The sequence below is a fragment of the Pseudomonas sp. RIT623 genome, from assembly GCF_004519305.1.
Taxonomy (GTDB): Bacteria; Pseudomonadota; Gammaproteobacteria; order Pseudomonadales; family Pseudomonadaceae; genus Aquipseudomonas.
Map to the genome: position 1 here is coordinate 56047 of NZ_SOZA01000009.1, position 56787 is coordinate 112833.

General features: G+C 64.2%; 52 protein-coding genes, 5 tRNA genes and 2 pseudogenes (2 of these 59 cut by a window edge). 22 read left to right on the forward strand and 37 right to left on the reverse strand.

Annotated features, from left to right (window positions below; translation table 11 throughout):
* From mgtE to alaS, 9 genes are all read right to left on the reverse strand, one after another.
* A protein-coding gene (mgtE, locus tag E3U47_RS08955; protein ID WP_104445047.1) for a magnesium transporter crosses the window boundary here: on the reverse strand, positions 1–253 show its start. The gene continues 1190 nt to the left of window position 1, outside the view; the window shows 253 of its 1443 coding nt (coding positions 1–253); it begins with the start codon at positions 251–253; the stop codon falls past the left edge of the window.
* Between the two features lie 491 nt (positions 254–744).
* Positions 745–821, reverse strand: a tRNA-Arg gene (locus tag E3U47_RS08960).
* A gap of 72 nt (positions 822–893) precedes the next feature.
* A tRNA-Arg gene (locus tag E3U47_RS08965) sits at positions 894–970 on the reverse strand.
* A 72-nt stretch (positions 971–1042) separates the two neighbouring features.
* Positions 1043–1119 (reverse strand) — tRNA-Arg (locus E3U47_RS08970).
* Positions 1120–1189: 70 nt separating this feature from the next.
* Positions 1190–1266: transfer RNA gene (locus E3U47_RS08975), tRNA-Arg, on the reverse strand.
* A gap of 48 nt (positions 1267–1314) precedes the next feature.
* A tRNA-Ser gene (locus E3U47_RS08980) sits at positions 1315–1405 on the reverse strand.
* Positions 1406–1477: 72 nt separating this feature from the next.
* Entirely contained in the window at positions 1478–1666 is a 189-nt protein-coding gene (csrA, locus tag E3U47_RS08985; protein WP_003254503.1) for a carbon storage regulator CsrA, read from the reverse strand.
* A gap of 168 nt (positions 1667–1834) precedes the next feature.
* Complete coding sequence (locus E3U47_RS08990) at positions 1835–3070, reverse strand: aspartate kinase (protein WP_134690881.1); 1236 nt, start codon at positions 3068–3070, stop codon at positions 1835–1837.
* Between the two features lie 83 nt (positions 3071–3153).
* Positions 3154–5778 (reverse strand): alanine--tRNA ligase, encoded by a 2625-nt coding sequence (gene alaS, locus E3U47_RS08995; RefSeq protein WP_167659458.1) that lies wholly within the window; start codon positions 5776–5778, stop codon positions 3154–3156.
* A 348-nt stretch (positions 5779–6126) separates the two neighbouring features.
* Here alaS and E3U47_RS09000 point away from each other — a divergent pair, with 348 nt between their 5' ends.
* Positions 6127–7224: a M91 family zinc metallopeptidase gene (locus E3U47_RS09000; RefSeq protein ID WP_134690885.1), complete on the forward strand. Its 1098-nt coding sequence runs from the start codon at positions 6127–6129 to the stop codon at positions 7222–7224.
* A 4-nt stretch (positions 7225–7228) separates the two neighbouring features.
* Here the strand turns inward: E3U47_RS09000 and astE are convergent, their stop codons facing one another.
* The 13 genes from astE to acs all read right to left on the reverse strand — a co-directional run bounded on the left by astE (position 7229) and on the right by acs (position 21819).
* Complete coding sequence (astE, locus tag E3U47_RS09005) at positions 7229–8236, reverse strand: succinylglutamate desuccinylase (protein WP_134690887.1); 1008 nt, start codon at positions 8234–8236, stop codon at positions 7229–7231.
* A 10-nt stretch (positions 8237–8246) separates the two neighbouring features.
* Positions 8247–8534 (reverse strand): topoisomerase II, encoded by a 288-nt coding sequence (locus E3U47_RS09010; protein WP_134690889.1) that lies wholly within the window; start codon positions 8532–8534, stop codon positions 8247–8249.
* A 14-nt stretch (positions 8535–8548) separates the two neighbouring features.
* Entirely contained in the window at positions 8549–9898 is a 1350-nt protein-coding gene (gene astB / locus E3U47_RS09015; protein WP_134690891.1) for an N-succinylarginine dihydrolase, read from the reverse strand.
* 23 nt (positions 9899–9921) lie between these two features.
* Positions 9922–11385 carry a succinylglutamate-semialdehyde dehydrogenase gene (gene astD / locus E3U47_RS09020; protein WP_134690893.1) on the reverse strand — a complete coding sequence of 488 codons (1464 nt, stop codon included), beginning with the start codon at positions 11383–11385 and terminating at the stop codon, positions 9922–9924.
* Positions 11386–12414, reverse strand: a complete 1029-nt coding sequence (gene astA, locus E3U47_RS09025) for an arginine N-succinyltransferase (RefSeq protein ID WP_134690895.1) — start codon at positions 12412–12414, stop codon at positions 11386–11388. It abuts the gene before it with no gap.
* Positions 12415–12469: 55 nt separating this feature from the next.
* Positions 12470–13489: an arginine/ornithine succinyltransferase subunit alpha gene (gene aruF, locus E3U47_RS09030; protein ID WP_134690897.1), complete on the reverse strand. Its 1020-nt coding sequence runs from the start codon at positions 13487–13489 to the stop codon at positions 12470–12472.
* Positions 13490–13629: 140 nt separating this feature from the next.
* On the reverse strand, positions 13630–14850 hold the full coding sequence (locus tag E3U47_RS09035) for an aspartate aminotransferase family protein (RefSeq protein WP_134690907.1): 1221 nt from the start codon (positions 14848–14850) through the stop codon (positions 13630–13632).
* 329 nt (positions 14851–15179) lie between these two features.
* Positions 15180–16160 (reverse strand): transcriptional regulator ArgR, encoded by a 981-nt coding sequence (argR, locus tag E3U47_RS09045; RefSeq protein WP_167659459.1) that lies wholly within the window; start codon positions 16158–16160, stop codon positions 15180–15182.
* A 103-nt stretch (positions 16161–16263) separates the two neighbouring features.
* The gene (locus E3U47_RS09050) at positions 16264–17028 is read right to left on the reverse strand and encodes an ABC transporter ATP-binding protein (RefSeq protein WP_011534967.1); all 765 of its coding nucleotides are present in this window, start codon (positions 17026–17028) and stop codon (positions 16264–16266) included.
* Positions 17029–17050: 22 nt separating this feature from the next.
* Positions 17051–17749, reverse strand: a complete 699-nt coding sequence (locus E3U47_RS09055; RefSeq protein WP_134690911.1) for an ABC transporter permease — start codon at positions 17747–17749, stop codon at positions 17051–17053.
* Positions 17746–18435: an ABC transporter permease gene (locus E3U47_RS09060; protein ID WP_028691070.1), complete on the reverse strand. Its 690-nt coding sequence runs from the start codon at positions 18433–18435 to the stop codon at positions 17746–17748. The genes E3U47_RS09055 and E3U47_RS09060 overlap by 4 nt, the downstream gene beginning before the upstream one ends.
* Positions 18436–18525: 90 nt before the next feature.
* Positions 18526–19311, reverse strand: a complete 786-nt coding sequence (locus tag E3U47_RS09065) for an ABC transporter substrate-binding protein (protein WP_023630943.1) — start codon at positions 19309–19311, stop codon at positions 18526–18528.
* A gap of 546 nt (positions 19312–19857) precedes the next feature.
* A complete protein-coding gene (acs, locus tag E3U47_RS09070; protein WP_134690913.1) occupies positions 19858–21819 on the reverse strand; it encodes an acetate--CoA ligase in 1962 nt (653 codons plus the stop codon).
* Positions 21820–22225: 406 nt separating this feature from the next.
* On the opposite strand from acs, the gene E3U47_RS09075 reads away from it, so the two are divergent.
* Positions 22226–22480 carry a DUF2790 domain-containing protein gene (locus E3U47_RS09075; RefSeq protein WP_134690915.1) on the forward strand — a complete coding sequence of 85 codons (255 nt, stop codon included), beginning with the start codon at positions 22226–22228 and terminating at the stop codon, positions 22478–22480.
* Between the two features lie 214 nt (positions 22481–22694).
* Here the strand turns inward: E3U47_RS09075 and E3U47_RS09080 are convergent, their stop codons facing one another.
* Complete coding sequence (locus tag E3U47_RS09080) at positions 22695–24254, reverse strand: sigma-54-dependent transcriptional regulator (RefSeq protein ID WP_134690917.1); 1560 nt, start codon at positions 24252–24254, stop codon at positions 22695–22697.
* Between the two features lie 256 nt (positions 24255–24510).
* Between E3U47_RS09080 and phhA the strand changes: the two genes are divergently transcribed.
* The 6 genes and pseudogenes from phhA to E3U47_RS25480 form a co-directional block, all read left to right on the forward strand.
* The gene (phhA, locus tag E3U47_RS09085) at positions 24511–25299 is read left to right on the forward strand and encodes a phenylalanine 4-monooxygenase (protein ID WP_134690919.1); all 789 of its coding nucleotides are present in this window, start codon (positions 24511–24513) and stop codon (positions 25297–25299) included.
* Between the two features lie 38 nt (positions 25300–25337).
* A complete protein-coding gene (locus tag E3U47_RS09090; protein WP_028691075.1) occupies positions 25338–25694 on the forward strand; it encodes a 4a-hydroxytetrahydrobiopterin dehydratase in 357 nt (118 codons plus the stop codon).
* A complete protein-coding gene (locus E3U47_RS09095) occupies positions 25691–26887 on the forward strand; it encodes an amino acid aminotransferase (protein ID WP_167659460.1) in 1197 nt (398 codons plus the stop codon). Before E3U47_RS09090 ends, E3U47_RS09095 begins: the two co-directional genes overlap by 4 nt.
* Before the next feature lie 237 nt (positions 26888–27124).
* A complete protein-coding gene (locus E3U47_RS25205) occupies positions 27125–27253 on the forward strand; it encodes a hypothetical protein (protein WP_256660253.1) in 129 nt (42 codons plus the stop codon).
* Positions 27254–27353: 100 nt separating this feature from the next.
* Positions 27354–27497 (forward strand): annotated as a pseudogene (locus tag E3U47_RS24945) (MFS transporter); the annotation flags it as partial.
* Between the two features lie 2 nt (positions 27498–27499).
* Positions 27500–27658, forward strand: a pseudogene (locus tag E3U47_RS25480) (MFS transporter); the annotation flags it as partial.
* 8 nt (positions 27659–27666) lie between these two features.
* On the opposite strand, the gene E3U47_RS09105 reads toward E3U47_RS25480, so the two are convergent.
* Entirely contained in the window at positions 27667–30699 is a 3033-nt protein-coding gene (locus E3U47_RS09105) for an FAD-binding and (Fe-S)-binding domain-containing protein (RefSeq protein ID WP_134690923.1), read from the reverse strand.
* 158 nt (positions 30700–30857) lie between these two features.
* On the opposite strand from E3U47_RS09105, the gene E3U47_RS09110 reads away from it, so the two are divergent.
* Positions 30858–31739, forward strand: a complete 882-nt coding sequence (locus tag E3U47_RS09110; protein WP_134690925.1) for a LysR substrate-binding domain-containing protein — start codon at positions 30858–30860, stop codon at positions 31737–31739.
* Positions 31740–31811: 72 nt separating this feature from the next.
* Here E3U47_RS09110 and E3U47_RS09115 read toward each other — a convergent pair whose 3' ends face one another.
* The 6 genes from E3U47_RS09115 to E3U47_RS09145 all read right to left on the reverse strand — a co-directional run bounded on the left by E3U47_RS09115 (position 31812) and on the right by E3U47_RS09145 (position 38504).
* Positions 31812–33230 (reverse strand): amino acid permease, encoded by a 1419-nt coding sequence (locus E3U47_RS09115; RefSeq protein ID WP_134690927.1) that lies wholly within the window; start codon positions 33228–33230, stop codon positions 31812–31814.
* A 970-nt stretch (positions 33231–34200) separates the two neighbouring features.
* Positions 34201–35271, reverse strand: a complete 1071-nt coding sequence (gene rluB, locus E3U47_RS09125; RefSeq protein ID WP_134690931.1) for a 23S rRNA pseudouridine(2605) synthase RluB — start codon at positions 35269–35271, stop codon at positions 34201–34203.
* Between the two features lie 132 nt (positions 35272–35403).
* Positions 35404–36162: an SMC-Scp complex subunit ScpB gene (gene scpB, locus E3U47_RS09130; protein WP_134690933.1), complete on the reverse strand. Its 759-nt coding sequence runs from the start codon at positions 36160–36162 to the stop codon at positions 35404–35406.
* Between the two features lie 14 nt (positions 36163–36176).
* Positions 36177–36875, reverse strand: coding sequence for a ScpA family protein (locus tag E3U47_RS09135; protein WP_167659462.1), 699 nt, complete (start codon positions 36873–36875; stop codon positions 36177–36179).
* A 125-nt stretch (positions 36876–37000) separates the two neighbouring features.
* Entirely contained in the window at positions 37001–37630 is a 630-nt protein-coding gene (locus E3U47_RS09140; protein ID WP_038707583.1) for an L-threonylcarbamoyladenylate synthase, read from the reverse strand.
* A 13-nt stretch (positions 37631–37643) separates the two neighbouring features.
* Entirely contained in the window at positions 37644–38504 is an 861-nt protein-coding gene (locus E3U47_RS09145) for a PHP domain-containing protein (protein ID WP_134690937.1), read from the reverse strand.
* Between the two features lie 67 nt (positions 38505–38571).
* Here E3U47_RS09145 and E3U47_RS09150 point away from each other — a divergent pair, with 67 nt between their 5' ends.
* From E3U47_RS09150 to E3U47_RS09175, 6 genes are all read left to right on the forward strand, one after another.
* A complete protein-coding gene (locus E3U47_RS09150) occupies positions 38572–39168 on the forward strand; it encodes a septation protein A (RefSeq protein WP_134690939.1) in 597 nt (198 codons plus the stop codon).
* Position 39169: 1 nt separating this feature from the next.
* Entirely contained in the window at positions 39170–39469 is a 300-nt protein-coding gene (locus tag E3U47_RS09155) for a YciI family protein (protein WP_134690941.1), read from the forward strand.
* 122 nt (positions 39470–39591) lie between these two features.
* Positions 39592–39984 (forward strand): translation initiation factor 2, encoded by a 393-nt coding sequence (locus E3U47_RS09160; RefSeq protein ID WP_134690943.1) that lies wholly within the window; start codon positions 39592–39594, stop codon positions 39982–39984.
* A 7-nt stretch (positions 39985–39991) separates the two neighbouring features.
* Positions 39992–40669, forward strand: a complete 678-nt coding sequence (locus tag E3U47_RS09165; protein WP_134690945.1) for a response regulator transcription factor — start codon at positions 39992–39994, stop codon at positions 40667–40669.
* A gap of 254 nt (positions 40670–40923) precedes the next feature.
* Positions 40924–41340: a Spy/CpxP family protein refolding chaperone gene (locus E3U47_RS09170; RefSeq protein WP_134690946.1), complete on the forward strand. Its 417-nt coding sequence runs from the start codon at positions 40924–40926 to the stop codon at positions 41338–41340.
* 69 nt (positions 41341–41409) lie between these two features.
* Positions 41410–42741: a cell wall metabolism sensor histidine kinase WalK gene (locus E3U47_RS09175; protein ID WP_134690948.1), complete on the forward strand. Its 1332-nt coding sequence runs from the start codon at positions 41410–41412 to the stop codon at positions 42739–42741.
* Positions 42742–42856: 115 nt separating this feature from the next.
* Here the strand turns inward: E3U47_RS09175 and E3U47_RS09180 are convergent, their stop codons facing one another.
* The gene (locus E3U47_RS09180; RefSeq protein WP_134690950.1) at positions 42857–43414 is read right to left on the reverse strand and encodes an NAD(P)H nitroreductase; all 558 of its coding nucleotides are present in this window, start codon (positions 43412–43414) and stop codon (positions 42857–42859) included.
* A gap of 169 nt (positions 43415–43583) precedes the next feature.
* Between E3U47_RS09180 and E3U47_RS09185 the strand changes: the two genes are divergently transcribed.
* Positions 43584–45038: a TrkH family potassium uptake protein gene (locus tag E3U47_RS09185; protein WP_134690952.1), complete on the forward strand. Its 1455-nt coding sequence runs from the start codon at positions 43584–43586 to the stop codon at positions 45036–45038.
* On the opposite strand, the gene E3U47_RS09190 is transcribed toward E3U47_RS09185, so the two are convergent.
* Positions 44995–46041 (reverse strand): AraC family transcriptional regulator, encoded by a 1047-nt coding sequence (locus E3U47_RS09190; protein WP_134690954.1) that lies wholly within the window; start codon positions 46039–46041, stop codon positions 44995–44997. The two genes, E3U47_RS09185 and E3U47_RS09190, sit on opposite strands and share 44 nt — an antisense overlap.
* A 156-nt stretch (positions 46042–46197) precedes the next feature.
* Between E3U47_RS09190 and E3U47_RS09195 the strand changes: the two genes are divergently transcribed.
* Positions 46198–46509, forward strand: coding sequence for a DUF962 domain-containing protein (locus tag E3U47_RS09195; protein WP_134690956.1), 312 nt, complete (start codon positions 46198–46200; stop codon positions 46507–46509).
* A 209-nt stretch (positions 46510–46718) separates the two neighbouring features.
* Here E3U47_RS09195 and E3U47_RS09200 read toward each other — a convergent pair whose 3' ends face one another.
* The gene (locus E3U47_RS09200) at positions 46719–47534 is read right to left on the reverse strand and encodes a UDP-2,3-diacylglucosamine diphosphatase (RefSeq protein ID WP_134690958.1); all 816 of its coding nucleotides are present in this window, start codon (positions 47532–47534) and stop codon (positions 46719–46721) included.
* A gap of 123 nt (positions 47535–47657) precedes the next feature.
* Between E3U47_RS09200 and E3U47_RS09205 the strand changes: the two genes are divergently transcribed.
* Together E3U47_RS09205 and E3U47_RS09210 are read left to right on the forward strand one after the other, a co-directional pair.
* The gene (locus E3U47_RS09205) at positions 47658–48452 is read left to right on the forward strand and encodes an AraC family transcriptional regulator (protein WP_134690960.1); all 795 of its coding nucleotides are present in this window, start codon (positions 47658–47660) and stop codon (positions 48450–48452) included.
* 139 nt (positions 48453–48591) lie between these two features.
* Complete coding sequence (locus tag E3U47_RS09210; protein ID WP_134690962.1) at positions 48592–49479, forward strand: DMT family transporter; 888 nt, start codon at positions 48592–48594, stop codon at positions 49477–49479.
* Here the strand turns inward: E3U47_RS09210 and E3U47_RS09215 are convergent, their stop codons facing one another.
* A complete protein-coding gene (locus E3U47_RS09215) occupies positions 49480–49761 on the reverse strand; it encodes a SelT/SelW/SelH family protein (RefSeq protein ID WP_134690964.1) in 282 nt (93 codons plus the stop codon). It abuts the gene before it with no gap.
* Positions 49762–49827: 66 nt separating this feature from the next.
* On the opposite strand from E3U47_RS09215, the gene E3U47_RS09220 reads away from it, so the two are divergent.
* On the forward strand, positions 49828–52011 hold the full coding sequence (locus E3U47_RS09220; protein ID WP_134690966.1) for a patatin-like phospholipase family protein: 2184 nt from the start codon (positions 49828–49830) through the stop codon (positions 52009–52011).
* Between the two features lie 92 nt (positions 52012–52103).
* On the opposite strand, the gene E3U47_RS09225 is transcribed toward E3U47_RS09220, so the two are convergent.
* A complete protein-coding gene (locus E3U47_RS09225) occupies positions 52104–52541 on the reverse strand; it encodes a MarR family transcriptional regulator (RefSeq protein ID WP_134690968.1) in 438 nt (145 codons plus the stop codon).
* 138 nt (positions 52542–52679) lie between these two features.
* Positions 52680–54827, reverse strand: a complete 2148-nt coding sequence (recQ, locus tag E3U47_RS09230; protein ID WP_134690970.1) for a DNA helicase RecQ — start codon at positions 54825–54827, stop codon at positions 52680–52682.
* Between the two features lie 244 nt (positions 54828–55071).
* Here recQ and E3U47_RS09240 point away from each other — a divergent pair, with 244 nt between their 5' ends.
* Entirely contained in the window at positions 55072–55659 is a 588-nt protein-coding gene (locus E3U47_RS09240; RefSeq protein WP_134690972.1) for a YecA family protein, read from the forward strand.
* A gap of 8 nt (positions 55660–55667) precedes the next feature.
* On the forward strand, positions 55668–56033 hold the full coding sequence (locus E3U47_RS09245; RefSeq protein ID WP_134690974.1) for a YbaN family protein: 366 nt from the start codon (positions 55668–55670) through the stop codon (positions 56031–56033).
* A 41-nt stretch (positions 56034–56074) separates the two neighbouring features.
* Here the strand turns inward: E3U47_RS09245 and E3U47_RS09250 are convergent, their stop codons facing one another.
* Positions 56075–56787, reverse strand: the 3' end of a protein-coding gene (locus E3U47_RS09250; RefSeq protein WP_134690977.1) for a retention module-containing protein. 5659 nt of this gene lie beyond the right edge of the window; 713 of the gene's 6372 nt are visible here — the last part of the coding sequence; the start codon falls outside the window, past its right edge — the gene reads right to left on this strand; its stop codon occupies positions 56075–56077.

The following is a 56787-nucleotide window of genomic DNA, read 5'->3' on the forward strand; positions in this document are numbered from 1 at the left end:
AGACCGTCAGGCGATCGTCCAGTGGCAGGGCTTCGAGGATGTAGGCAATGTCGGCAGGGTGCAGATCATCGAGCTTGCGCTGCAGCTCGACCAGGTTCTGGCGGTGGACGAGGTTTTCCACCAGGTCATGATGATGACCTTCCTGACGGTGCGTCAGGTCTTCGACCACGCGCTGGCGCTGCAGCAGTTCGATCACCTGGGCCAGGCGATCCTGCAGGCTGTCTTGAGTTTTCTTTACTTCGATTTCGGTCATAGGCGAACTCCACTCCCAGCAGCGGAGCACGCCGGGAGAATCAATCGGTCAGATCTTGCGGTATGAAGCGTGTTAGCGAGTAACTACTGGGTAAGTCCATGGTGGGATTCCACAAGCCCCGGCGGGGCTGACGGGCGCAATCATACACTGTGCAAGCTGTCGGATCGCTTAAATTTTTGGCCAGAACAATCGTTTGCGCGATAAAGCTATGACAACGCTCGAAGCCATCAGTGCGACGGTGGGTCGGGCGGAAAAAGCACATCGCTTTCAGGGCCCCGAACAATTCGCGACTGACCTCGACCTGTAGGAGCCAGCCTTGCTGGCGAACCAGGCGACACGATGGCTGGGCACCGGCTGCGCCGGTGTTCGCCGGCAAGGCCGGCTCCTACGCAGATCGCGAGACCTACTGAAAAGCGTAGATGCACATCAGCGACAATTCAGTGCGCCAGAAAAACAAAAAGCCCGCTCAAATGAGCGGGCTTCTTGATGTATGGCGGACTCAGCAGGATTCGAACCTGCGACCGCTCGGTTCGTAGCCGAGTACTCTATCCAGCTGAGCTATGAGTCCGTGGTTGGTAGTTTTAGGCCAGATTACCACTGGCTTGTTGAAGCGTCTTTGCAAGCAGAGCCACTTCAAAAGTGGCGGACTCAGGAGGATTCGAACCTCCGACCGCTCGGTTCGTAGCCGAGTACTCTATCCAGCTGAGCTATGAGTCCGTGGTTGGTAGTTTTAGGCCAGGTTACCACTGGCTTGTTGAAGTGCCCTTGCAAGCAAAACCACTTCAAAAGTGGCGGACTCAGCAGGATTCGAACCTGCGACCGCTCGGTTCGTAGCCGAGTACTCTATCCAGCTGAGCTATGAGTCCGTGGGGTAGTTTTAGACCAGGTTACCACTGGTTGATTGAAGCAGCCTTGCAGGCAAAGCCACTTCAAAAGTGGCGGACTCAGGAGGATTCGAACCTCCGACCGCTCGGTTCGTAGCCGAGTACTCTATCCAGCTGAGCTATGAGTCCGTGTCTTGCTGTGCCATTCAGATCGCTTGAAGCGCTCTAGGCAAATAATGGCGGTGAAGGGGGGATTCGAACCCCCGATACCCTTATGAGGTATACTCCCTTAGCAGGGGAGCGCCTTCGGCCACTCGGCCACCTCACCGCAACACGAGGCGAATATTAAACACACCCTTCCTCGTTTGCAACCCTTTTTTTGAAAAAAACTTCAAAAAAATTAAAGGCTTGGCTCCTCGTCCTTCTCTTTCTTGATCCGCAGGTAGATTTCCTCGCGGTGAACGGCCACTTCTTTAGGCGCGCTCACGCCAATACGCACCTGGTTGCCTTTGACACCCAGGACCGTCACAGTGATCTCACCGTCACCAATGATCAGGCTCTCGGCGCACCGACGAGTCAGAATCAGCATAGTTTTCTCCTCACATGAATCTTCAGGGACAACAGTCTTTAAAAGCAGGGCCTGGCCGGGGACGACGGCCTGGGCCCAGGTCAACCCGCCAATGGCGCCTGGACAGGGACACCATCAGCGGCCAGAAACACGAAGGGCGCGGCAAGCCGCGCCCCTCCAGGCAGCGTGTCACTCACCCTGTCGGGCGGGAGCGTCGAGCTCGAACGCGGTGTGCAGCGCGCGTACGGCCAGCTCCAGGTACTTCTCTTCGATAACCACCGAGACCTTGATCTCGGAGGTGGAGATCATCTGGATGTTGATGCTCTCCTTGGCCAGTGCTTCGAACATGCGGCTGGCAACGCCCGCGTGGGAGCGCATGCCGACGCCGACGATCGATACCTTGGCGATCTTGGTATCGCCGACCACTTCACGCGCGCCAATCTCGCGGGCGGTGTTTTCCAGCACGCTCAGCGCCTTCTCGTACTCGTTGCGGTGTACGGTGAAGGTGAAGTCGGTGGTGTTATCGTGCGAAACGTTCTGCACGATCATGTCCACTTCGATGTTCGCGGCGCTGATCGGGCCGAGGATCTTGAAGGCAACGCCTGGGGTGTCCGGGACGCCACGAATGGTCAGCTTGGCCTCATCGCGGTTGAAGGCGATACCGGAAATGATCGGCTGTTCCATGGATTCCTCTTCATCGATGGTTATGAGGGTACCCGGACCCTCCTTGAAGCTGTGCAGCACGCGCAGCGGGACGTTGTACTTGCCGGCGAACTCCACCGAACGGATCTGCAGCACCTTGGAGCCGAGGCTGGCCATTTCCAGCATCTCCTCGAAGGTGATCTTCTCCAGGCGCTGGGCCTGGGGCACGACTCGCGGGTCGGTGGTGTAGACGCCGTCGACATCGGTGTAGATCTGGCACTCATCGGCCTTCAGGGCCGCCGCCAGGGCCACGCCGGTGGTGTCGGAACCGCCACGACCGAGGGTCGTGATGTTGCCGTGCTCGTCGACACCCTGGAAACCAGCCACCACCACCACGCGCCCGGCCTTGAGGTCGGCACGGATCTTCTGGTCGTCGATCTGCAGGATGCGCGCCTTGTTGTGCGCGCTGTCGGTGAGGATGCGCACCTGGTTGCCGGTGTAGGACACCGCCGGCACGCCGCGCTTCATCAAGGCCATGGACAACAGGGCGATGGTGACCTGCTCGCCGGTCGAAACGATCACGTCCAGCTCGCGCGGCTCCGGTTTGTCGGAGATCTGCTTGGCCAGGTCGATCAGGCGGTTGGTTTCCCCGCTCATCGCCGACAGCACGATCACCAGGTCGGTGCCTTGCTCGCGGAATTTCTTGACTTTGTCGGCAACCTGCTCGATCCGCTCGATGGAACCGACAGAGGTACCGCCAAATTTCTGTACGATCAACGCCATTTCAAAGGTGCCTCAGCCCACAAGGGCCCCAAAAAACAATCCAACATGAAGCGGCCGGTGACTAGACCACCGGCCGCCCCATCTCAAAGACCCTGCTCGGCGAACGGCACGGCCAGGGCCAGGGCCTGGTCCAGCGCGGCGACGTCGACGCCACCGCCCTGGGCCATGTCCGGACGACCGCCGCCCTTGCCACCCACCACTGCAGCGGCTTGCTTCATCAGATCGCCAGCCTTGAGTTGGCCGGAGAGGTCCTTGGTCACGCCAGCCACCAGCACGACCTTGCCCTCATGCTCGCTGCCCAGCAGGATCACTGCATGGCCGAGCTTGTTCTTCAGTTGATCGACGAGCGCCAGCAGGGCCTTGCCATCCTGCCCATCCAGGCGGGCGGCGAGGACCTTGGCACCCTTGACCTCAACGGCCGCATTGGAGAGATCGTCCCCAGCGGCGCTGGCGGCCTTGGCCTGCAGCTGCTCGAGCTGCTTTTCCAGCTGGCGGTTGCGCTCGAGCACAGCCGACAGCTTGTCGATCAGGTTGTCGCGATTGCCCTTGACCAGCTGCGCGGCCTCCTTGACCTGCTCCTCGGCAGCGTTCAGGTAGGCCAGCGCGGCGGCGCCGGTGATCGCTTCGATACGGCGCACGCCAGAGGCCACGCCGCCTTCGCTGGTGATCTTGAACAGGGCGATGTCGCCGGTGCGCTTGGCGTGGATACCGCCACACAGCTCGACGGAGAAATCACCGCCCATGCTCAGCACCCGCACGGTGTCGCCATACTTCTCGCCGAACAGCGCCATGGCGCCCTTGGCCTTGGCGGTCTCGATATCGGTCAGTTCGGTTTCCACCGGCGTGTTCTTGCGCACCTCACGGTTGACGATATCTTCCAGGGCCTTGATCTGCGCAGGCGTCACCGCCTCGAAGTGGCTGAAGTCGAAGCGCAGGCGCTGGCTGTCGACCAGCGAGCCTTTCTGCTGCACGTGCTCGCCCAGCACCTGGCGCAGCGCTTCGTGGAGCAGGTGGGTGGCCGAGTGGTTCAGCGAGGTGGCGTGCTGCACCTCGGCATCGACATGCGCCTCGACCGTGGCGGCAATGGTCAGTGCTCCACTGGCAACGATACCGTGGTGCAGGAAGGCACCGCCGGTCTTGGTGGTGTCGCGCACGTCGAAGCGCGCAGCGCCCGCCTGCAGGTAGCCGGTGTCGCCGACCTGGCCGCCGGACTCGGCATAGAACGGCGTGCGGTCGAGCACGACCACGCCCTCCTCGCCTTCGCCCAACTGGTCGACCGACTGACCATCCTTGTACAGGGCGACGATCTTGCCCTGGCCTTCGGTGGCATCGTAGCCGAGGAAGTCGGTGGCGGTATCGACCTTGACCAGGCTGTTGTAGTCCATGCCGAAGGCGCTGGCGGAACGGGCACGCTCGCGCTGGGCTTCCATTTCACGCTCGAAGCCGGCTTCGTCGATGGTCAACTCGCGCTCGCGGGCGATGTCGGCGGTGAGGTCCATGGGGAAACCGTAGGTGTCGTACAGCTTGAACACCACGTCGCCCGGTACCACCTTGCCCTGCAACTGGGCCAGGTCCTGCTCGAGGATGCGCAGGCCCTGCTCGAGGGTCTTGGCGAACTGTTCTTCCTCGGTCTTGAGCACGCGCTCGATGTGCGCCTGCTGGCCCTTGAGCTCTGGGAAGGCTTGACCCATCTCGGCCACCAGGGCGGCGACGATCTTGTGGAAGAAGCTGCCCTTGGCGCCCAGCTTGTTGCCGTGGCGGCAGGCGCGACGAATGATGCGGCGCAGCACGTAGCCGCGGCCTTCGTTCGACGGCAGCACGCCGTCGGCGATCAGGAAGCCGCAGGAACGGATATGGTCGGCGACCACTTTCAGCGAAGGCTGGTCGTCGTTGCTGCAGCCGATGGCTTCGGCTGCGGCGCCCAGCAGGCTCTGGAACAGGTCGATCTCGTAGTTCGAGTGCACGTGCTGCATCACCGCACTGATGCGCTCCAGGCCCATGCCGGTATCCACCGACGGGGCGGGCAGCGGGTGCAGGACGCCGTCGGCGGTGCGGTTGAACTGCATGAAGACGTTGTTCCAGATCTCGATGTAGCGGTCGCCGTCTTCTTCCGGCGAGCCGGGTGGGCCGCCCCAGATGTCGGCGCCGTGGTCGTAGAAGATCTCGGTGCATGGGCCGCACGGGCCGGTATCGCCCATGGTCCAGAAGTTGTCGGAGGCGTACGGGGCGCCTTTATTGTCACCGATACGCACCATGCGCTCGGCAGGCACGCCGACTTCCTTGGTCCAGATGTCGTAGGCTTCGTCGTCGCTGGCGTAGACGGTGACCCAGAGTTTTTCCTTGGGCAGGTTCAGCCACTTGTCCGAGGTCAGGAAGGTCCAGGCGAAGGTGATGGCATCGCGCTTGAAATAGTCGCCGAAGCTGAAGTTGCCCAGCATCTCGAAGAAGGTGTGGTGACGGGCGGTGTAGCCGACGTTTTCCAGGTCGTTGTGCTTGCCGCCGGCGCGCACGCACTTCTGGCTGCTCACGGCGCGGGTGTAGGCGCGCTTCTCCTGGCCGAGGAAGCAGTCCTTGAACTGGTTCATGCCGGCGTTGGTGAACAGCAGGGTCGGGTCATTGCCCGGGATCAGGGAGCTGGAGGCAACGCGAGTATGTCCCTGCTCTTCGAAGAAGCGGAGGAAGGCTTCACGGATTTCTGCGCTTTTCATAGGTTCTTCCACGGAAACGGCGGCCACACGTCGAATCGACGAAACGACGGCAAAGGGCCGCATTATATCGGTCCTGCAGTCTCGGTGCAGTGGGTTTATGCGATAGCGACCGCCAATCGGGCGGTTTGTCGGACTAAAGCGAGTGAAACGACATGACCGCGATGCTAAAGCCAGCGTTTCGCTACTGGCAAGCCAATTACCGCCCAGGCGGTAGGAAAATGGAATAGATAGTGAATTAAATACCTTTCATGAACGATTGGATCCCGTTCCAGGTGTTATCGGGATACCGCATCAACACCCAGACACCCCCTTAGTTTGTAGGCCCATTCCTTGACAAGACAGCGCGCCATGAGCCTCGACACCCTCAAGGTCATTCGACCTGCACAAGCCACCACAGACACCTTTGCGCTGCCCTACGAAGATCACCTTGTTGCGGTGGAACGCGCCGCGGATCAACTACTGATCACCGCGCTGCCAGGAGTCAGCGAAATGCTGGTCGATACGCGACCGCTGGCGCTCAGGGTACAGATCGCCACCACCTGCTACGAGCTGGTGCTACCCGCCCCGCATACCGCGATACTAAGAACCGGAAATGGTCCTGACAGCGTGCATCTGAAGGCCGACCCAAGCACCAGGATCATTGTCGAAACCGCCGCGGGCAACGACAAGATTCTCCTGGAAGGCAAGGAGCAAGCCCCGGACGACTCATCGCAACGCCCTGGGGGCCGAGTGATAGTGGCGACCGGCAGCGGCGACGACCACATCATTGTCACTGGCCTGCAGCGGGTGCAGGTTCATGCTGGCGAGGGCAACGATCTGATCTACAGCAGCGCCGCGCACACCTGGGTCAACACCGGTGAAGGCGATGACACGGTGATCGCGGGGACGGACCAGCTGACGCTTGCGCGTGCCGGCACACAGACCTTGCCCACGCACTATGCGCACAGCTTCAAGATCGAAGGCGACGCACGCTACATCGAGCAGATGACGCGACTCCTGCAGCGCCTGCACGCAAGCCCAACCGCCTCACGATTGCTCCAGGACCTGGCCGCCCGGAGGGTCACCGTCACCTTGCGCTACACGTCAGTCACGGACAATGCCTTCGCGGGCTTCGACAGGCGGCTCGGCGACCCCAGGATCAAGGCCAACGGTCAACGAGGCGATCGCATTCTGCACAGCGAGATCCTGTTCAACCCGCACATGCAGGTTCCAGGCGCCCCCCCGCTGATCGCGCTCTATCACGAACTTTGCCATATCTGGAACTACGCCACCGGCAGCGTCGCGGGCCAAGGCGAGCTGCAAGCCGTTGGGCTGGCGACCGGCGAAGCGCCATTTGATTTCGATGACGACCCCTCGACCGCGGATACCGCGAGCAATCCGGCACCGTTCAACGAGAACGCGTTACGTGCAGAAATGGGCCTGCCACCTCGCCTGGCCTATCGCTGAGCAGTCAGGCCAGCGCGCTGTCCTCGGCCGGCACTATCAGGATGCCGGCCCGCAGCCCGTTCTTCACCTTAGGGTTGGGGAAAATGATGCGCGCGCCCTCCTCCTCCACCACCCAGCGCGTCTCGGCGAGGTCCTCGGCCAGCAGGTAGCCCTTGCTCAGCTCGGAGAAATTCTCGATGTCCGCTGGCAGGTGCAGGTGGAAGCTGTCGCTGTGCTTGATGATTTCGCGAGCGACGCTGAACAGCTTGAGGCCGTCCAGGCTCTGTTCGGTCTGGGGCTCGGTGTTTTCGATGAGGTGGATCAGGCGCGTTTCGAGCTTGTCGAGATTGACTTGCTCGTTCTGCCCGAAGGGGCGGGCCTTGCCCAGTTCCAGGGTGAAGGCTTCGGCATCGAGTTGCTCATAGGTGAACGCGCTGAAGGTGATCGACGACTTGCTCTGCAGCAGCACCGCCTCCATGCCGGCCGCCGCCAGGCGGGCCAGCTCGCGACGGGAGTGCTTGCGCCCTTCCTTGTAGGGATACAGCGCGAACTGCTCGATCTTCGACCCGCGAATGGCGGTATGCAGGTCGTAATGCAGGCGGGCGCGCTCGGGCTTGCTGAAGAACACCCGGGCAAACTGCTCCAGCTCCGCGGCCCGCAATGCCTCGAAACCACTGGAAAGTTCATGCCGGCCATTGAACAGGCGGTTGATGTCCTGCTCGATGAAACGCTCACCCTTGCGGATCGCCGGCGGATTGCCAAACAGGAACAACACTCGTGCGCGCGGCTTGATGGAGCCATCGGCCACGCCATGCAGGAGTTTTTCCAGCAACTCGATCGGCGCCGTCTCATTGCCGTGGATACCTGCCGACAGCAATAGGTCAAGGCCGCTGTCCTCGGCCTCGGGCGGACGCACTTCCAAGGCGCCCTCCCCCAGCCAGCGCAAACGCACGCCCCAGGGCGTCACTTGGGTCTTCTCGGCCGGTTCGTGATCGGTCAGGGTCAGCTCAAGCAGTTTGCCAAGGGCGAGCATGGGCGCTTCCTTAGTGGTGGTGGCCGCAGTCCGGGCCGTGGACGTGGTCGTCGTCACCGGCATCGGCCGGTTCCATTTCCAGTTGCAGGCTGACCAGGTTGGTGGCCATCGGGCGCAGCAGCAGGTTGGCGTACTCGGTGTCGTCTTCCTCGACATCGACGCCGATCAGCAGCTGGCCGCGGCCATCCTGCTGGATCCACACCTCCTTGCCTTGCCAGACCACGGCAAAACGGGTGCACGAGGTTTCCAGCTGGGTGCCGTCTTCATCTTCCAGGATCAGGCGCAGGGCGTCGGACATTGCAATTTCTCTCTTCAAGGTTGGCATTGGAACGGATAGACCGAACCCAGCTTGAGGATCTGGGTCAGTTCATCCAGTGCCGTGCGGCATTCCACCAGCAACTGCGGGTCGGCCAGGTCCGCCTCGCCGAGGCGATCGCGGTAGTGCTTGTCGACCCATTGCACCAGGGTGTCGTACAGCGGGGCGGTCATGATAACGCCTTGGTTGACCGCCGCCAGTTCGTTTTCCTTCAACGCCACGCGCAGGCGCAGACAAGCCGGGCCGCCGCCGTTCTGCATGCTCTGCTTGAGGTCGAACACCTTGACCTCCTTGATCGGGCCGCCCTGGCTGGTCAGCTGGCCCAGATACGCCCAGACGCGCTCGTTATTGCGGCACTCCTCCGGCACTACCAGCAGCATCGAGCCGTCCTCGCGGCTGAGCAGCTGGCTGTTGAACAGGTAGGAACGCACCGCGTCCTCCACCGTCACCGCCAAACGCGGCACGCAGATGGCCTGGAAGTTGCCACCTTTGCTGGCCAGTTTAGCCTGCAGCTGGCCAAGCACCGCGTCGGTGTCGAGGAAGGCATCCTCGTGGTAGAACAGCACCTCACCGTTGCCCACCGCGATCACATCGTTGTGAAACACACCCTGATCGATCACTGCCGGGTTCTGTTGAGCGTAGACCACGCCATCGTCGCGCAGGCCGTGCAACCGGGCCACCGCCTGCGAGGCCTCCAGGGTCTGGCGCGCCGGGTACTTCTGCGGCGCGGGGTAGCGGCTGTCGAAGGCACTGCGGCCATAGACGAAGAACTCGACGCCGGCATCGCCGTAGGCACGACAGAAGCGGGTATGGTTGGCCGCGCCCTCGTCACCGAACTGGGCAACCGCCGGCAGTGCCTGGTGATGGGCGAACACCTTGTCGTCATTGAACATGGCGCCCAGCACGCGACTGGTGGTTGGGTGCTCGATGCTGCGGTGGTACTTGCAGTTGAGGTTGGCGGCGGTGAAGTGCACGCGGCCGTCGGCGGTGTCGGCGCTGGGGCTGACGGTGGCGGCGTTGGCCACCCACATGCTCGAGGCCGAGCAACTGGCCACCAGCAGCGGCATGGCCTCCTTCGCGGCGCGCTGGATCACTTCGGCGTCGCTGCCGGTGAAGCCCAGGCGACGCAGCGCTGCCACGTCCGGGCGCTCCTGTGGCGCCAGCACGCCCTGCTGGAAGCCCATCTCCATCAGCGCCCTCATCTTCGCCAGGCCCTGGCGCGCCGCCTCGCGTGGGTTGGAACCTTGCTGGCTATTGCTCTGCGAGGCCACGTTGCCGTAGGACAGGCCGCCGTAGTTGTGGGTCGGCCCCACCAGGCCATCAAAATTCACTTCATAGGATTTCATCGGCTAGGCTCCGAGACCTGTTGTTATAGGGTGACGCCCGGCGTCAGGGTCGCCGGTAGTGCAAGGCTCGCGGTCTCCAACGAAGCCACGGGGTAGGCGCAGTAGTCCGCCGCGTAGTAGGCGCTGGCGCGGTGGTTGCCGCTGGCGCCGACGCCACCGAACGGCGCGCTGCTGGCGGCGCCGGTCAACTGCTTGTTCCAGTTGACGATGCCAGCGCGGCTGCGCAACCAGAAGTGCTGGTAACGGGCGTTTGAGTCCGACAACAGGCCGGCGGCCAGGCCGTACTGAGTGTTGTTGGCTTCATCGATCGCCGCGTCGAAATCGGCGTAGCGAATCACCTGCAGCAGCGGTCCGAAGAATTCTTCGTCCGGGCGCTCGGCCACCGCGCTGACATCGATGATGCCGGGCGTGAGCAAGGCGGCATTGGCCTGGGGCTGGGTCATTGGCAACAGCGCCACGGCGCCCTTGCCGAGCAGTTCGGCCTGGGCCGCCAGCAGCGCGCGCGCGGCTTGCAGCGAGATCACCGAGCCCATGAACGGCGCCGGCTGCTGGTCGAAGGCACCGACGCTGATACCACGACTCACCTCCACCAGGCGCGCGAGCAACTGGTCGCCCCAGGCGCCCTGGGGCACCAGTAGGCGGCGCGCGCACGTGCAGCGCTGGCCGGCCGAGATGAAAGCCGACTGGATGATGGTGTAGACCGCCGCGTCGAGGTCCTTGACCTCATCGACCACTAGCGGGTTGTTGCCGCCCATCTCCAGCGCCAGGATCTTGTCCGGGCGACCGGCGAACTGTTGGTGCAGCAAGTTGCCGGTGCGGCTGGAGCCGGTGAAGAACAGGCCATCGATACCTGGGTTGGCGGCTAGCGCCACGCCGGTTTCCCGAGCGCCCTGGACCAGGTTGAGCACGCCCGCCGGCAAACCGGCCTCGACCCAGCACTGCACGGTCAGCTCGGCGACCTTCGGGGTCAGCTCGCTGGGTTTGAACACCACGCAGTTGCCGGCCAGCAGCGCCGGAACGATATGGCCGTTGGGCAGGTGGCCTGGGAAGTTGTATGGGCCGAACACGGCGACCACGCCGTGGGGCTTGTGCCGCAGCACGGCAGTGGCGTCGGCCAGCGGGCCGCTCTTCTCGCCGGTACGCTCGCGGTAGCTCTGCACCGAGATGGCGACCTTGTTGACCATGCTGGTCACTTCGGTGGCCGATTCCCACAGCGGCTTGCCGGTTTCCTCGCCAATGCAGCGCGACAACGCCTCGGCATTGGCCTTGAGTTTCTCGGCGAAGGCCTCCAGCACGCCAATACGCGCATCCAGGCTCAGCGATGCCCAGCCGGGGAACGCCTGACGGGCAGCCTGCACGGCATTATCTACCTGCGCGGCATCGGCGCCCTGCCCTTGCCAGATCACCGCCTGGGTGACGGGGTTGAGCGACTGCAGGGCTTCGCCCTGGCCAGCCAGCCATTGGCCGGCGATGTAATGCGTGGTCATTTACTGGGCCTCCCGGCTGGCGGACAGTGGCACCGCGCGCACATTGTCGCCCGCGCCCAGGCGCAGGCGCTTGGCGGTCTGCGGATCGACCACCAGGGTGCCGGCGGCGAGGCGCGCCGGCGCGGCGGTGATGCGGCAATCTTCGCGCTTGCGGTTGTGGATGATATAGGGTGTGGCGTCGTCGCCCGGGGTGCCGACGGCCAGCACCAGGGTCTCGCTGTCACGCACGGCGCGGATCTTCGAGGTCTCGCACTCGATGGCCGGGCCCGCATCGAAGATGTCGACGAAGCCCTGGTAGTTGAAACCTTCGCGCTTAAGCATGGCCAGCGCAGGCTCGGTGTCGGTATGCACGCGGCCGATGACATTGCGCGCGGCCTCCGAAAGGAAGCAGGTGTACAGCGGGAACTTGGGCATCAGTTCGGCGATGAACGACTTGTTGCCCACCCCGGTGAGGTAATCGGCCTGACTGAACTCCATCTTGAAGAAGTGCCGGCCCAGGCTCTCCCAGAACGGCGAACGCCCCTGCTCGTCGGACATGCCGCGCATCTCGGCGATGATCTTGTGGCCGAACAGCTCGGGGAATTCGGCGATGAAAAGCATCCGCGCCTTGGACAGCAGGCGACCGTTGAGGCCGCTGCGATGGTCGCCACGCAGGAACAGCGAGCACAGCTCGGAGTTGCCGGTCAGGTCGTTGGCCAGGAACAGGGTCGGAATCTCGCGGTAGATCTTCAGCTCCTGCGAAGCGCTGACGGTCAGGCCGACCCGGTAGTTGTACCAGGGCTCGCGCAGGCCGACGGCACCGGCGATGGCGCTGATGCCGACCACCAACCCTTCGTCGTTCTCCAGCACGAACAAGTAGTCGGTATCACCCCGCTCGGCCTCGCCACGGAAGCTTTTCTCGGCCCAGCCAACGCGCTGGCCGAGGCGCTCCTCGTTGGCCGGGAGCGTGGTCAGCCCAGTGGTGCCGGTGCTGCGAGCCAATTCGATCAGCGCGGGTAAATCGCTGCTGCGTACAGGACGAACGATCATGCTATCTCCTTGTGCGGCGGCCAGCGCCTGCCGCGAAACTCTCTGTTGCGGCCAATCAGACCGCGACCAGGCGCACGCTGGCGCCTTCGCCGACACCCAGGGCCTCGACGGCCTCGCTGCTCAGGCTGACCGGTTTGCCCGGCACCCAGTCCAGCTCCAGCAACACCGCGCGGTAGTCCTGCAATTGGCCGTTGCACACCAGGTACGGTCGACCGCCCTTGACCGGGGCGTCGTCGAGCTTGACCGGCACCACGCGGCTCTGGGCGATCGAGCGGATGCCCGAGGTGCGTGCGTGCAGGGTCGGGCCACCGTCGAAGATGTCGATGTAGTGCTCGGTCTCGAAGCCTTCGCGCATGAGGATATCGAAGGTGATCTGCGCCCGCGGGTGCACCTGGCCCATGGCCTCTTGCGCGGCGTCGTCCAGCAGCGGCACGTAGATCGGATAGTGCGGCATCAGCTCGGCGAGGAAAGTGCGGCTCTTCAAGCCGCACAGGCGCTCGGCGTCGGCATAGTTGAGGTCGAAGAAGTTGCGCCCGATGGCATCCCAGAACGGCGATTCGCCCTGCTCGTCGCTGAAACCGACGATTTCGGTGACCACCGAATCGGCGAAACGCTCGGGGTGCGCAGCCATGAACAGCAGGCGACCGCGCGAGTTGAGCTCGGCGAAGGCGCTGTTCACCAACTCCGGCAACACGTAGAAGCTGGTCAGCAGGCTATTGCCGGTAAGGTCGTGACACAGCGACAGGACGTGGATCTTGTTGTGGATCTTCAGCTCGCGCGAGGCGTGTACGAAGGTCTCGTTACGAAAGCTGTAGAACGGCTCGGAATAACCGGCCGAGGCGACGATGGCCGAGCAGCCGACCAGCTTGCCGGTGGCGCTGTCCTCGAGCACGAAGAAATAGCTCTCCTCGCCGTTGAAGCTCACTTCGGCGGCGAACGAGGTTTCCGAGGCGGCGATCTTGTCGCCCAGGCGAGCGGTGTCATCCGGCAACGAGGTGACACCAATGGGGCTGTCGGCAGCCATGCGCTGCACTTCGTTCAGATCCGCCATTTGCGCGGGGCGCATCACCAGCATGGTGTCACTCCTTTCGGGAAAGCGCGCCGATCACATCGGCACGGAAAAACGACGGGCACGCGCCACTACCTGCAAGCAGGCCCGCACTGGAATTCAGGGATCGCCGACCCAGGCCAAAACCCGGGCCGACGAAGGGTGGATCAGCCTTGCGTCAGCTTGCGCACGGCGCGTTCGAAGCGTGCCAGGCCTTCGTCGATGTCGACGTCCTCGACCACCAGGCTCGGGGCGAAGCGCACTACGTCGGGACCGGCCTGCAGGACCATCACGCCTTCCTTCTCGGCGGCATTGAGGATGTCCTTGGCCTTGCCCTTCCAGGCGTCACTGAGCACGCAACCGATCAGCAGGCCGACACCGCGCACCAGGGTGAACAGGCCGGGTTCCTGGCCGATCTTCTCCAGGCGGGTCTTGAAGCGCTCATGTTTGGCCTTGATGCCCGCCAGGGTTTCCGGGGTGTTGACCACATCGAGCACGGCGCAGGCGACGGCACAGGCCAGCGGGTTGCCGCCGTAAGTGGTGCCGTGGGTGCCGACGGCCAAGTGCTTGGCCAGGTCGCTGGTGGTCAGCATCGCGCCAATCGGGAAGCCGCCGCCCAGGCTCTTGGCGCTGGTCAGGATGTCCGGGGTGACGCCGTAGTGCTGATAGGCATACAGCGAGCCGGTACGGCCAACGCCGGTCTGCACTTCGTCGAAGATCAGCAGGGCATTGTGCTCGTCACACAGCTTGCGCGCGCCTTCCAGGTAGGCCTTGTCGGCCGGGACCACACCGCTCTCGCCCTGAATCGGCTCGATGACCACGGCGCAGGTCTTGTCGCTGATCTGCGCTTTCAGCGCTTCCAGGTCGTTGTACGGCACGTGGCTGATGCCGGTGATCTTCGGCCCGAAACCGTCGGAGTACTTGGGCTGGCCACCGACGCTGACGGTGAACAGGGTCCGGCCGTGGAAGCTGTTGACGGTGGCGATGATCTCGTGTTTTTCGGGACCGAAACGGTCATGGGCGACACGCCGGGCCAGCTTGAAGGCGGCCTCGTTGGCTTCGGCGCCGGAGTTGCAGAAGAACGCGCGTTCGGCAAAGGTGGCGTCCACCAGCTTGTGCGCCAGGCGCAGGGCCGGCTCGTTGGTGAACACGTTGGAGACATGCCAGAGGGTATTGGCCTGCTCGGTCAGCGCCTTGACCAGCGCCGGATGGCAGTGGCCCAGGGCGTTGACCGCGATGCCGCCGGCGAAGTCGATCAGCTCGCGGCCGGTCTGGTCCCACACTCGGGAGCCCTCGCCTCGCACAGGAATGAAGGCCGCCGGGGAGTAGTTGGGAACCATGACCTGGTCGAAATCGGCACGTTGCACCGGGGCTTGCTCAACGGACATCTGAGTCTCCTGAAGAGGAACGCTGGCCTGGAAGTGGCGAGCGATGGAGGGATTGTAAGGACTGATCGGCGCCTGTCCTTGCTGCCAGGCGACAACTTGTTACAGCGCCAAACCCTGTTTTTGCAAGGTTTTCGGCAATGCGACAAACACTGTCGCAATCGCGCAGTGTAACGGGAGGATGGGGTGGCGGGGAGAGGCCAGACGAGAATTGGGTGAACGGGTGTTCACATGTACAAACCCCATCGCAGGGCAAGCCCGCTCCCACAAACAACGCAACCCGTGGGAGCGGGCGTAGGCCCGCGATAACGCCTGCGCAGTAAAGGAAGTTGTCAGCCGCGCTCGGCCGGCGCCGAACTCAGTTCGAACGGGCTGCTGCTGCGGCGCTGGTTGCGATCCTCTCGCGGCGTGGCACCAAAGAAATTACGGTACGCGCTGGAGAAATGCGGCCCGGAGGAAAACCCGCAGGACAAGCCGATCTGGATGATCGACTTGCTGGTCTGCATCAGCATCTGCCGCGCCTTGTTCAGCCGCAGCTCCAGGTAATACTGGCTGGGCACGCGATTGAGGTACTGCTTGAAGATCCGCTCCAGCTGGCGCCGCGACACGCATACATGCTGGGCGATCTCATCAGTGGTCAGCGGCTCTTCGATATTGGCCTCCATCAGCAGCACCGCCTGGGTCAGCTTCGGATGGCTGGAACCCAAGCGGTTCTGCAGCGGAATGCGCTGGCGCTCGCCCCCCTCGCGAATACGCTCGACCACCAGTTCCTCCGACACCGCGCCGGCCAACTCGGCACCGTGGTCGCGGGCCAGCACCGCCAACAGCAGGTCGGTCACAGCCATGCCGCCGCAAGCAGTCAAACGATCACGATCCCAGTCGAACAGGTGGCTGGTGGCGATCACCTTGGGAAAGCGCTCGGCGAAGTCATCCTGCCAGCGCCAGTGCACCGCGGCGCGGTAGCCATCGAGCAGGCCCAGCGCCGCCAATGGGTACACCCCGGCGGACAGCCCGCCGATCATGCAACCCCCGCGCGCCAGCTGCTTGAGCGCGGTCGACAGTGCCGAACCGACGGCCGACGGCGGCTCATCGGCCAACAGGAACAGCTTGTGACAGCCCTCGAGGCGACCGTTCCACGCCTCGCCCGGCAAACGCCAGGCACCCTCCTGCGCAGCCTCGGCCTGCAAATAGGCGAGTTCGTAGACCACATCCGGATGCACCCGCTGGGCCACCAGCAACACCTCTTCCGCCAGCGCCAGGGTCAGCGGCTTGGTGCCGGGCCAGATGAGAAATCCGATTCGCTGGGTGGTCATAGGGCGTGGTCCAAAACCTGGAAAGGAAGGTTCGCGCTCGTCGCGCCGGGGCATGCAACGTGCGTTGCGCAGCATGCCCCATCATGGTGCAAAAGTGCAGCCTTTACTTGAGGCTGCCAGACAGGAACTGCTTGAGGCGCTCGGACTGCGGGTTGACCAACACCTCGCGCGGGCAGCCGCGCTCTTCGACCAGGCCCTTGTGCAGGAATACCAGCTGGTTGGAGACCTCGCGGGCGAAGCCCATCTCGTGGGTGACCACGACCATGGTGCGGCCTTCCTGGGCCAGCGACTGCATGACCTTGAGCACATCGCCCACCAGTTCCGGGTCGAGCGCCGAGGTCGGCTCGTCGAACAGCATCACTTCAGGCTCCATGGCCAGGGCACGGGCGATGGCCACGCGCTGTTGCTCACCGCCGGACATGTGCCCGGGGAAGGCATCCTTGCGATGGGCGACACCCACCTTGGCCAGGTAGTGCTCGGCCTTTTCCAGCGCTTCTTTCTTGTTCACGCCCAGCACATGCACCGGCGCCTCGATGACGTTTTCCAGCGCGGTCATGTGCGACCACAGGTTGAAATGCTGGAACACCATCGACAGGCGCGAGCGCATGCGTTGCAACTGCTTGGGGTCGGCGGCCTTGAGCGCGCCGTCCTTGCCGGCGACCAGCTTGAGCTCTTCGTTGTTGAGCAGGATCTTGCCCGCGTGCGGCTGCTCGAGCAGGTTGATGCAACGCAGGAAGGTGGATTTGCCCGAGCCGCTGGAGCCGATGATGCTGATCACGTCGCCCGCCTTGGCTTCGAGGGAGACGCCCTTGAGCACCTCGTGGCTGCCATAGCGCTTGTGCAGGTCTTGGATTTGCAGTTTGTACATGCTGTCGGTTCTCACAGAGCGGTCAGTGCTTGCGCGGCGCCAGGTAGCCGAGCCAACGGCGTTCGGCCAGCTTGAACAGGCGCACGAGGATGAAGGTCAGGCACAGGTAGAACACGCCCGCCGTGATATAGGCCTCGAAAGGCAGGTAGTACTGGGCGTTGACCGTGCGCGCGGCACCAGTGATGTCGATCAGGGTGACGATCGACGCCAGGCTGGTGGTCTGCAGCATCATGATCACCTCGTTGCTGTACTGCGGCAGCGCCCGGCGCAGCGCAGAGGGCAGCAGGATGCGGCGGTACATTTTCATGCGCGACATGCCGATGGCCTTGGCCGCCTCGATCTCGCCATGGGGCGTGGCCTTGAGGCTGCCGGCGATGATCTCGGCGGTGTAGGCGCTGGTGTTGACGGCGAAGGCCAGGCAGGCACAGAAGGTCGCGCTGGACAGCCACGGCCACAGGAAGCTCTCGCGCACCGCCTCGAACTGGGCCAGGCCGTAGTAGATCAGGAACAGCTGCACCAGCATCGGCGTGCCGCGAATCACATAGGTGTACAGCCAGGCGCTCATGTTCACCAGCGGCTGCTTGGACACCCGCATCAGGCCCAGCGGGATGGCCGCCAGCAGACCGAAGAACAGCGACAGCGCCAGCAGCTTGAGGGTGGTCAGCAGCCCGCCGATGTACAGCGGCAGCGCCTCCCAGATGACGTTGTAGTCGAAGATCATAGTTCAGCCGCCTTGACGCCCACCGAGTAGCGCTTCTCGAGATACTTCAACGCCAGCAGCGAGACACTGGTCAACACCAGGTACAACGCCGCCACCGCCAGGAAGAAGGTGAAGGGTTCGCGGGTGGCGTCGGCCGCCTGCTTGGCCTTGAACATCATGTCCTGCAGGCCGACCACCGAAATCAGCGCGGTCGCCTTGGTCAGTACCAGCCAGTTGTTGGTGAAGCCCGGGATCGCCAGGCGGATCATCTGCGGCACCATGATCCGGAAGAATACCTGCACGCCGCTCATGCCATAGGCGGCACCGGCCTCCGCCTGCCCCTTGGGAATACCCAGGAACGCGCCGCGGAAGGTTTCCGACAGGTACGCGCCGAAGATGAAGCCCAGGGTACCGATGCCGGCCACCAGCGGGTTCAGGTCTATGTAATCGTCATAGCCGAGCAGCGGCGCCACCCGGTTGATGATGTCCTGGCCGCCATAGAAGATCAGCAGGATCAGGACCAGGTCAGGGATGCCACGGATCACCGTGGAGTACAGGTCCCCCAGCCAGGCCAACCAGCGCACCGGCGACAAACGCAGCGCCACGCCGATCAGGCCGAGGACGATGGCCAGGGCCATCGACGACAGGGCGAGCTGTAGCGTCAGCCACGCTCCGTCGAGGATGACTGCCCCATAGCCTTTCAACATGATTCGGATTCCTCAGGGCTTGGGAATGAAAAATGGTGCAAACCTCAGAGATTCTGCTGTTTGCACCATTGCACAGGTGAAACTCGATGGTTACTTCGAGTCTGGACCGTAGATGTCGAAGTTGAAGTACTTCTTCTCGATCTCTTTGTATTTGCCGTTGGCGCGGATCGCGTCGATGGCGGCGTTGATGCGCTCGGCGTTGGCGGTGTCGCCCTTGCGCACGGCGATACCGACGCCATCACCGAAGTACTTGGTGTCGGTGAAGGCCGGACCGACGAAGGCGAAGCCCTTGCCTGCATCGGTCTTCAGGAAGCCGTCCTCGAGCAGGGTGGCATCGGCCACGGTGCCGTCCAGGCGGCCGGCGGCGACATCCAGGTAGATTTCATTCTGGGTACCGTAGGGCACCACGGTGGCACCTTGCGGGGCCAGGACTTCCTTGGCGAAACGGTCGTGGATCGAACCGCGCTGCACGCCGATCTTCTTGCCCTTGAGCTCAGCCAGACTGTCGCTGACGGTGGTGCCTTCCTTCATCACCAGGCGCGCCGGGGTCAGGTAGTAGCGCTTGGTGAAGTCGACCGACTTCTTGCGATCGTCAGTGATCGACATGGACGACAGGATGGCGTCGATCTTGCGCACTTTCAGTGCCGGGATCAGGCCGTCGAACTCCTGCTCGACCCAGGTGCACTTGGCTTTCATCTGTTCGCACAGGGCGTTGCCGATGTCGTAGTCGAAGCCCGCGAGGCTGCCATCGGGCTGCTTGAAGGCGAAGGGTGGGTAGGCGGCCTCGATACCGATCTTCAACGGCTTCTCATCGGCCTGCGATACCAGGGAAAACACGGAAAGCGCCAGGGCGCCAAGCAGTGCGAGCTTCTTCATCAGGTAACTCCATCGGTACGGGGCAATACAAGGCAGTTGTAACGGCTGCCCGATATGCGAATGGGTACAACGCGAGCCGCGCAGGGTTCGACCAAGGTCGCAGACCACGAGCGAGTGAGTGGCATTTTAGCGACAGCCCGGTAGTCGATATTTCTTCAAAGCGACAACTAGTTACAGAAGCGCCTGGAACCGCGGCGGGCGATATTGACAGCTCCTGCGGATTATGCAAGAGCAAAAAAGAAATAACCCATACACATAGCAATAAGCGGGCCCATTATTCGCAAACCCTTGTATTCCGGCAAGCGCAGCGTGCCTGAATGCAAGAAATGCTGTCAGAAACGCGGCTTTTGCGCACATGAATGTTTCGCGATGCCCCGATTTTGTGCGAAATCGGTGACAACAAGGGTTACCGATGAATGTCGGAGTAACACCCCCGTCAGTAAAGCAAAAACCCCGCCGGCTGCCCGGCGGGGTTTCAGTTGGCGACCAGATCGCGGGGCAAGCCCCCACGCAGGCCGTGGGCGCGGCCTTGCTCCGCGACCGCGCTCAGGCCGACGCCAGGCTCATCGCCTTGTGGGTATCGATCAGGTGCTGCACCACACCAGGGTCGGCCAGGGTCGAGATATCGCCCAGGGCGTCGTACTCGCCAGTGGCGATCTTGCGCAGGATCCGGCGCATGATCTTGCCCGAGCGAGTCTTCGGCAAGCCCGGCGCCCACTGGATCACATCCGGCGAAGCGATCGGGCCGATCTCCTTGCGCACCCAGTTCTTCAGCTCCAGGCGCAGTTGCTCGCTGGGCTCCTCACCGGCATTGAGGGTGACGTAGACATAGATGCCCTGCCCCTTGATGTCGTGCGGCACGCCCACCACCGCGGCCTCGGCGACCTTGGCATGGGCGACCATCGCGCTCTCGATCTCGGCGGTCCCCATGCGGTGGCCGGAGACGTTGAGCACATCGTCCACCCGGCCGGTGATCCAGTAGTAGCCATCCTCGTCGCGACGGGCGCCGTCACCGGTGAAGTACATGCCACGGAAGGTCTTGAAATAGGTGTCGACGAAGCGGTCGTGGTCGCCGTACAGCGAACGCGACTGGCCCGGCCAGGAATCGAGAATCACCAGGTTGCCCTCGGCGGCGCCGTCGATCAGGTTGCCCAGGCTGTCCACCAGCGCCGGCACCACGCCGAAGAACGGACGGGTCGCCGAGCCCGGCTTGAGGCCGGTGGCGCCTGGCAGCGGGCTGATCAGGATGCCGCCGGTTTCGGTCTGCCACCAGGTGTCGACGATCGGGCAACGCTCCTTGCCGACGGTCTTGTAGTACCAGTTCCAGGCCTCGGGGTTGATCGGCTCGCCCACCGAACCCAGCAGGCGCAGGCTGGAGCCATCGGCACCGGCCACCGCTGCCTCGCCCTCGGCCATCATGGCGCGGATGGCGGTTGGCGCGGTGTAGAGAATATTGACCTTGTGCTTGTCGACGATCTTCGACACCCGGGTGATATCCGGGTAGTTCGGCACGCCTTCGAACAATAGTGTGGTGGCACCATTGGCCAGCGGACCGTAGACGATGTAGCTGTGGCCGGTGACCCAGCCCACGTCGGCGGTGCACCAGTACACCTCGCCCGGGCGGTAGTCGAACACGCGCTCGTGGGTCAGCGCCGCGTACACCAGGTAACCGCCGGTAGTGTGCAGCACGCCCTTCGGCTTGCCGGTGGAGCCGGAGGTATAAAGGATGAACAGCGCCTCCTCGGCGCCCATTTCCTTGGGCGCGCAGTGGCTGGAGGCAACCTTCATCAGGTCTTCGAACCAGATGTCGCGGTGCTGGTGCCAGGCGATGTCGCCACCGGTGCGCTTGCACACGATGATCTTCTGCACGCTGCTGGTTTCAGGGTTGGTCAGGGCCAGGTCGACATTGGCCTTGAGCGGGGTGCGCCGGCCACCACGCAGGCCTTCGTCGGCAGTGATCACCACCTTGGACTTGCAATCGATGATGCGCCCGGCCAGGGCCTCTGGCGAGAAGCCGCCGAACACCACCGAATGGATCGCGCCGATGCGCGCGCAGGCCAGCATGGCGACCACGGCCTCGGGGATCATCGGCATGTAGATGGTGACCACGTCGCCGCGGTGCACATCTTGGCCACGCAGGGCGTTGGCAAACTTGCAGACCTGCTCGTGGAGCTCGCGATAGGTGATGTTGCGGTGCTCGGAAGGGTCGTCGCCCTCCCAGATGATCGCCAACTGGTCGCCGCGCGTTTCGAGGTGGCGGTCCAGGCAGTTGTAGGAGACGTTCAGAGTGCCGTCGGCGAACCACTTGATATCGACATGGTGGTCGTCGAACGAGGTCTGCTTGACCTTGGTGAAAGGCTTGATCCAGTCCAGACGCTGGGCCTGCTCGCGCCAGAAGCCGTCCGGGTTGATCACCGATTGCTGGTACATGGCCTTGTAGGTGGCCTCGTCGGTCAGGGTACTGGCCGCAACCTCGGGACGAACGGGATACAGTGGAGCCGCACTCATCTGTGTTACCTCGGTGTAATAGTTGTTTTTGTATGGAACCGTTTGTAACTGTACCAGAGCGGCAAACACCATTCGACGTTGGTAGTAACGCGCTGCCCCGACCACTCGGTGCTTTTGCGCAACCGCTCTAGCCCATGGCACTCAGCCACTTCAGCCAGAAAAAACCGCGCAGTACCGAGGGATTGTTACAGATTCTGTCAAAAGACTTTATCAAAACCCGCTCTGTTTCAGCCCGGGCCAGCCTCCTAGAATTCACCTCGCCAGCAACGGCAACGCGATTAACTTGGTAACAACCCCCACGAAGGCAACGTTAATCCGTACTTCATCCTGATAGTTGAAACTTGCTGTACTCGCGGCGCCATCAGCGCCGCGTGCCCCCTCACGACCTTAGATAGGTAAATTGAAAATGAAAGCTTTACTGGTATTGGTACTTGGCAGTCTTTGCGGCGCGGCACTCGCCGGCGAGGCAAACAATGCCGAGCAGATTCCGGTTGAACAGTACAGTTATTCGCAGCACCTGGATATCGCCCGCGTTATTTCCATGAGCGAAGTTCCCAATGTCTGCGAAGTTGTACCGGCGCGCATGACCTATGAAGACTCCAAGGGCCAGAAGCACATTCTCGAATACCGTGTGATGGGCAACGGCTGCTCCAACGGCTAAGGCTACAGACTCAGCGCAAGGCAGGCCCGCTCCGCCCCTGATCGCGCCGCGCGCGACCCTGCAGGAGCGGCCTTGTGTCGCGAAAGGGCCGCAACGCGGCCCCGCGATACCTGTAACTATCGACATATTGGGGCCGCTACGCAGCCCTTTTCGACCGGTGCGACGCTTCGGCAAGGCCGCTCCTACAAGGGCAGGCGACACCTTTCCAATAGATTCACTCCGCCGACTTGCCCAGCGAATACTCACGCAACTTGTTGGCAATCGTCGTGTGCGAAACACCCAGACGCTTACCCAACGCGCGACTACTTGGAAATTCGCCCAGCAAACTTTCCAATACCGCCCGCTCGAAACGCCCGACAATCTGCGAAAGATCACCATCCAGTGAAAATTCGCCCAACGGCTGGCGCACGCCATAGTCCGGCAAACGAATATGTTCGCTCTTTACAACACCGCCTTCACATAACGACACCGCCTGGAACAATACGTTTTCCAGTTGCCGCACGTTGCCCGGCCAATGGTACTGGCTCAACTTGTCCATCGCCGAGGCCGCCAGGCGTGGCATCGGGCAACCGATCTGCCGGCTGGCCTGGTCAAGGAAGTGCTGCACCAGCCCTTCCAGGCCATCCATGCATTCGCGCAGTGGCGGAATATGCAGCGACAGCACATTGAGCCGGTGGTACAGGTCCTGGCGGAACTCGCCGCGCGCGCACAGCTCGGACAGGTCGACCTGGGTCGCGCAGATCACCCGCACATCCAGGTACACCTCTTCGTCGCTGCCAACACGGCGGAAGCAACCGTCCTGCAGGAAGCGCAGCAGCTTGACCTGCAAGCGCGGGCTCATCTCCCCCACCCCATCGAGGAACAACGTGCCGCCGGCAGTCAACTCCAGCAAGCCGAGCTTGCCCTCGGCCCGCGCACCTTCGAACGCCCCAGGCCCATAGCCAAACAGTTCAGTCTCGGCCATCGACTCGGGCAGGCCGGCGCAATTGAGCGCCATCAACGGCGCCTGGCCGCGCGGGCTGGCCAAGTGGCAGGCACGCGCCAGCAACTCCTTGCCAGTGCCGGTCTCGCCCTCGATCAGCAGCGGCGCATCCAGCGGCGCCATGCGCCGCGCCTCGCGCACCACCGCGGCCATCACCTTCGAACTCTGGAAGATGCTGTCGAAACCGCGCAACTCCTGCTTGCGCACGTTGTAGATCCGCTCGCCGATACGGTCGGCGCGGTGCAGGGTCAGTACCGCGCCGGCCAGGGCCTCGCTCTCGTCGTGCTCCGATTGCAACGGCGCGATATCAGCCAGGAACACATCGCCCTTGACCTTGATGCGCAGGCCGTTGATGCGCGATTTGTTGGCGCGCACCAGCTCCGGCAGGTCGAAGTCCTCGACATAGCGCGACAGCGGGATCCCCGGCACTTCGTCGACTCGCACCCCAAGCAACTGCGCCGCGCCACGGTTGCCGGCGACGATACTGCCGCCCATATCGATCGACAGCACCGGGAAATCCAGCGCCCCGAGCAACGCATTGAGCTCCATGTGCCGGCGCTCGCTGGGCATCAGCCCGACGCGCTTGACCCCGAACACCCCGGCGATTGACTCGAACTTGGGCCGCAGCGCCTGGAACTGCAGGTTGATCAGGTTCGGACAGTGCAGGTAGATAGCATTGCCGTGATCGCCGCCGACCTCGCCACGCAGCACGTTGATGCCGTACTCCACCAGCAGGTTGAGAATGTCGCGCAGGATGCCGATGCGGTTCTGGCAATGCACTTTGATACGCATGGAGATCTCTCGAAGCGGGCAGGTATTTGTTCGACCCGCGGAAAAGTCGTAAAGATAAGCTGACAAAATAGCCTTGAAAGCCAGCCGGGCGAGCGCCATTTTCCGGGATTAGCGCATTTTTGTAAAATTATCGTTACAAAAACCCTGCAAACGGATATCGATATAGTAGGAAAACACCCGTGCAAAGCGCCAAGGACGGGGTTATCACTAAGGGCACGCCCTGAACATAACAAGAATGTCCTCCCAGGAGAGCCACATGAAACAGACGCAATACGTGGCCCGTGAGCCCGATGCGCACGGCTTCATCGACTACCCGCAGCAAGAGCATGCGGTGTGGAACACCCTGATCACCCGCCAGCTGAAAGTCATCGAAGGCCGGGCCTGTCAGGAGTACCTGGACGGCATCGAGCAGCTCAAGTTGCCCCATGACCGCATTCCGCAACTGGGCGAGATCAACAAGGTGCTGGGCGCCACCACCGGCTGGCAAGTCGCCCGGGTGCCGGCGCTGATTCCCTTCCAGACCTTCTTCGAGTTGCTGGCCAGCAAGCGCTTCCCGGTCGCCACCTTCATCCGCACCCCGGAAGAACTGGATTACCTGCAAGAGCCGGACATATTCCACGAGATCTTCGGCCACTGCCCACTGCTGACCAACCCCTGGTTCGCTGAATTCACCCATACCTACGGCAAGCTCGGCCTGGCCGCGACCAAGGAACAGCGGGTGTACCTGGCGCGCCTGTACTGGATGACCATCGAGTTCGGCCTGATGGAAACCGCCCAAGGCCGCAAGATCTACGGCGGCGGCATCCTCTCCTCGCCCAAGGAGACCGTCTACAGTCTTTCCAGCGAGCCGGAGCACCAGGCCTTCGACCCGATCGAGGCCATGCGCACGCCGTACCGCATCGATATCCTGCAGCCGCTGTACTTCGTCCTGCCGAACATGAAGCGCCTGTTCGACCTGGCCCACGAAGACATCATGGCCATGGTCCACCAGGCCATGCAACTAGGCCTGCACGCCCCGAAGTTTCCACCCAAGGCGGCTGCCTGAGCCGCCCTGTCGATAACAACTCAAAGCGGAAAACACCCATGAATGCCTTGAACCAAGCCCACTGCGAAGCCTGCCGCGCCGATGCGCCGAAAGTCACCGACGAGGAACTGGCGGAACTGATCCGCGAGATCCCGGACTGGAACATCGAAGTCCGCGACGGCCACATGGAACTCGAGCGCGTGTTCCTGTTCAAGAACTTCAAGCACGCCCTGGCCTTCACCAACGCCATCGGCGAGATCGCCGAGGCCGAAGGCCACCACCCAGGCCTGTTGACCGAATGGGGCAAGGTCACCGTGACCTGGTGGAGCCACTCGATCAAGGGCCTGCACCGCAACGACTTCATCATGTGCGCGCGCACCGACGAGGTCGCCAAGACTGCTGAAGGGCGCAAGTGATGCACTTCGCCGCCATCGCTCGGGTCCCTGGCGACCCGATCCTGGGGCTGATGGAAGCCTACGCCCGCGACGGCAACCCGGCCAAGTTCGACCTGGGTGTCGGCGTGTTCAAGGACGCTGCGGGGCTGACGCCGATTCCGGCTGCGGTCAAGCAGGCCGAGCAGCGCCTGGTCGAGCGGCAGGCCACCAAGAGCTATGTCGGCGGCCATGGTGATGCAGCGTTCACGCGCCTGGTCAGCGAGCTGGTGCTGGGCAACGATTCCACGCTGCTCAAAAGCCAGCGCGCCGGCGCCACCCAGACCCCTGGCGGCACGGGCGCCCTGCGCCTGGCGGCGGAGTTTATCGCCCACTGCCTGCCGGGCCGCGGTATCTGGCTGAGCGACCCGACCTGGCCGATCCACGAGACGATCTTCGCCGGTGCCGGGCTCAAAGTCTCGCACTACCCCTACGTGGGCGCGGACAACCGCCTGAACGTCGACGCCATGCTCGCCGCACTGGAGCGGGTACCGCAAGGCGACGTGGTGTTGCTGCACGCCTGCTGCCACAACCCCACCGGCTTCGATCTGGGCCAGGACGACTGGCGCGCGGTGCTCGACATCGTCAAGCGGCGCAACTTGCTGCCATTGATCGACTTTGCCTACCAAGGCTTCGGAGACGGCCTGGAGGAGGACGCCTGGGCAGTGCGCCTGTTCGCCGCCGAACTGCCGGAGCTGCTGATCACCAGTTCCTGCTCGAAGAACTTCGGCCTGTACCGCGAGCGTACCGGCGCCCTGCTGGTGTGCAGCCACGACGCCGAGAAACTGCAGGATGTGCGCAGCCAGCTGGCGTTCATTGCGCGCAACCTGTGGTCGACGCCGCCAGACCATGGCGCGGCGGTGGTCGCCGAGATTCTCGGTGACCCGGCACTCAAGGCGTTGTGGATCGAGGAAGTGAACGCCATGCGCCAGCGCATCGCCGAGCTACGCGTCGGCCTGGTGAAAGCGCTGGAGCCCCATGGCCTGGCCGAGCGCTTCGCGCATATCGCCGCGCAACGCGGGATGTTCTCCTACACTGGCCTGAACCCCGAGCAGGTGCGCCTGCTGCGCGAGCGACACAGCGTGTACATGGTCGGTACTGGCCGGGCGAACATCGCCGGAGCGGACGCCAAGCGCCTGGAACAGCTGGCAGCGGCCATCGCCGACGTCTGCCGCTGAAATCTGGCCGACACAACGTGGGAGCGGGCTTGCCCCGAGGTAGCACTCTCGAGGGCTAGCCCGCTCCCACGCCCCTCCTGACACGCCCGCTGTCCGATAGCCGCCCGCAAAAACCGATAGGCGCGGCGGAAAAATCCCAAACTGTCATCCAGACTGCTGTATCCTGCCCCAGCTTTTCGAAGCCTTATCACGCGCCAAGGCGCTGTCTTTTCACTCACACTTGCGAGGAACGACGAGATGCATGAAATCCCGAATCTTCCCTTCCCAAGCCTGAACCCCGAAGAGCAATCCGTTGCCGCCCACGCCGAACCGACGCCCACCGTCGAACAGGACGGCGACGATCAATCCAGCGCCGACCAGGAATAACCCGCGCACCGTTCGACAGTGTGAAAACGGCTGACCCGCGGGAGCTTCCCCGTCATCACGTTTTCACACCGTCCAGAAGCCACTACCCGGCGCAGCCCTCATGCCCGATTCACCGCGCCCCTTGCGGTCACCCCCTGCACGCTACCTGAACATCGCCATCCCCTTGGTCGTGCTGCCCGGCTATGCGCACAACGACCTGGGCTTTAGCGCCGTGGTCGCCGGCCTGGCGATCAGCGTCCGATATCCGAGGTGATGAACCAGGTGTCGGCGGCCAACCGTGACGCGGCGATGGAAGCGTATTCGCTGTTCATCGACCTGTCGCTGGGGATCACCAGGCCCCGAACGGGCCCAGTGGGATGCGGGTTGCTATTGGGCTGTTATCTGTACCGACAAGCTCGACTGTAACGCGAACGCTAAAAACCTGGGCCGCGCTGCACGTATTGCAGCACCACCTCCAACGGATGGCGCAACTGCTTTTCGGTCATGCGCTTGACCTGGCTACGGCACGAATATCCGGTCGCCAACGCTTCCCCTTGCTTGTCCAGCTTGGTCGCCCAGGACTGCTCGAAGATGGTCTTCGAGGTAGCCTGGTTTCGCGCCTCGTGCCCATAGGTGCCAGACATTCCACAGCAACCGGTGGCCTCGGTGATCAGCTTCAGGCCAAGGCGCGCGAACACCTGCTCCCACTGCCGGGTGCTGGCAGGCACGTTGGTCTTCTCGGTGCAGTGAGCCATCAGGCGGAACGTTTCGGTCTTGACCGCGTTCTGTTCGGGCAACACCTCCATCAGCCACTCCTGGGGCAGCAGCACCTGCGGGCATCCGTCCAGCCCCTCGACCTTCCGGTACTCCTGGCGATAGACCAAGGTCATCGCCGGATCCAGCCCCACCAACGGCACGCCGCAATCGGCCAAGGCCTTGAGCTGGGAGGCATTGCGGATCGCCGCCTTGGCGAAGGCGCCAAGGAAACCCTGTACATGCAACGGCTTGCCATTGGCACTGTACGGGGCAAGGAACACCTTGTGCCCCAGGCGGTGAGCCAGCTCGATAAGCGCGGCCAGCAGTGGTGTTTCGAAGTAGCGAGTGAAGGCGTCCTGCACCAGCACGATGCTGCGCTCGCGCTGGGCCGGGGTTAGCTCGCGCAGGGCCGGCACGCTCGCCATCTGGACCCGGCAACGGGTCAGGGTGGACTGGAAGTTGAAGCGGCTGATCAACGGGCTGTCGACCATGCCGATGCGGTCAGCCAGCAAGCGGCTCACCCACTTCGAGCCCATCACCGCGTTGTACAGCCCCGGCGCATGGGCCAGGTAAGGGATGCTGAATTCCAGCGAGCCGATCAGGTAGTCGCGCATTGGCCGCTGGTAACGCCCGTGATACAGCTCGAGGAAGCGCGAACGGAAATCCGGCACGTTGACCTTGATCGGGCACTGCCCCGCGCACGACTTGCACGCCAGGCAGCCGGCCATGGCATCGTACACTTCGTGGGAGAAGTCTGCCTGCCCACGCTGTCGCGCCCGACTGTTGCGCAGCCTGGCAGGCAGCCCCTTGAGCCAGGAAGCCCGGCGCTGGGCGGCAGCGAGCACATCGATATTGGCCTCGCCCTGCAGGCGCAGCCATTCACGGATCAGCGAGGCACGGCCCTTGGGCGAGTGCTGGCGCTCACGGGTCGCCTTCCACGATGGGCACATGGCGTCGTTGGGGTCGTAGTTGTAGCAGGCGCCATTGCCATTGCAGTACACGGCGCTGGCGAAGTCCTGCCACACCCGCTCGTCGATGGTGCGGTCGAGGTCGCCGCGCAAGGTCACGCCGTCCACCGCGGTCAGGCCCTCGGCACTGTCTGGCGGGGTGCAGATCTTGCCGGGGTTGAGCTGGTTGTGCGGGTCGAAGGCGCCCTTCAGGCGCTGCAATGCCGGGTACAGCTCGCCGAAGTAGTCCGGCACGTATTCCGAGCGCAGCCCCTTGCCGTGCTCACCCCACAGCAGGCCACCGTAGCGCTTGGTCAGCGCCGCCACGGCATCGGAGATCGGCTTGACCAGCGCCGCCTGGGCCGGGTCCTTCATGTCCAGGGCCGGGCGCACGTGCAAGACGCCGGCATCGACATGGCCGAACATGCCGTAGGCCAGGCCGTAACCGTCGAGCAAGGCGCGGAAATCGGCAATGTAGTCGGCCAGTTGCTCTGGCGGCACCGCCGTGTCCTCGACGAAGGGTTGCGGCCGCACCTCGCCCTCGACGTTGCCCAGTAGCCCCACCGAACGCTTGCGCATGGCATAGACGCGGGTCACGGCCTCGGCACCTTCGGCCAGGGTATGGCCCAGGCGCTCGACGCTGGTGTCGCGTTGCAGGTGATCGATGAAGGCCTGCACCCGGGCCTTGACCTCGGCCGGCTCATCGCCGCAGAACTCCACCAGATTGATGCCCAGGGTCGGGCGTTCGGGGTCGGCGGGGAAGTATTCGGCGACGCTGTGCCAGACAATGTCCTGCATCGCCAGCATCAGCACCTTGGAGTCCACCGTCTCGATCGACAGCGGCTTGAGCGCCATCAGCGCATTGGCATCACGCAGGGCATCCATGAAGCTGGTGTAGCGCACATTGACCAGCACGGCGTACTTGGGGATCGGCAGCACATTGAGCTTGGCTTCGACCACATAGCCCAGCGAGCCCTCGGCACCGCACAGCACGCTGTTGAGGTTGAAACGGCCCTGCTCGTCGCGCAGGTGCGCCAGGTCGTAGCCAGTCAGGCAGCGGTTGAGCTTGGGGAAGGTGCTTTCGATCAGTTCGCCCTGGGTTTGCTGGATCTCACGGGCCATGCGATACACCGCACCGACCCGGCCCGGCGCGGCACAGGCCTGCTCCAGCGCCGCGTCATCGATCGGCAGGCTGTGCAGGCGCTCGCCACCAAGCAGCACGCTGTGCAACTCGAGCACGTGGTCGCGGGTCTTGCCGTAGGTGCAACTGCCCTGGCCGCTGGCATCGGTGTTGATCATGCCGCCCACGGTGGCGCGGTTGGAGGTGGACAGCTCTGGCGCGAAGAACAGCCCGTGGGGCTTGAGCGCGGCATTGAGCTGGTCCTTGACCACACCCGCCTGGACCCGCACCCAGCGCTGCTCGACGTTAATCTCGAGAATGCTGTTCATGTGCCGCGACAGGTCGACGACGATGCCGTCGGTCAGCGACTGGCCGTTGGTGCCGGTGCCACCGCCGCGCGGGGTGAGCTTGATCTCACGAAAACGCGGCTCGGCCATCAGTGTGGCGACACGCGCCACGTCGTCGGCGTCCAGCGGGAACACCGCCGCCTGGGGTAGACGCTGGTAGATGGAGTTATCGGTAGCCAGCACGGTTCGGGTGCCGTAGTCGGCGCTGATCTGGCCACGGAAGCCGCTGTTCTTCAGGGCGTCGAGGAATTCGGGGTATTGGGCGGCGGGCGCGCGGGGCAGCAGCTGGGCGATCATCGAAGGATGCCTCTTTGATATCGGCTAATTCACGAGATGTTGTGTTTCCTGCGGCTACGGTATGAATGATCTGTACCGCATGACGAATGCCCCCATGTTCCTGTAGTTTCGCGCCAGGGGCAAACGGATATCCCTGCCGCTATCAATGAGCTTTATGAATGAATTACCGCCACCTCACCCCTTCGATGTCGCTGCTTCTGGCCTTCGAGGCCGCCGCCCGACATGAAAGCTACACTCGCGCCGCCGCCGAGCTGTCGCTGACCCAGAGCGCGGTGAGCCGCCAGGTGCAGGCGCTAGAGCAGCAGCTCGGGCTGACGCTGTTCCGCCGCGAGGGCCGCCAGGTCCATCTGACCGATGTCGGGCGCCTGTACCAGCGCGAACTCAGCGAAGCCCTGGGGCGTATCCGCAGCGCCACCCTGCAGGCCCTGGCCTATCAGTCCGGGGTCGGCACTCTGCGCCTGGCAACGCTACCGACCTTCGGCTCGAAATGGCTGCTGCCACGCCTGCATGCTTTCTACAGCGCGCATCCCGGCATGCTGGTGCACATTCATTCACGTATCGAAGCCATCAACTTCGATACCAGCGAAATCGACGCGGCCATCGGCGTTGCCAGCCACGACCTGCCCGGGCTGATCTGCCATCGCCTGCATGCCGAGGAACTGGTGGTGATCCTGCCACCCGACGCCAATGGGGATGGCCAATGGAGCCCGCAAAGGATCAGCGAGCAAGTGCTGCTCAACGTCGCCAATAACCCCCATGCCTGGGGCGAGTGGTTTTCCCACCATGCCCTGCCCCACCGGGCGATGCGCCTTGGGCCAAGTTTCGAACTGACCTCGCATTTGATTCAGGCGGTTCGGGCAGGCATAGGCATTGGCCTGGTGCCCAGGATCCTGGTGCAGGAGGAACTGGCCAGCGGCGAACTGTTCAGCCCGGGCACACCGTTTGCCAGCCAGCGCAGCTACTACCTGATCTATCCGCCCAGGAACGAGGCATTGCCATCGTTGCGAGCGTTTCGCGGCTGGTTGCTCGAACAGATCTGAGGTCGGCACAGGCAACAAAAAACCCGATGCCGGTTACTCGGCATCGGGTTTTTTGTTGGTGCGCCTCAGCGCTTACTTGGCGACGCTGCCAGCAGCACCATTAGCCTGGGACCCACGCTTGCTCTTGAGCTGGTAGGCCACATACATCACCACCAGCCACACCGGCATCGCGTACACCGACACCTGGATGCCCGGAATCTGCAGCATGATGCCCAGGATCAGCACCACGAACGCCAGGACCAGATAGTTGCCGTACGGGTACCACAGCGCCTTGAACAGCGGCTTCTGGCCGGTGCGGTCGAGGTGCTGGCGGAACTTCAGGTGCGAGTAGCTGATCATCGCCCAGTTGATCACCAGGGTCGCCACCACCAGCGACATCAGCAGCTCCAGGGCATTCTGCGGCATCAGGTAGTTGAGCAGCACCGCAATCAGGGTTACCGCCGCCGATACCAGGATCGAGCGCACCGGCACGCCGCGACGATCGACTTTGGCAAGAGCCGCCGGGGCATCACCCTGCTCGGCCATGCCCAGCAGCATGCGGGCGTTGCAGTAGGTGCCGCTGTTGTACACCGACAGTGCCGCGGTCAGCACCACGAAGTTCAGCAGGTGCGCGGCGACGTCGCTACCCAGCAGCGAGAACACCTGGACGAACGGGCTGCTGCCATAGCTGCCGCCGGAGGCGTCGATGCTCGCCACCAGGGTATCCCAAGGCGTCAGCGACAGCAGCACGACCAGGGCACCGACATAGAAGATCAGGATGCGGTAGATGACCTGGTTGATCGCCTTGGGGATCACGGTCTTCGGCTTGTCGGCCTCGGCAGCGGTGAAGCCGAGCATTTCCAGGCCACCGAAGGAGAACATGATGAACGCCAAGGCCATCACCAGGCCGCTGATGCCGTTGGGGAAGAAGCCGCCATGCGACCACAGGTTGGCCACGGTCGCGTCCGGGCCGCCACTGCCGCTGGTCAGCAGGTAGGCACCCAGGCCGATCATGCTGACGATGGCCACCACCTTGATGATGGCGAACCAGAACTCGGCCTCGCCGAAGAACTTCACGTTCATCAGGTTGATGGCGTTGATCAGCAGGAAGAACGCCGCCGCGGTGACCCAGGTCGGGATTTCCGGCCACCAGTAGTGCACGTACTTGCCCACCGCCGACAGTTCCGACATGCCCACCAGGATGTACAGCACCCAGCAGTTCCAGCCCGACAGGAAGCCGGCGAAGCCGCCCCAGTACTTGTGGGCGAAGTGGCTGAAGGAGCCGGCCACCGGCTCCTCGACGATCATTTCGCCGAGCTGGCGCATGATCATGAAGGCAATGAAGCCGCAGATGGCATAGCCGAGGATCATCGAAGGCCCGGCGGATTTCATCACGCCGGCGGAGCCCAGGAACAATCCGGTGCCGATGGCGCCGCCCAGGGCGATCAGCTGGATATGACGGTTCTTCAAGCCACGCTTGAGTTCACCAGACTGTGAATTATGTCCACTCATGAACGAAGTCACCTGCTTGTTTTTATCTGTGACGGAATCGGACCCACCGCGCTCGTGGCGCAGCGGAATGGGCAAGGTGGTTACCTTGGTACTTGTGACAGGACGTCGCACAAGGCCTTGGGAGGCCAGGGGCGGATCAACCGGGTGTCAGCAAGCGTGCGCGGTACGCAAGGGAGTCACAGGTAAAACGCGGCGCATTGTATACCCCTGCAAACGCGCAGGCGTCAACGCGTTGCATCGTTTCCTGTGGAAAAAACGCAGCGGTCCTGGGGAGAGAGCCTGAAAAGGCGAAGTGATCGGCGCGCATGACGCCTCCATTTGTTTGTTGTTCTTGGTGCCTGGCGATCCTGCCTGGCTTTGTACACGCAATGGCGCTATCTCAACGGTTGCACGGGGGTTTGGGAAGGGGGCTGCGGGTAGCGCGCAGGCTCTGGGGCGGGATATTCGGCAGGTTTTTGTTACACCGAATGGAAAGACCTTGGAAATCGGCTATATCCGTAACGTTTCTTTTACAAAACGGTTTGAAAAGTTTCCACTCCTCGGGGAAATTTCTTTTTGATCAGGGACTTGAGCCATTTTCAGCCCCTGGACGTGTAGGAGCCGGCTTGCCGGCGAACACCGGCATAGCCGGTGCCATCCTTCGCGGCGCCTGCTTCGCCAGCAAGCTGGCTCCTACATGCCAGGATTGGCCGCAAGAACAGCGTAGGAGCCGGCTTTGCCGGCGAACACCGGCATAGCCGGTGCCATCCTCCGCGGCGCCTGCTTCGCCAGCAAGCTGGCTCCTACATGCCAGGATTGGCCGCAAGAACAGCGTAGGAGCCGGCTTTGCCGGCGAACACCGGCGCAGCCGGTGCCATCCTTCGCGTCGCCTGCTTCGCCAGCAAGGCTGGCCCCTACGGGGCCGGGCAGATCGCGCACTCGCGCACAAAAAAGCCAGCCCGAAGGCTGGCTTTGGCAACACCGAGAGCGATCAGCCGCGCGGCTTCTCGCGCCCCCGGCCACGCCCCGCCGGCTTATCGCCGTCTGGACGCGCCGGGCGCTTGCGCATCTCGCTCGGCCGCTCAGCCACCGCGCTACCGCGGCTACCCTTGCGTGGCGCGGCGTCTTCACGCGGCGCACGGGCCGGACGCTCGCCCTGGCCTTCGGCAGCCGGGCGCAAGCTGCGCACACGCTCGCCACGGCCCAGCGGACGGGTCGACTTGCGCTGCAGGCGCTCGAGCTTGTCCTTGGCCTTGAGCTTCATCTCTGGCAGCGCCACCGGCTGCAGGCCGACTTCGGCGGCCAGGATATCGATCTCACCCTGGCTCATTTCGCGCCAGCGGCCCATCGGCAGGTCGGAGTTGAGGAACACCGGGCCGAAACGCACGCGCTTCAGGCGGCTGACCACCACGCCCTGGGACTCCCACAGGCGCCGCACTTCACGGTTGCGGCCTTCCATCACCACGCAGTGGTACCAGTGGTTGAAACCTTCACCGCCCGGCGCCTTCTGGATGTCGGTGAACTTGGCTGGGCCGTCCTCGAGCATCACCCCAGCCTTGAGGCGATCGACCATGTCGTCATCGACCTCGCCACGCACACGCACCGCGTATTCACGGTCCATCTCGTATGACGGGTGCATCAGGCGGTTGGCCAGTTCGCCATCGGTGGTGAACAACAGCAGGCCGGTGGTGTTGATGTCCAGGCGACCGATGTTGATCCAGCGCCCCTCTTTCGGGCGCGGCAGTCGATCGAACACGGTCGGGCGACCTTCCGGGTCGTCGCGGGTGCAGATTTCACCGTCGGGCTTGTTGTACATGATCACCCGACGGGTCGCCTCGGCGGACTCGACGCGCTTGATCAGCTTGCCATCGACGGTAATGGCGTCGTGCAGGTCGACGCGCAGGCCGAGGGTGGCCTCGACGCCGTTGACCTTGATACGACCCTGGCTGATCCAGGCCTCGACGTCACGGCGCGAACCGACGCCAATGCGCGCCAGCACCTTCTGCAGCTTTTCGCCGGATGGCGGGGTGGGTTGTTGGTCTTGCAGATCTTGGTCACTCATCTGGGCACCTCCCGGTGTAGTAGTGAAAGCGGGCGCGCATCATACGCGGTTCGGCAGACTAACGCATCTGGAGGGTAGAAGGTTTTTCGCCAAAGGCCCGCAGATTCCGCCCAAAGGTGGCGATCGCATCCCCTAGACTTTCGGCTCGGTCTCAGGCGCTTGCGCCTCATCGCGCAAATCATCGAAATCGGTCTTGAGCCCGTCTTCCATCGCATCCAGTTCCACCAGCAGCGAGCGGAAGCTGGTCTCGTCCTTGGGCGCCTGTTCCGCGCCCTCCTCGCCCAGGCTGGCATCGGCCAACGCCTGCAAATGCGCCGGTACCGGCGCCTCGTCCGGGTCAAGCACGGGCTCCAGTTCCATCTCGCGCAGTTCGGCCAAGGCCGGCAGCTCGTCGAGGCTCTTGAGGTTGAAGTGATCGAGAAACGCCTTGGTGGTGGCGAACATAGCCGGGCGCCCCGGTACCTCGCGGTAGCCGACGATGCGGATCCACTCGCGCTCCATGAGCGTCTTGATGATGTTGCTGTTGACCGCCACGCCACGCACGTCCTCGATCTCGCCACGGGTGATCGGCTGGCGGTAGGCGATCAGCGCCATGGTTTCCAGCAGCGCGCGGGAATAGCGCTGCGGACGCTCCTCCCAGAGGCGGCCGACCCAGGGTGCGTAGTCCTCGCGGATCTGCAGGCGATAGCCGGTCGCTACTTCCTTGAGCTCGAAGGCGCGACCGCTGCAGGACTTGCCCAGCACCTCCAGGGCCTTCTTGAAAACGGCGGGGGCCGGGCGCTCGGCCTCCTCGAACAGCTCGTAGAGGCGCTCGAGGGATTGCGGCTTGCCAGAGGCAAGCAGGAAGGCCTCGATCAGCGACGCCAGTTCACGGGGTTCGTTCAGGTTCATCGGTAGTTGTCAGGTCATTCTGCCCGGGCACGGACGTGAATCGGGGCGAAGGGCTCATTCTGCACCAGTTCGATCAAGGATTCCTTCACCAGCTCGAGAATCGCCATGAAGGTCACCACCACACCGAGCTTGCCCTCCTCGCGGGTGAACAGCTCGACGAAGGGCACGAAGGCGCCCCCTTTGAGGCGTTCGAGCACTTCGCTCATACGTTCGCGGGTCGACAGCACCTCGCGGGTGATCTGGTGGCTCTCGAACAGGTCGTTGCGGCGCATGACCTCGGCCATGGACAGCAGGATCTCTTCCAGCGCCACCTCGGGCAACAACTTGCGCACCTTGGCCTGCGGAGCCTCCAGGCGCGGCACGACGATTTCGCGTCCGACCCTGGGCAACTCATCGATACCTTCGGCGGCGGCCTTGAACCGCTCGTACTCCTGCAGCCGGCGAATCAGTTCGGCGCGCGGGTCGCCCTCCTCCTCCTCGACCTCGCCGGAACGCGGCAGCAGCATGCGCGACTTGATCTCGGCAAGCATGGCGGCCATCACCAGGTACTCGGCCGCCAGCTCCAGGCGCACGCTCTTCATCAGCTCGACATAGCTCATGTACTGGCGAGTGATCTCGGCCACGGGGATGTCGAGAATGTCCACGTTCTGCTTGCGGATCAGGTACAGCAACAGGTCCAGCGGGCCTTCGAAGGCTTCGAGGAAGACTTCCAGGGCATCCGGCGGGATATACAGGTCGACCGGCATCTCGGTCAGGGCTTCGCCGTAGACCAGGGCCAGTTGCAGCTGGAACGGCGTCTGCACCTCTGTGACCGGCGCCTCGGGGGCTTGTACCTGGCTCACGCGTTGACCAGGAACGGCGTCGGATCCCCGCAGCCTTCACGGATAAGCTCGGGCTCGTCACCGGACAGGTCGATGACGGTCGAGGCCTTCAGGTCGCCGAAGCCGCCGTCGATGATCAGATCGACATGGTGCTCCAGGCGCTGGCGGATCTCGTAGGGGTCGGTCATCGGCTCCTCGTCGCCTGGCAGAATGAGGCTGACACTCATCAGCGGTTCGCCCAGCTCCTCGAGCAGGGCCAGGACGATGGGATTGGACGGCACGCGCAGGCCAATGGTGCGGCGCTTGTCGTGCATCAGCAGGCGCGGCACCTCGCGGGTGGCGTTGAGGATGAAGGTGTACGGGCCCGGAATGTGGGCCTTGAGCAGGCGGAACGTTGCCGTGTCGATCTTGGCGAAGGTGCCCATCTCGGACAGGTCACAGCACAGCAGGGTGAAGTTGTGGTGCTTGTCCAGCTGGCGCAGGCGGCGCACGCGCTCGATGGCAGCCTTGTCACCGATCTGGCAGCCCATGGCATAGGCCGAGTCGGTCGGATAGACCACCACCCCACCTTTGCGGATGATCTCGACAGCCTGTTTGATCAGGCGCGCCTGCGGGTTCTCCGCATGAATCTGGAAAAATTGGCTCACGTAGTCGTCCTGTTCATACCGCCATAGGCTGTTCATGTCGGAATCGGCGCCACAGGGGTGGCAGGTCCTCGGGCAATGGCCGGTAGGCACCGATCTCGCCCCAGGTGCCGGGGCCGTGGAAGTCGCTGCCGGCGCTTGCCAGCAGGCCGAACTCACGGGTGAGGATAGACAGCGTTCCCACCTGCTCGGGCGGCATCATCCCATTGACCACTTCCAGTGCCTGCCCTCCAGCCTGAATATAGTCGGCAATCAGCCGTCTGCGCTTGCTGCGGGTCAGATCGTAGTGCATGGGATGAGCCAGGCTCACCCAGGCGTTGGACTCGCGCAGGGTGGCGACAGTTTCCTCTAGGGTCGGCCAGTGCAGCTTGACGTCGCCCAGCTTGCCGGCGCCCAACCACTTGCGAAACGCCTCGCCGCGGTCCTTGACGAAGCCGGCGCGCACCAGGAACTCGGCAAAATGCGGTCGCGCCGGGGCATTGCCGCTGTCGCCCAGTTCCTGCTGCACCGCCCGCGCGCCTTGCAGCGCGCCCGGCATGCCCTTGGCCGCCAGCTTGCGGTCGATCTCCTCGGCGCGCAGCCAGCGGCCACGGTGCAGGCCGTCGATCGCCTCGAGCAATGGCGCGGCATCGAGGGGGAAGTCATAACCCAGCACATGAATGGTGGCGCCGCCCCAGGTGCAGGACAGCTCCACGCCGCTGACCCAGGCCATGCCCCGTTCGGCGCAGGCCTGGCGCGCCTCGGGCAGACCGTCGATGGTGTCGTGGTCGGTGAGCGACAGCGTGCGCACCCCGTGCTCATGGGCCCGGGCGACCAGCGCCGTGGGCGACAGGGCGCCGTCGGAGGCCGTGCTGTGGCAGTGCAGATCAACATTCATGGAGGAGCGCTTTCGCTGGAATCGATGTTTGTTATTATGCCGTCACATCCCGCTTCTGGCTGCCACTGTGAAACAATTCATCGATTTCATCCCGCTGCTGCTGTTCTTCATCGTCTACAAACTCGACCCGCGCCCCGTCGAAATCGCCGGCCACGGCTTCGAGTTCGGCGGTATCTACAGCGCCACGGCGATGCTCATCGTCAGTTCCCTGGTGGTCTATGGCGCGCTGTTCCTGCGCCACGGCAAGCTGGAAAAAGGCCAGTTGCTGACCCTGGTGGCCTGCCTGGTGTTCGGCGGCCTGACCCTGGCCTTCCATAGCGAGACCTTCCTCAAGTGGAAAGCGCCGGTGGTCAACTGGTTGTTCGCCCTGGCCTTCGCCGGTAGCCACTTCATCGGCGACCGGGTGCTGATCAAGCGCATCATGGGCCACGCCCTGAGCCTGCCGGAGGCCATCTGGACGCGCCTGAACCTGGCCTGGATCGGTTTCTTCCTGGTGTGCGGCGCGGCCAACCTGTTCGTCGCCTTCACCTTCCAGGACATCTGGGTCGACTTCAAGGTGTTCGGCAGCCTGGGCATGACCGTGATCTTCCTGGTGGCTCAGGGCGTCTACCTTTCGCGCCACCTGCACGACGCCGACCCCTCCACCTCCAAACCCAAGGACTGACATGCTCTACGCCATCATCGCCAGCGACGTGGAAAACTCCCTGGACAAACGCCTGGCCGCCCGCCCGGCACACATCGAGCGCCTGCAGCAGCTCAAGGCCGAAGGCCGCGTGGCACTGGCCGGGCCGCACCCGGCCATCGACAGCAACGACCCTGGCGCAGCCGGTTTCAGCGGCAGCCTGATCGTCGCCGAGTTCGACTCGCTGGCCGCCGCCCAGGCCTGGGCCGATGCCGATCCCTACATCGCCGCGGGCGTTTACGACAAGGTCGTGGTCAAGCCGTTCAAGCAAGTCCTGCCATAACCGGCTTTTGAGGGGCGCGCCCGCTCCCACGAGGCCGCCCCAGCTACACCCCGCGCGGCACCATTCACAAATTCCGACAACCGGCCGACAACCTCCTGAATCGATTCGAATCAGGAGTTCCAATGCGTCAAGGTCCGATGTCCCTGTTGCTTTGCCTGTTGCTGCTGTCCCCTTTCGCCGCGGCCGAGCAGCCGTTGTCGCTGGAAGCCGGGGCGCGGATCACCGAGCTGCAACAGCGCCTGGAAGAAAGCGAGAAGCAGCGCGACGCGCTGAACCTGCAATTGCAGCGCCAGGACAGCGAGCGCGAAAGCGCCCAGCTCACCCGCCTGCGCCAGGACAACCAGCGCCTGAAGCTGGCGCTCAAGGAGCTGCAAGCTGGCGCCAGCGCCCCCCAACACCTGCTGACCGACCAGCAGCAGTGGTTCCTGATCGGCTCGGTCGTTGCACTGTTGTCGGCCGTCTGCGGTATCTTAGCCAGCGGCGGACACAGAAGACGCCGTCAATGGTTGAATTGAGTGAGACATGAGCGAGCTGTTACTGATTGATGATGACCAGGAACTGTGCGAGCTGCTCGGCAGCTGGCTGACCCAGGAAGGGTTCGCCGTACGCGCCTGCCATGACGGCCAGAGCGCGCGCCAGGCCTTGGCTGCCCATGCGCCGGCGGCGGTGGTTCTGGACGTCATGCTGCCGGACGGCAGCGGCCTGGAACTGCTCAAGCAGCTGCGCAGCGAACACACCGACCTGCCGGTGCTGATGCTCTCGGCCCGCGGCGAGCCACTGGACCGCATCCTCGGCCTGGAACTGGGTGCCGACGACTACCTGGCCAAGCCCTGCGACCCGCGCGAGCTCACCGCCCGCCTGCGCGCAGTACTGCGCCGCAGCCACCCCAGCGCGCCCAGCAGCCAGGTCGAGGTCGGCGACCTGGTCTTCAGCCCGGTGCGCGGGGTGGTCAGCATCGACCAACGCGAGATGACCCTCACCCTCTCCGAAAGCCGTATCCTCGAGGCGCTGCTGCGCCAACCCGGCGAGCCGCTGGACAAGCAGGAACTGGCGCAGATCGGCCTGGGCCGCAAGCTCACGCTCTATGACCGCAGCCTGGACATGCACGTCAGCAACCTGCGCAAGAAGATCGGGCCGCACCCGGATGGCCGCCCGCGCATCGTCGCCCTGCGCAGCCGCGGCTATTACTACAGTCTCTGACAGCGACCAGAACCCTGTAGGAGCGGCCTTGCGTCGCGAAAGGGCCGCAAAGCGGCCCCGGCGATCTTTGCAAAAACGCTGATATCCCGGGGCTGCTGCGCAGCCCTTTCGCGACACAAGGCCGCTCCTACAGAATCCGCACCGCGACGCGTTTCATCTTTACCCAGCCTTTACCCTCGCCTGACCGCCCTTGACCTTGATCTCCCTAGACTGGGCTCATCCGGTAACCACCGGCCCCTCAAAGGAGAGACACCATGCGCAAGACCCTTATCGCCCTGATGTTCGCCGCCGCCCTGCCAACCGTGGCCATGGCCATGCCCGAAGGCGGTCCGCGCCATGACGGCCCGCATCACCGCGGTGACGCGCCTTTCGCCCAGCTGGACCTGAGCCGCGAGCAACGCCAGCAGATCGGCAAGCTGATGGGCGAGCAGATGCAACAGCGCCGCGAGATCACCGCGCGCTACATCGACAAGCTGCCCGCTGCCGAGCAAAAGGCCCTGAAGGATGAACTCAAGGCCAGCCACGACAAGACCGACAGCCAGGTGCGCGCGCTGCTCAAGCCCGAGCAGCAGAAGAAGTTCGACGACCTGCAGAAGGAACGCGCCGCACGCAAGGCCGAGTGGCAGGAGTTCAAGGCCTGGAAAGCTGAAAAAGCCGCCAAGGCCCAGTAAGCTGTCAACCCGACGCCCGGCTCGCTCTCCAGCGGGCCGGGCTTTCGCCATTCCTCGGAGGTGCTCGTCTTGCGTTCACTGTTCTGGCGCATCCTGGCCAGTTTCTGGCTGGCCATAGCCCTGGTCGCCGGCCTGTCGATCCTGCTCGGGCACATGCTCAACCAGGACACCTGGATCCTCAGCCGCCATCCCGGGCTGAACGGCCTGGCCAGCCACTGGGCGCAGCATTACGAACAGGAAGGTGTCGAGGCAGCCCAGCGCTTCCTCGAACGACGCAAGCACCACTACAAGATCGACGTGCAGGTGCTCGACGACAGCGGCGAGGCTGTGGTCCCCGGCACCTTCCCGCGCCGCGCCGCCGCCTTCGAGGCGCGCCAGCACAATGACGAACGACGCCTGCCCTGGCGCCGCCTGACCGAGGAATACACCAGCCCCGGCAGCGGCGAGACCTACCTGCTGATCTACCGCATCCCTCACCCGGAGCTGGCGGCCTGGCACCGCGAGAGCCTGATCTGGCCGCTCAGTGCCCTGGGCATAGCCCTGGTGGTGCTGACCCTGTTCAGCCTGCTGGTGACCCTGTCCATCACCCGCCCGCTGAGCCGCCTGCGCGGCGCCGTGCATGACCTGGGGCAGACCAGCTACCAGCAGAACAGCCTGGCGCGCCTGGCGGTGCGCCGCGACGAATTCGGCGTGCTGGCCAACGACTTCAACAAGATGGGCGCACGCCTGCAAAGCCTGATCGGCAGCCAGCGCCAGCTGCTGCGCGACGTCTCCCATGAGCTGCGCTCACCGCTGGCGCGGCTGCGCATCGCCCTGGCCCTGGCCGAACGCGCCGAAGCCGAACAGCGCCAGGCGTTGTGGCCGCGCCTGACCCGCGAATGCGATCGTCTGGAGGACCTGATCAGCGAAATCCTCGTGCTGGCCCGGGTCGATGCCGAACAGGCGCATGCCGAGCCGGTGGATCTCAATGCCTTGCTGGGCGGCGTGCGCAAGGACGCCCAGCTGTCAGCGCCAGACCAGGAGGTACGCCTGGAAATGCAGCCGGGCCTGACCCTGCATGGCTGGCCAACGCTGATCGAACGGGCGGTGGACAACCTGCTGCGCAATGCCCTGCGCTTCAACCCGATCGGCCAGCCGATCGAGGTGCATGCCCGGCGCGAGCAAGATCGCATCGTGCTGAGCGTGCGCGATCATGGGCCGGGAGTGGCGGCAGAGCACTTGGCGCAGCTGGGCGAACCGTTCTTCCGGGCGCCGGGGCAGGAGGCGCCGGGCCATGGGCTGGGGTTGGCAATCGCGCGCAAGGCGGCGGAGCGCCATGGTGGGGCGCTGGTATTGACCAACCACCCGCAGGGCGGCTTCATTGCGACGCTGGATTTTCCCTGCGAGCGTGCTACTGGCTGACCAATCCTGGGACTGCTTTGCAGCCCTTTCGCGGCACAAGGCCGCTCCTACAGGAATGCGAACACTTGTAGGAGCGGCCTTGTGCCGCGAAAGAGCCGCAAAGCGGCCCCAATAGTCACTCGCCCCAGGCGCTGACGTACTGCGCGGTTTCCAGCACCGGCGCCGTGCGCGGCTCGCCCAACGGCGTACCGACATACAGGTAGCCGATTACCTCTTCGTTCGCCTCCAGGCCCAAGCCCTTGTGCACATGGGCATCGAAGGCCATGTCGCCAGTGCGCCATACCGCGCCGATACCCTGGGCATGGGCGGCGATCAGGATGCCATGGGCGGCGCAGCCCGCGGCCAGTCTCTGCTCGATCTTCGGCACCTTGAAGTGATCCTGCAGCCGGGCGATCACCACGATCAGCAACGGCGCGCGCAAGGGCATGGCGCGGGCCTTGTCCAGGGCGGCCTGGGTTGCATCGCCCTTGGCCTGCACGGCTTCGGCGAACAGCTCGCCGAGCTTTTCCCGGCCCTGCCCTTCGATGGTCAGGAAACGCCAGGGGCGCAACTGGCCATGGTCAGGCGCACGCAATGCGGCCTGGAACAGCGCCTCGCGCTGGGCGGCATTGGGCGCCGGGTCAGTCAGGCGTGGCACGGAAACACGGTTGAGCAATGCGTCGAGAGCCTCCATGGGCTACCCTCCTGGCAGATTGAAAGTGCGGCCATTCTCAAGCTGCCAGCATCAAGCTGCAAGCCACAAGAAAAACAGCCTTCGCAAGCCTCATTCACGCCAGACGCTTGCAGCTTGCAACTTGCGGCTTAAAATGGCGCCCTTTCCGTAGCGAGTCAGAGCAGATCACATGGCGTTGCCGACCTTAAGGATCATTGGTTTCATCATCGGCATCTTCCTGATCACCCTGGCAGTGAGCATGGTGGTGCCCATGGCGACCCTGGTGGTCTTCGAGCGCACCGGCGACATGCCGTCGTTCCTCTGGGCCAGCCTGATCACCTTCATCGCCGGCCTCGGCCTGGTCATCCCCGGCCGCCCGGACCACGTGCACCTGCGCCCCCGCGACATGTACCTGCTGACCGTCAGCAGCTGGCTGGTGGTGTGCGTGTTCGCCGCCCTGCCCTTCCTGCTGACCCAGCACATCAGCTACACCGACGCCTTCTTCGAGAGCATGTCCGGCATCACCGCCACCGGCGCCACCGTGCTCAGCGGCCTGGACAACATGTCGCCGGGCATCCTGATGTGGCGCTCGATGCTGCACTGGCTGGGCGGCATCGGCTTCATCGGCATGGCGGTGGCGATCCTGCCGCTGCTGCGTATCGGTGGCATGCGCCTGTTCCAGACCGAGTCCTCCGACCGCTCCGAAAAAGTCATGCCGCGCTCGCACATGGTCGCCAAGTCGATCGTCGCGGTGTACGTCGGCATCACCGTGTTCGGCAGCCTGGCCTTCTGGTGGGCGGGCATGAGCCCGTTCGACGCGATCAACCATGCCATGTCGGCGATTTCCACCGGCGGCTTCTCCACCTCCGACCAGTCGCTGGCCAAGTGGGACATCCCCGCGGTGCACTGGGTCGCGGTGGTGGTGATGATCATGGGCAGCGTGCCATTCACCCTCTACGTGGCGACCCTGCGTGGCCACCGCAGGGCGCTGATCAAGGACCAGCAGGTCCAGGGCCTGCTCGCCATGCTGGTGGCCACCTGGCTGGTACTCGGTACCTGGTACTGGGCGACGACCGACCTGCACTGGCTCGACGCCCTGCGCCACGTGGCCCTGAACGTCACCTCGGTGGTCACCACCACCGGCTTCGCCCTGGGCGACTACAGCCTGTGGGGCAATTTCTCGCTGATGCTGTTCTTCTACCTGGGCTTCGTCGGCGGCTGCTCCGGCTCGACGGCCGGCGGCATCAAGATCTTCCGCTTCCAGGTCGCCTACATCCTGCTCAAGGCCAACCTCAACCAGCTGATCCACCCGCGCGCGGTGATCAAGCAGAAGTACAACGGCCACCGCCTCGACGAAGAGATCGTGCGTTCGATCCTGACGTTCTCGTTCTTCTTCGCCATCACCATCTGCATCATCGCCCTGCTGCTGTCGCTGCTGGGCGTGGACTGGATGACCGCGCTCACCGGTGCCGCCGGTACTGTCTCGGGCGTCGGCCCGGGGCTGGGCGAAGTGATCGGCCCGGCCGGCAACTACGCGACGCTGCCGGATGCCGCCAAATGGATCCTTGCCGGCGGCATGCTGCTGGGCCGCCTGGAGATCATCACGGTGCTGGTGTTGTGCATGCCGGCGTTCTGGCGTCACTGACCGACAGCCGCGTGCGGTACTCGCTCGGCGTGCTGTCGAACCAGCGGCGGAACGCCCGGTAGAAGTTGCTCGGGTCGGCGAAACCCAGCAGGTAGGCGGTTTCCAGCAACGTGGTGCCAGGCTGCGCCAGGTACTGCTCGGCCAGTTCGCGGCGGGTGTCGTCGAGCAAGGTCTGGAAGCTGGTGCCCTCGTCCTGCAGGCGCCGCTGCAAGGTGCGCTGCGAAAGGTGCAGGGCCTGGGCCACGGTTTCACGCTTGGGCTCGCCCTGGGGCAGGATGCGGCACAGCACCTGGCGCACGCGGTGGGTTACCCGGCTTTCCGAGAAACGCGCCAGGTACTCACCGGCGAAACGGTCGTGCAGCACTGCCATCGCCTCGTTGGCGGTGGGCAACGGCGCCTCCATGTCGGCACGCGCGAACACCAGCGCGTCATGGGGCGCGCCAAATTGCAGCGGCGCGTGGAAAGCCACCTTGTACGGCTCGACATTTTTCGGCAGGGCGCCCTGGATCAGCACGCGCCGCGGCTGGATCGGCCGCCCGCTGAGCCAGGTGCACAGCGCCAGGGCGCAAGCCAGCGAAGCCTCGCCGCTGTGTCGGGTGGGCGGCAGGTGATCGCCATGCACGGTCAACACCAAAGCATAGCCGTCGGGTTCCAGGCGAAAGCTCAGGTCCGAACTTTCGGCGATGATCCGCTGGTAGCGCACCAGCCGTTCGAAGCCTTCGGCCAGGGTCCGACTGGACATCAGCGCGTAGCCCACCACATGGAAAGACGCCGGGCGCACCACCCGCGCCATGTTCAGGCCGATGGCCTGGTTGCCAGACAGTTCCACCGCCAGTTGCCACAGGCGGGTCATCGAATCCTGGGTAAAGCGCGCGTCCGGATCTTCCAGGGCAGCGAAATCCAGGCCCAGCCGCCTGAACATCGCCGGGCAGTCGAGCCCCTCGAGCTCAAGTGCCTTGACGATGCCTGATGCCCAGCTGGCTGACGTGGTTCTCTCACTCATGGCGGGCTTCTTGTGTTGATCGCTACGGCGGTGAAGCGAAAGGATACTCAATTGGCGCCCAGGGTCACTGGCCATCCCCCCAACTGACTCTAGACTCGATTCAGGCTCCACGCCGTGTATCCTGTAGCCAGACCCGCAGATCCGGAAAGCACCGCCATGACCAGCACCACGCAGTTCCGCAGTTTTGCCGAGTTCTACCCCTATTACCTGGGCGAGCACAGCAACCCCACCTGCCGTCGCCTGCACTTCGTCGGCACCGCCCTGGTGATCGCCCTGCTCGCCTACACCCTGGGCAGCGGCAAATGGCTGTTGCTGCTGGCCGTGCCACTAGCCGGCTACGGCTTCGCCTGGGTCGGGCACTTCTTTTTCGAGAAGAACCGCCCCGCCACCTTCAGCCACCCGTGGTACAGCCTGGTCGGCGATTTCGCCATGTTCCGCGACATCCTGCTGGGGCGCATCGCCCTCTGATTGCAGGCTTGGCGCCAGCAACCGACTTGCTGAATGCTCTCGAGCCGCCGCGTCGCCTGGTTCGCCAGCAAGCTGGCTCCTACGGGTATTGCAGGCCGTAACCGTTGTAGGAGCCGGCTTGCCGGCGAACACCGGCGTAGCCGGTGCCATCCTCCGCGCCGCCTGGTTCGCCAGCAAGGCTTGCGCCTACAGGAAGCGCCGCGACTCGTTCAGGCCGTCTCGCCCAGTGCCGCCAAGCGTTGCGCCGTCTCCCGGGCCTGGGCCTCGGCGAAACGGTAAAGCTCGATCTGCCCATCCCAGTGCTCGATCAGCGCCGTGCACGACTCCACCCAGTCGCCACAGTTGAGGTATTCCACCTCGCCGACCTTACGGATCTCGGCATGGTGGATATGCCCGCACACCACGCCCTGGAAGCCACGCCGGGTGCACTCATGGGCGATGGCATCCTCGAAGTCGCTGATGAAGTTCACCGCGCCCTTGACCTTGTGCTTGAGGTACGCCGACAGCGACCAGTAGCCATAGCCATAGCGGGCCCGCCAATGATTGAGCCAGCGGTTGAGCACCAGGGTGAATTCGTAGGCACGATCGCCCAGGAACGCCAGCCAGCGGTGGTAGCGGGTAATCACATCGAACTGGTCGCCGTGGATCACCAGCAGGCGCCGGCCATCGGCCGTCAGGTGCTCGGCCTCGTCCACCAACTGGATGTTGCCGAGCATCAGCTTGGAATAGCGGCGCAGGAATTCGTCGTGGTTGCCGGTGACGTAGATCACCTCGGTTCCGCGCTTGCTCAAGGTCAGCAGGCGGCGGATCACGTTGGTATGGGCTTGCGGCCAATAAATGCCGCTGCGCAGCTTCCAGCCATCGATGATGTCGCCGACCAGGTAAATGCGGTCGGCCTGGTAACCCTTGAGAAAGTGCGCCAGGTGCTCGGCCTGGCAGTCCCGGGTACCCAGATGCACGTCGGAGATCCAGAGGGTGCGCACACGCTGCTTGCGCGAGGGTCGGGCGAGTTCGGCATGGGTCATGGGCAGGCTCCGGCGCTGTTTGCTGGAGACTGGCAGGCGCAGGTGACAGGTTGGTGGCAATCCGGTGACGATCTGCGCGCCGGCGCAGGGTGTACACTGCCTGCCTGCACACGAGGACTTGCCATGACCACCGGCCCGCTGCTGTCGCTGCGCCATTACCGCCACGACCTGATCGCCCATAGCCACGACCATTCGCAACTGGTGTTCGGGCTAGGCGGGCGTCTGGATTTCGAGGTGCAGGGCCGTGGCGCGCGGATCGATCGCCAGGACCTGATGGTGGTGCCGGCCGGTGCTCACCATACCTGCGGCAGCCCCGCCGGCAGCCAATGCCTGGTGCTGGACATACCACCCGGGCAGTGGCTCGAGCAGCACCTGGGCGAGCATGTCGACAACAGCCGGCGCTTGCTCGACTGCCCCGGCGCCCTGAGCCTGGACAGCCGCCAGCAGCAGCTGGTCGACTGGCTGGCGAGCAGCCCTGTGGACGACCCGCTGATCGCCCGCCAGGGCGCCGTGCTGTTGCTGGCCAGCCTGCTGCCTCACGCCGGGCCCGCGATAGCGGCCAGCAAGCGCCTGCCCTATGCCGCCTTCGACCGGCATATCGAGCAGCACGCCGCCTATCCATTGCAGGTCGCCGACCTGGCGCGGCTGGCCGGGCTATCCAGCGCGCGGCTGCATGCGCGGTTCGCCAGCGAGTGCGGCATGACGCCGATGGACTATATCCGCCAGCGGCGGCTGTCGATGGCGCGGCGACTGTTGCGCGACACCCCGCTGCCGGTGGGGGAGGTCGCGGCGCGGGTGGGCTATGGCTCGCAAAGCGCCTTCAGCGCGGCAGTGATGCGAACATTCGGCTGTACGCCGCTGGCGTTGCGCCGCGAGTCTGGCGACAACGGGCGCGAGGCGGGCGACAGAACTGCCTGAGGATCGAACGTACACTGCTGCCTATATCGACTTCATCGCGGGTCAAGCCCGCTCCCACATGCCTTGTGCATGATCTGTGGGAGCGGACTTGCCCGGCGAAGGAGCCAGCACGCAACGCTCACCGCAGCCAAGGATCACCATGAACCAACGCACCGCCCTCGGCGCCCTGCATATCGGCGCGCTGTTCTTCGGCCTGACCGGCGTCTTCGGCAAACTGGCCGCCAGTGCCAGCCCCTCGATCATCGTCTTCGGCCGCGCCGCGTTCGCCGTGCTGGCCCTGGGCCTGTTCGCCGGCCTGGCGCGCCAGGCCTGGCAACCGCTGCGCGGCCAGGACTTGCGCCGCCTGCTGCTGGGAGGTGTGCTGCTGGCCGGGCACTGGGTGAGCTTCTTCATCGCGGTCAAGGTCGGCGGCGTGGCCATCGCCACCCTCGGTTTCGCCAGCTTCCCAGCCTTTACCGTGATCCTCGAGGGCCTGCTGTTCCGCGAACGCATTCGCCGCAACGAGGCTGTCCTGGTGCTGCTGGTGAGCATCGGCCTGGTGCTGGTCACTCCTGCCTTCGACCTGGCCAGCGAGGCCACCGGCGGGCTGCTCTGGGCGTTGCTCTCGGGCCTGCTGTTCTCGCTGCTGTCGCTGACCAACCGCGCCGGCTCCGGGCGCCTGCCCGCCGTGCAGGCGGCGCTGTGGCAGAACCTGGTGGTGAGCCTGTGCCTGCTGCCGTTCGCCGCGCCGGGCCTGGCAGTCGTGGCGCCCATGGACTGGCTGTGGATCGCCATGCTCGGCATCTTCTGCACCGGCGTCGCCCACAGCCTGTTCGTCGCCAGCCTGGCGGTGATCAAGGCGCGGACCGCAGCCGTAGTGTTCGGTATGGAGCCGGTCTACGGCATCGCCGTGGCCTGGGTGGTGTTCGCCGAACAGCCGACCCTGCGCATGCTCGCTGGTGGTGCCTTGATCATCTTCGCCATCGTCCTGTCCAGCCGCCTGGCCGCCGAGCAACCCACCCGGCGGACCATGGCCGAAAGCGCCTGATCAGCGATCGTTGTGACCCAGGTCGCGCTGCGGATCGATCTGGTCACGCACCCGCTGCTTGAGCGCCTTGGCCTCGGGGAAGCCGCCGTCGGCTTTGCGCTCCCAGATCTGCACGCCGTCGCAGGTGATGCGGAACACCCCGCCGGTACCAGGTTCCAGGGCGACCTGGCCGAGGTCGTCAGCGAAGGTGCTGAGCAACTCCTGCGCCAGCCAGGCGGCGCGCAACAGCCATTGGCACTGGGTGCAATAAGTGATGACAATTTGCGGCTTGTTATCGGGCATGTCGGGGAACTCCGTGGGAAGGGCCGCTTATACTAGCGGTCTTTACCCTCTGGTTTGAGACTCACGATGCGCCGCTTGCTGTTCTGCTTCCTGTTGCTCACCTCCCTCACGGTGCAGGCCATCGACGCGCCCCGGCCGAAGATCGGCCTGGTGTTGTCCGGCGGCGCCGCCCGTGGCCTGGCGCATATCGGCGTGCTCAAGGCTCTCGAGGAACAGGGCGTGCGCATCGACGCCATCGCCGGCACCAGCATGGGCGCGGTGGTCGGCGGGCTGTATGCCTCTGGCTACAGCATCGCCGAACTGGAGAAGCTGGCCACCACCCTCGACTGGCAACAGGCGCTGTCCGACGCGCCACCGCGCAAGGACGTGCCGTTCCGGCGCAAGCAGGACGACCGCGACTTCCTGGTCAAGCAGAAGCTGAGCTTTCGCGACGACGGCAGCCTCGGCCTGCCCCTGGGGGTGATCCAGGGCCAGAACCTGGCCCTGCTGCTGGAAAGCAAGTTGGCCCACACTGCCGACATCCGCGACTTCGACAAGCTGCCGATCCCGTTCCGCGCCGTGGCCACCGATATCACCAGCGGCGAAAAGGTGGTGTTCCGCCGTGGCCACCTGCCCCAGGTGATCCGCGCCAGCATGTCGATCCCGGCGGTGTTCGCCCCGGTGGAGCTGGACGGCCGCCTGCTGGTGGACGGTGGCATGACCGACAACATCCCAGTGGATGTGGTGCGCGAGATGGGCGTCGACCTGGCCATCGTCGTCGACATCGGCACGCCGCTGCGCAACCGCAAGCAGCTGGCCACGGTGGTGGATGTGCTCAACCAGTCGATCACCCTGATGACCCGGCGCAACTCCGAGGAGCAACTGGCCAGCCTGCGCCGCGAGGACATCCTGGTGCAGCCGCCACTGGCAGCCTTCGGCGTCACCGACTTCGGCCGCGCCCAGGACATGATCGACGCCGGCTACCGCGCCACCCGCGGTCTCGACCCACGCCTGGCGGCGCTGCGTCAGCCCGAAGGCGACGCCAACCTGGCCGTGGCCCGCTCGCCGCGCCAGCGCACGCCGATTATCACCGCGATCAAGGTGGAGAACGACTCCAAGGTCAGCGACGACGTGATCCGCTACTACATCCGCCAACCCATCGGCGAACCGCTGGACCTCGGCCGCCTGCAGACCGACATGGGCACCCTGTACGGCCTCGACTACTTCGACCAGGTGCAGTACCGGGTGGTGCACAAGGGCGAGGACAACACCCTGGTGATCAATGCCCGCGGCCGGCGCGGCGGCACCGACTACCTGCGCCTGGGCCTGAACCTGTCCGACGACCTGCGCGGCGACAGCGCCTTCAACCTTGGTGCCAGCTACCGAGTCAACGGCATCAACCGTCTTGGCGCCGAATGGTTGACCCGCGCGCAGATCGGCGACCAGCAGGAGCTGTACAGCGAGTTCTACCAGCCGCTGGACGTCGGTTCGCGCTACTTCATCGCTCCTTACCTGGACCTGGGCTCGCAGAACGTCGAGGCCACCCTCGACAACGACCCGGTGGCCGAGTATCGCCTCGAGCGCTATGGCTTCGGCCTCAATGTCGGTCGGCAGATCGGCACTTACGGCGAAGTGCGCCTGGGCGTGGGCAAGGCCTGGGGGAATGCCGAGGTGCGCATCGGCGACCAGGACCTGCCCAAGGTCAGCTTCAACGAGGGTTTCTACGAACTCAAGTACTCGTTCGACACCTTCGACAACGTGTACTTCCCGCACAGCGGCGAGGATATCGGCCTGACCGTGCGCAAGTACGACAAGTCGCTGGATTCGGACCAGGACTACCGGCAATGGCTGGTCAACCTGGACAAGGCCATCAGCAGCGGACCGAACACCCTGGTGCTGGGCGGGCGCTACGGAAGAACCCTGGATGACGCCGAGGTGGTGACCTCAAGCTTCGTGTTCGGTGGCGCGCGGCAGCTGTCGGGCTTTCGCCAGGACTCGGTCTCCGGGCAGAACATGAGCCTGCTACGGATGGTCTACTACCGCCGCCTGACCCCGCGGGCGTACCTGCCGCTGGACTTCCCGCTGTACCTGGGCGGTTCGCTGGAGCGCGGCCGGGCATGGAACAACGACAATGAGTTCGACAGTGGCTACATCAACGCGGCGAGCATCTTCCTGGGGCTGGAAACGCCGCTGGGGCCGCTGAACCTGAGCTATGGGACCAACGATGCCCATGAGAAGGCGGTGTACCTGAACCTGGGGCATACGTTCTAGCGGCAAGCGGCAAGCTTCAAGCCCCAAGAAAAAGCGGATCGCGTAGATGCACAGATCCGCTTTTTCTTGAAGCTTGAAGCTTGCAGCTGCTGTCAGGACTTCTCGAGATTATCGAGAATCTTCGCATGCACGCGCATGCACACTTCCATGTCGGCCTCGTCTATGCCGGTGAACAGCTCGAGGCGCAGGGCGTTGGCGATGGTCTCGATCTGGTCGATCAGCGGCTTGGCCGGCGGGCACAGCAGGATCTTCTTGGCCCGGCGGTCTTCTATCACCGCCTGGCGGCGCACCAGGCCCTGGCTTTCCAGGCTATCGAGCAGGCGGGCCAGGGTCGGGCCCTCGACGCCCACGCTCTGGGCCAGCTCACGCTGGGTCGGCGCCTCGTCGAAACGCGCCAGGTGCAGCAGCACCAGCCAACGCGCCTGCGATAGGTTGAGCCCGGCCAGGCGGCGGTCCAGTTCGGCACGCCAACCCCGGGACATCTGGGCCAGCTGCATGCCGAAGCGGTGTTGGTTGTCGGTAAGTGGCATAAAAAACTCAATAACCAGAACTAATTATTAGTCAGCTAATCATGCCCCGATCGATCCGGCAAGGCTCAGCGCCGAGGAAATCGCTGATAGTTGTGTAAGGGCATGACAAAGATCAGCAAATGGCGCAAATGCCCGCGATCACAGCTCGAACTCCGCCGCCAGCGCCGCTCGTATGCAATGCAGCACACCCTCGGGCACCCGTGCGCCGAACAGCGGCGCCACCACCGACACCGGTGGCAACTCGCCCTCGCCGTCGAGGAAGGCGTCCTGCACCTCCATCATCAGGTCTTCAGGCAAATCCAGCGCCTGCTCCAGGCTCAGTTCCTGGCGGCCAATGGCCTCGGCCAGCAAGCTGTAGACGTTCTTCTCGCTGCAGTCGAGCTGGCCGGCGATCTGCGCCGGGGTCATGCCGGCACGGGCCAGGCTGACCAGTTCGTGACGCAGGTCGAGTACCACCTTCGGCGCCTCCTCGGTGCCGCCAGCACCGTTGAGCACTTCGAGGAAAGCCTGGCCGTAGCGCTCCAGCTTGCGCGCGCCAACACCGCTGACCTGGGCCATGTCGCTGAGGCTGGTGGGCATGCTGCGCAGCATCTCCAGCAGGGTCGAGTCGGGGAAGATGACATAAGGCGGCACGCTGTGCTCCTCGGCCAGCTTGCGCCGCAGGGTGCGCAGCGCCTCCCACAGCTCGCGCTCCTCGGCGCGCACCAGTTGGCTGGCCGGGCTGCCGCCACTGCCGCCGGAGGTCTTGGCCGTGGTCTGCGGCTTGAGGTCGCGGCGCAGTTGCAGGTTCACCTCGCCGCGCAGCAGCGGCCGGCAGCTATCGGACAGGCGCAGGCCGCCGTAGCCTTCCAGGTCGATGTCCACCAGGCCACGGGCCACCAGCTGGCGGAACAGCGAACGCCATTCAGCCTCGGCCAGGGCCTTGCCGACGCCGAACACCGAGAGCTTCTCGTGACCGAAATTGCGCACTTTTTCGGTGTCCTTGCCCAGCAGCACGTCGACCAGGTGGCCGACGCCATAGCGCTGGCCGGTGCGGAACACCGCCGACAGCGCCTGGCGCGCGGGCTCGGTGGCGTCCCAGGTCTGCACGTTGTCGACACAGTTGTCACAATGCCCGCAGGGTTGCTCCAGCACTTCGTCGAAGTAGGCCAGCAGCGACTGACGGCGGCAGCGGGTTTCCTCGCACAGCGCCAGCATGGCGTCGAGCTTGTGCTGCTCGATGCGCTTGTGGCGCTCGTCGCCCTCGGAGTTCTGCAGCATCTGCTTGAGCATCACCATGTCCTGCAGGCCGTAGGCCATCCAGGCGTCCGACGGCAGGCCGTCGCGGCCAGCCCGGCCGGTCTCCTGGTAATAGGCCTCGAGCGACTTGGGCAGGTCGAGGTGGGCGACGAAGCGCACGTTGGGCTTGTCGATGCCCATGCCGAAGGCGATGGTGGCGACCATGATCAGCCCTTCCTCGTTGAGGAAGCGATGCTGGTTGGCGGCGCGGGTCTCGGCCGCCAGCCCGGCGTGGTACGGCAGCGCCGGGAAGCCCTGGTCGCAAAGGAAGGCCGCGGTCTCGTCGACCTTCTTGCGCGACAGGCAATAGACGATGCCGGCGTTGCCACGGCGCTCGCCGAGGAAGGCCATCAACTGCTTGCGCGGCGCCTCCTTGGGCACGATGCGGTAGAAGATGTTCGGCCGATCGAAGCTCGACAGGAAGCGCTCGGCGCCTTGCAGGTGCAAGCGCTGAACGATCTCCTCGCGGGTGCGCATGTCGGCGGTGGCGGTCAGGGCGATGCGCGGCACATGGGGGAACAGTTCGGCGAGCTGGCCCAGTTGCAGGTATTCCGGGCGGAAATCGTGACCCCATTGCGACACGCAGTGGGCCTCGTCGATGGCGAACAGGGAAATGTCCAGGCCACGCAGGAAGTCCAGCATGCGCGGCTGCACCAGGCGCTCCGGGGCCAGGTACAGCATCTTCACCTCGCCGCGGCGCAGGCGCCCGGCCAGGTCGCGCTGCTGCTCGGCGCTGAGCGTGGAGTTCAGCGCAGCGGCTGCCACGCCCAGCTCGTCGAGGGTGGCGACCTGGTCGTCCATCAGCGCGATCAGCGGCGACACCACCACCGTCAAGCCAGGGCGCAGCAAGCCGGGCACCTGGAAGCACAGGGACTTGCCGCCACCGGTGGGCATCAGTACCAGCGCGTCGCCACCGCCCGCCACACATTCGATGATCGCTGCCTGGCGCCCGCGGAAACTGTCGTAACCGAAGACATCCTTGAGGACGCGCTGAGCCTGTTCGAGCATTTGCCACTCCAAAATCGCCGTACCATCCTGGACTCAGGCTGGACGATAAATCCGCCGCGCACACACCGAATGCGTAAGCGGTTTTTGCCGGATGGCCGCAAAACGCCACCTGGCACGAAAAACCGCGGAGTATACCCGACTGCCGCGTACCCCGGCATGCCCCGGTGACAGACGTTCGCTTTGCCCCGCGAGCGCCGCAAGGTGCTAGAATTCAGCATCGTTTATTCCCCAAGGTAGCCCTGTAATGTCCTTCGCCGAGCAACTGACCCGCCTGCAAGCCTTCCTCGACGCCGATGAGCTGCACGAAGAAGCGCTGGACTACGTCGCCGCCCACGGCTACCTGACCGCGCTGTCGATCTGCTCCGAGGAAGTTCCAGAACGCGAATGGATCGACGCGCTGTTCGCCGAAGAACCCCATTACGCCAGCGATGCCCAGCGCACCGAGATCGAAGCCACCCTGGTCGCGCTCAAGGGCCACATCGCCCGCCAGCTGGCCAGCGACGAGGAATTCGACCTGCCGTGCGAGCTGGACCTGACCGACGAGCCGGACGATTCCGACCTGCGCGGCTGGTGCATCGGCTTCATGGAGGGCGTGTTCCTGCGTGAAGAGGCCTGGTTCGAGAACGCCGAGGAAGAAGTCAGCGAAATGCTCCTGCCGATCATGGTCGGCTCGGGCCTGTTCGACGAACAGCCCGAGTTCGCCGACATTGCCAGCAACGCCAACCTGCAGGACGACATGATCGTGCAGATCCCCGAGGCGCTGAGCGCCCTGTTCCTGCTGCTGCACGCCCCCGAAGAGAAGCCTGCCCTGCTCAAGCCACGCCACCACTGATCGAAGTGGTGCGCTACCTGCTGCTGGCCCTCGGCTGGCTCAGCGTCGCGCTGGGGGTGGCGGGGATCTTCCTGCCGGTATTGCCCACCACCCCGTTCCTGCTGCTGGCGGCGGCCTGCTTCGCCCGCAGCTCGCCACGTTTTCACCACTGGCTGGTGAACCACCCGAAACTCGGGCCGTGGATCCGCGACTACCTAAGCGGTGAGGGGATCCCGCTCAAGGGCAAGGTCTACGCCATCGGCTTGATGTGGGCCAGCATCGGGCTGTCCTGCTACCTGGTACCGTTGTTCTGGGCGCGGGCATTCATGCTGACCAGCGCGGTGCTGGTCAGCGCCTGGATCCTCAAGCAGAAGACCTTGCACCGGCCACGGTAACGCCATCGCGGGGCAGGCTTGCCCCGCGACTCGCTGCTGGCTTACACCGTATCCACCTTCAACGAATGGTCATTGAGCATGCCGTTGATGATGGTCGCGGTGTCATGCCCTGCCGCGATCAGCCCGCCTGCCCCGGCCGACACCCCGTAATGCTGCGCCAGGTCCACCCCGGCCAGGTCGATGGTCTGGGTCGGCGCCGCGCCAGCGACGCTGCTGACCTCGATGGTCGACACCACATTGGTGCCGGTGCCACTGACCCTGAAGTGCAGGTAGTCGTCCAGCGAGGCGCTAGTGGCGTTCTCGCCCTGTAGCAATTGCGACAGGTCCAGGCGATCGCTGCCTGGGGTGAAATCGGTCACGGTGTCATGCCCGGTTTCGCCCTTCTGCCAGACAAAGCTGTCGTTGCCACTGCCACCGCTCAGGGTGTCGTTGCCCGGCCCGCCAATCAGGATGTCGTTGCCGGCACCGCCCTTGAGCACATCGTTGCCCGCGCCGCCGTTGAGCAGGTTGTCTGCGTCATTGCCGGTCAAGGTGTCGTTGTAGTCCGAGCCGATCAGGTTCTCGATACCGCTGAGGGTGTCCAGCCCGGCGCCGACGGTGTTCTGCTGCCCGACATGGCCAAGGTCCACGGTCACGCCGGCGGTGGCCTTGGCGTAGCTGGCAGTGTCATTGCCGGCTCCACCGTCGAGCAGGTCGTTGCCAGGCCCACCGATCAGCAGGTCGTCGCCATCACCACCGTGCAGGCTGTTGTTGC

Excerpts from the sequence above, each read along its gene's own strand:
- csrA (WP_003254503.1), bottom strand. The coding sequence starts at position 1,666 with ATGCTGATTCTGACTCGTCGGTGCGCCGAGAGCCTGATCATTGGTGAC.
- E3U47_RS08990 (WP_134690881.1), bottom strand. The coding sequence starts at position 3,070 with ATGGCGTTGATCGTACAGAAATTTGGCGGTACCTCTGTCGGTTCCATC.
- alaS (WP_167659458.1), bottom strand. The coding sequence starts at position 5,778 with ATGAAAAGCGCAGAAATCCGTGAAGCCTTCCTCCGCTTCTTCGAAGAG.
- E3U47_RS09000 (WP_134690885.1), top strand. The coding sequence starts at position 6,127 with ATGAGCCTCGACACCCTCAAGGTCATTCGACCTGCACAAGCCACCACA.
- astE (WP_134690887.1), bottom strand. The coding sequence starts at position 8,236 with ATGCTCGCCCTTGGCAAACTGCTTGAGCTGACCCTGACCGATCACGAA.
- E3U47_RS09010 (WP_134690889.1), bottom strand. The coding sequence starts at position 8,534 with ATGTCCGACGCCCTGCGCCTGATCCTGGAAGATGAAGACGGCACCCAG.
- astB (WP_134690891.1), bottom strand. The coding sequence starts at position 9,898 with ATGAAATCCTATGAAGTGAATTTTGATGGCCTGGTGGGGCCGACCCAC.
- astD (WP_134690893.1), bottom strand. The coding sequence starts at position 11,385 with ATGACCACGCATTACATCGCCGGCCAATGGCTGGCTGGCCAGGGCGAA.
- astA (WP_134690895.1), bottom strand. The coding sequence starts at position 12,414 with ATGATCGTTCGTCCTGTACGCAGCAGCGATTTACCCGCGCTGATCGAA.
- aruF (WP_134690897.1), bottom strand. The coding sequence starts at position 13,489 with ATGCTGGTGATGCGCCCCGCGCAAATGGCGGATCTGAACGAAGTGCAG.
- E3U47_RS09035 (WP_134690907.1), bottom strand. The coding sequence starts at position 14,850 with ATGTCCGTTGAGCAAGCCCCGGTGCAACGTGCCGATTTCGACCAGGTC.
- argR (WP_167659459.1), bottom strand. The coding sequence starts at position 16,160 with ATGACCACCCAGCGAATCGGATTTCTCATCTGGCCCGGCACCAAGCCG.
- E3U47_RS09050 (WP_011534967.1), bottom strand. The coding sequence starts at position 17,028 with ATGTACAAACTGCAAATCCAAGACCTGCACAAGCGCTATGGCAGCCAC.
- E3U47_RS09055 (WP_134690911.1), bottom strand. The coding sequence starts at position 17,749 with ATGATCTTCGACTACAACGTCATCTGGGAGGCGCTGCCGCTGTACATC.
- E3U47_RS09060 (WP_028691070.1), bottom strand. The coding sequence starts at position 18,435 with ATGTTGAAAGGCTATGGGGCAGTCATCCTCGACGGAGCGTGGCTGACG.
- E3U47_RS09065 (WP_023630943.1), bottom strand. The coding sequence starts at position 19,311 with ATGAAGAAGCTCGCACTGCTTGGCGCCCTGGCGCTTTCCGTGTTTTCC.
- acs (WP_134690913.1), bottom strand. The coding sequence starts at position 21,819 with ATGAGTGCGGCTCCACTGTATCCCGTTCGTCCCGAGGTTGCGGCCAGT.
- E3U47_RS09075 (WP_134690915.1), top strand. The coding sequence starts at position 22,226 with ATGAAAGCTTTACTGGTATTGGTACTTGGCAGTCTTTGCGGCGCGGCA.
- E3U47_RS09080 (WP_134690917.1), bottom strand. The coding sequence starts at position 24,254 with ATGCGTATCAAAGTGCATTGCCAGAACCGCATCGGCATCCTGCGCGAC.
- phhA (WP_134690919.1), top strand. The coding sequence starts at position 24,511 with ATGAAACAGACGCAATACGTGGCCCGTGAGCCCGATGCGCACGGCTTC.
- E3U47_RS09090 (WP_028691075.1), top strand. The coding sequence starts at position 25,338 with ATGAATGCCTTGAACCAAGCCCACTGCGAAGCCTGCCGCGCCGATGCG.
- E3U47_RS25205 (WP_256660253.1), top strand. The coding sequence starts at position 27,125 with ATGCATGAAATCCCGAATCTTCCCTTCCCAAGCCTGAACCCCGAAGAG.
- E3U47_RS09105 (WP_134690923.1), bottom strand. The coding sequence starts at position 30,699 with ATGATCGCCCAGCTGCTGCCCCGCGCGCCCGCCGCCCAATACCCCGAA.
- E3U47_RS09110 (WP_134690925.1), top strand. The coding sequence starts at position 30,858 with ATGAATTACCGCCACCTCACCCCTTCGATGTCGCTGCTTCTGGCCTTC.
- E3U47_RS09115 (WP_134690927.1), bottom strand. The coding sequence starts at position 33,230 with ATGAGTGGACATAATTCACAGTCTGGTGAACTCAAGCGTGGCTTGAAG.
- rluB (WP_134690931.1), bottom strand. The coding sequence starts at position 35,271 with ATGAGTGACCAAGATCTGCAAGACCAACAACCCACCCCGCCATCCGGC.
- scpB (WP_134690933.1), bottom strand. The coding sequence starts at position 36,162 with ATGAACCTGAACGAACCCCGTGAACTGGCGTCGCTGATCGAGGCCTTC.
- E3U47_RS09145 (WP_134690937.1), bottom strand. The coding sequence starts at position 38,504 with ATGAATGTTGATCTGCACTGCCACAGCACGGCCTCCGACGGCGCCCTG.
- E3U47_RS09155 (WP_134690941.1), top strand. The coding sequence starts at position 39,170 with ATGCTCTACGCCATCATCGCCAGCGACGTGGAAAACTCCCTGGACAAA.
- E3U47_RS09160 (WP_134690943.1), top strand. The coding sequence starts at position 39,592 with ATGCGTCAAGGTCCGATGTCCCTGTTGCTTTGCCTGTTGCTGCTGTCC.
- E3U47_RS09165 (WP_134690945.1), top strand. The coding sequence starts at position 39,992 with ATGAGCGAGCTGTTACTGATTGATGATGACCAGGAACTGTGCGAGCTG.
- E3U47_RS09170 (WP_134690946.1), top strand. The coding sequence starts at position 40,924 with ATGCGCAAGACCCTTATCGCCCTGATGTTCGCCGCCGCCCTGCCAACC.
- E3U47_RS09180 (WP_134690950.1), bottom strand. The coding sequence starts at position 43,414 with ATGGAGGCTCTCGACGCATTGCTCAACCGTGTTTCCGTGCCACGCCTG.
- E3U47_RS09185 (WP_134690952.1), top strand. The coding sequence starts at position 43,584 with ATGGCGTTGCCGACCTTAAGGATCATTGGTTTCATCATCGGCATCTTC.
- E3U47_RS09190 (WP_134690954.1), bottom strand. The coding sequence starts at position 46,041 with ATGAGTGAGAGAACCACGTCAGCCAGCTGGGCATCAGGCATCGTCAAG.
- E3U47_RS09195 (WP_134690956.1), top strand. The coding sequence starts at position 46,198 with ATGACCAGCACCACGCAGTTCCGCAGTTTTGCCGAGTTCTACCCCTAT.
- E3U47_RS09200 (WP_134690958.1), bottom strand. The coding sequence starts at position 47,534 with ATGACCCATGCCGAACTCGCCCGACCCTCGCGCAAGCAGCGTGTGCGC.
- E3U47_RS09205 (WP_134690960.1), top strand. The coding sequence starts at position 47,658 with ATGACCACCGGCCCGCTGCTGTCGCTGCGCCATTACCGCCACGACCTG.
- E3U47_RS09210 (WP_134690962.1), top strand. The coding sequence starts at position 48,592 with ATGAACCAACGCACCGCCCTCGGCGCCCTGCATATCGGCGCGCTGTTC.
- E3U47_RS09215 (WP_134690964.1), bottom strand. The coding sequence starts at position 49,761 with ATGCCCGATAACAAGCCGCAAATTGTCATCACTTATTGCACCCAGTGC.
- E3U47_RS09220 (WP_134690966.1), top strand. The coding sequence starts at position 49,828 with ATGCGCCGCTTGCTGTTCTGCTTCCTGTTGCTCACCTCCCTCACGGTG.
- E3U47_RS09225 (WP_134690968.1), bottom strand. The coding sequence starts at position 52,541 with ATGCCACTTACCGACAACCAACACCGCTTCGGCATGCAGCTGGCCCAG.
- recQ (WP_134690970.1), bottom strand. The coding sequence starts at position 54,827 with ATGCTCGAACAGGCTCAGCGCGTCCTCAAGGATGTCTTCGGTTACGAC.
- E3U47_RS09240 (WP_134690972.1), top strand. The coding sequence starts at position 55,072 with ATGTCCTTCGCCGAGCAACTGACCCGCCTGCAAGCCTTCCTCGACGCC.